This window comes from Dactylosporangium sp. NPDC006015 (genome assembly GCF_040614215.1).
GTDB lineage: Bacteria > Actinomycetota > Actinomycetes > Mycobacteriales > Micromonosporaceae > Dactylosporangium > Dactylosporangium maewongense.
The window spans coordinates 371310-428980 of record NZ_JBEXUD010000002.1; the positions used below are offsets into that span (position 1 = coordinate 371310).

Genomic DNA, 57671 nt, shown 5'->3' on the forward strand with positions numbered 1-57671 from the left:
GCTGGATGTCGAGTTCTCCGCGACGCGGCTGCGTGAGCTGTGCAAGATGGACGGTGCTGTCGTCCTGTCGAGTGACGGCACGAGAATTGTCCGGGCCGCCGTGCACCTGATGCCGGACCCGACCATCCCGTCGGAGGAGTCGGGGACCCGGCACCGGACGGCCGAGCGGGTGGCGAAGCAGGCGGGGTTCCCGGTGATCTCGGTGAGCCAGTCGATGCGGATCATCGGCCTGTACGTGAACGGCCAGCGGCACGTGCTGGACGACTCGGCCGCGATCCTGTCGAAGGCGAACCAGGCGCTCGCCACGCTGGAGCGGTACAAGCTGCGCCTCGACGAGGTCAGTGGGACGCTCTCGGCGCTGGAGATCGAGGACCTGGTCACGGTCCGCGACGCGGTGGCGGTGGTGCAGCGGCTGGAGATGGTGCGGCGCATCGCGGACGAGATCGCGGGGTATGTGGTCGAGCTCGGCACCGACGGGCGGCTGCTGGCGCTGCAGCTCGAGGAGCTGATGGCGGGCGTGGAGGCCGACCGGACGCTGGTGATCCGCGACTACCTGCCGTCGGGGCGGCGCAGCCGTTCGTCGGACGACGCGCTCGACGAGCTGGACGCGTTGACGGCGACGGAGCTGATCGACCTGGTCGCGGTGGCGAAGTCGCTGGGCTATCCGGGGGCGAGCGACGCCCTGGACGCCGCGGTGTCGCCTCGTGGGTTCCGGTTGCTGGCCAAGGTACCGCGGCTGCCGGCGCTCGTCGTGGACCGGCTGGTCGAGCACTTCGGCAGCCTGCAGCGGCTGCTCGGCGCGACCGTGGAGGACCTACAGGCGGTCGACGGCGTCGGCGACGCCCGTGCCCGCGGCGTCCGGGAGGGCCTGAGCCGCCTGGCCGAGGCCTCGATCCTGGAGCGCTACGTCTAAGCAGCTACGTTCAGGTGAGCTGCACCTGGACCGGCGCGCTCAGCTTGGTGTCGAGGCGGGCCATCAGCTCATACTTGCCGGCCGGCGGCAGCTCCCGGTGCTCGCACCCGTCCTTGGTGGTCTTGCCGTTCCACGTGGTGGAGAACTGGACCTCGATGCCCGGCTTCAGCGTCGTGGGCTGGCTGCCCTTCGGGGCGTCGCAGGCGTCCGACGACCACATCTTGACCGCACCGACCTGCAGGTAGAGCTCCTGATAGTCGGCGCCGACGTCGCGCGTGCACTCCCGGGTCGAGGTGTTCTTGATCTTCAGGAAGAACTTGAGATACGCCCCGCGGAACTGCATCGCCTGCTCGGGCTGCGCCACCAGCGACAGGTCCGTGTCGGCGCAGACCGGCACCGTGGACGTCACGGCGGGCGCGCTCGAAGGCGGTGCGCTGGAGACCGGGTCGCCGGTCGTCGGAGTCTGGATCGTCGGCTCGGCCGCGGCAGGCGTGGCGGTGGGCCCCGTGGAAGCCGGAGCCTTGGTCTGTGCCGATGCCGGGGTTCGCTTCGGGTCCGGTCCGGAGCACTGCACCCACAGCATGAGCACCACGATGAGCAGCGCCCCGCCGAGGATGGCGCGACGCCGCCAGTAAACGCCAGCGGGAAGCGGGCCAACCGTCAGCTTCATGATGCACTCACCGTATCGAGGGAACGGATGGCGAACGGGGCGGCGCGCCGTGTAGACCGCTCAGAGATAGACCTTGCGGGCGTATACGGCATGCGCGCCGGCAACACGATCAAGGAACAGTAACCCAGTGCAATGATCGATCTCGTGCTGTAAAGCCCTCGCCTCGAACGCATCCGTAGTGATCTCGATCTCGTCACCCGTTCCGGGGATCTGGCCGGCGACGACGAGCCGGTTGGCGCGCTTCACGTCGCCGGTGAGGTCGGGCACCGACATGCAGCCCTCGCGGCCCTTCTGCCACTGCGAGGCCTCGACGACCCGCGCGTTGCACAGCACCAGCGTGCCGTGCACGGTGCGGGCCTTCGGGTGGCCGGTGACGTCGACGGCGAAGACCTGCGCGCCGACGCCGACCTGCGGCGCGGCGAGCCCGACGCAGCCGGGCGACACCCGCATCGTGTCGACGAGGTCGGCCGCGAGCTTGACGATGTCGTCGGCGCACGGGTCCACGGCCACGCCGGCCGAGCCCAGCACCTCCGCGGGGGCCTGGACGACCTGCAGGACGGTCACATCAGGTCCGCTTCGCCCGCGCGCAGCGTCGCCTCGACCCCGAGCTCGCCGGCGACCCGCTCGATCGCCTCGGCCAGCTCCGCCATCGGCCCGGGCGCGTCGACCTCGGCCACGACCACGTAGAGGTTGCCGGCCAGACGGGTGGTCAGGTCGGTGATGTTGCCGCCCGCCGCCGCCACGGTACGGCAGAGCGCCGCCACGATCCCCAGCTTGTCCGCGCCGTGGACGGTCAGCACGTAGTGCGCGCCCGAAGGCTCGTCGACCAGGTCCTGGCCCACCTCGCGGACGGTGACCAGCAGCGTCCGGCCGGCGGTCAGCGGCGCGAGCGCCGACTCGACCTCGGCGGCGGACACGGACCCGGCGCAGACCAGGGTCATCGCGAAGTGCCCGCGCAGGCGGGTCATCGTCGAGTCGGTGAGGTTGAGGCCCAGACCGGCGAGGATCTCCGCGACGTCGGCGATGATGCCGGGGCGGTCATGGCCGATGACGGTGACGGCGTACTCGTTCACCTGGCTTATCCTTCCTTATCGCCTCCATCGCCCTCTCACAGACCGTCACCAGTTGGTACGACGCCAACGCCCGGGACCTCCCCTGGCGGCAGCCCGACGCGACGCCGTGGGGCGTGCTGGTCAGCGAGGTCATGCTCCAGCAGACCCAGGTGTCCCGGGTGGACCCCGCCTGGCGCCGCTGGATGGAGCGCTGGCCGACGCCCGCCCATCTGGCCGCCGACCCGCCCGGCGAGGCCATCCGCGCGTGGGACCGCCTCGGCTACCCGCGCCGCGCCCTGCGCCTGCACGCGTGCGCGGTGGCGATCGTGGAGCGGCACGACGGTGTCGTCCCCGACGACGTCGACGCGCTGCTCGCGCTGCCCGGCATCGGCATGTACACGGCCCGGGCGGTCGCCGCGTTCGCGTTCCGCCAGCGCCACCCGGTCGTGGACACCAACGTCCGCCGGGTCGTCGCGCGGATCGTCGACGGCGTCGCCGACGGCGGACCGGCCACCACCCCCGCCGACCTGCGCGCCGTCGAGGTGCTGCTGCCCGAGGACCACGAGGCGGCGGCCCGCGCCTCGGTCGCGTTCATGGAGCTCGGCGCCGTGATCTGCACCGCCCGCGCACCACGCTGCGAGCAGTGCCCGATGGCCGGCGTCTGTGCCTGGCGCATCGCCGGGGCGCCGGCGTCCACTGGCCCGAGCCGGCGCACCCAGCGGTACCACGGAACCGACCGCCATGTGCGGGGCCTTCTGCTCGCCGTGCTGCGCGCCAGCGACGACCCGGTGCCCGCGGCGCGGCTCGACCTCGTCTGGGACGACGAGGTGCAGCGCGGCCGGGCGCTGGCCGGGCTGATCGAGGACGGGCTGGTCCGCGAGCGGGGTGGGACGTTCACGCTGCCCGGGTGAGGCGAGGGTTGCAGCCGGTTCAGCTGGTTTTTCCCACACTTTTCGGGACTCCCCTCACGTGCCCGCATGGATAGGCTCACGGCGTGCTCATCCCTCGCCTCAGGGCACGCCGGATCGCCGCGGCGGTCCTCGCCGTCGCGACGCTCGCGGGCTGTGCCGCGTCGAAGCCTGACCATCCGAAGTGGACGGACACCGCCGCCCCGCCGCCGGCGGTCGCCTCCAGCGCCGTCGCGGCGTCGCCGGCCTCGTCCGAAGCGGCCCCGCCGTCGGCCTCGCCCGCCGCGAAGCCCTCGAAGACGCAGGCCACCACCACCGCGGCGGCACCACCCGCCGGCGTCAACTACGGTGACCGGCTGCCGAAGTTCGACCGCGCCCCGAAGGCCGACAAGGTCCACCTGCCGGAGGGCAACCTCGCGGCGTACTACTCCCGCATCCCGACCGACCAGCCCGTCGCGTTCATCACCATCGACGACGGCCAGGTCAAGCGCCCCGAGGCCCTCGACCTGATCAAGCAGGCCGGCGTGCCCGTCACGCTGTTCCTCATGATCGACGCGATCAGGAACGACCCGCAGTACTTCAAGCGCCTCCAGGACGCCGGCGCCGTCATCGAGGCGCACACGGTCACCCACCAGAGCCTGCGCGGCAAGTCGTACAACGTCCAGCGCAAGGAGATCTGCGACTCCGCGGACAAGCTCGGCAACTGGTACGGCCGCCGCCCGGTCCTCTTCCGCCCGCCGTACGGCGAGAAGGACGACACGACGCTGAAGGCCTCCCACGACTGCGGCATGCACGCCGCCTTCTTCTGGAAGGAAACCGTCGACAAGGGCATCGTCCGCTACCAGCAGGGCAACACGGTCCAGCGCGGCGACATCATCCTGATGCACTTCCGCGACCGGTTCGTCGACGACTTCATCGCCGCCCTCCAGGCCATCAAGGCCGCCGGCCTCACCCCGGCCCTGCTGGAGGACTACATTCCCTGAAACGCCTCCAGCAGCGCCTGCCGTTCGGCCTCAGCGAGCGGCAGCCGCTGCTGGATCGTTTTCCGCAGCGGCTCCGGTACTACGAAAGCCTCCTTCTCCGCACGGGCCGGCACCACGAGCGGCGGCACCGCGCCCCACTCCTCCGCCAGCCCCAGGACATCCGCCCGCCCGGCGTCCACCGCCGGCAGGTACGCGAGCCGCCGCACGAGCTCCCGCTCCCCCGCGTCCAGCACCCCGACCAGCGCGCCGACGAGATGCTCCTGCAGCCCCCCGTCGACCCGCGCCAGCTGCCGCAGGCTGCCCGCCCGCTCCGCCTGCGGCACCCGCGCCAGCCACGCCGCCGCCAGCCCGACGAGCCCGGGCCATCCCCCCGTCAACAGATGCAGGTCAGGCGCCAGCCTGTCGGCCCCCGCCGCATCCGCCAGCGCCGCCGCCAGCGCCTGATACGTCTCATCCTCGCCGAACGCCAGGTGCCCCGCCCCCAACCGGTCCACCGCGGCCACCGGAATCGGCTCCCTGCCACTGAGCACCAACGGCACCACCCCGACCCGCGCGACCACCCACCCCCACCCAGCACCCCCGACCTCAAGCCGCTCCACCCCGTCAACCACGACGAGGGCACCCGGAGGCACCTCAGCCGGCAGTTCTTCCGCCTGTACGAGCACCGCCCCCCGCCGCTCGGCCCACTGCCCCAGCAGGATGCTCTTCCCCGCCCCGCTCCCCGCCACCACCACAACCACCGGCGCCCCTGCCGCCCTGTCGCTCCCAGCCTCCTGCCCCGCCTCGGCCCTCTCACTCAGCCCCTGCCCGGGCAACGTGCCAGACCGCTCCGGCGCGAGACCGGCGTCCGGGTCGGCAGGTCGGCGTGGCCGCTCCCGGTCCGGCGCGAGGCCGGCGTCCCGGTCGGCAGCTCGGTGGGCCTGCTCCCGGCCTGGTTCGTCGAACGCCCTGTCGAGCCGCGCGAGCAACCCCGTCCGGACGATCGGCCGCGGCGCGACCGGCCGCCCGAAGCGCGCCGCCCCGAAGTCCCGCCACCACCCACTCACGCCAGGCAACGTAACCCGCCGACCGCCCCCACGAACCCTCGACATGTCACTCTTCGCCACCAACCCCACCCAGCCGCGTGAACCATCCCCGCAACATGCCCCCACGACGCCACCGACAATCAATGCCCGGATCGTGCCGCCACCAAGACCGGCCCTCCTTCGCCCACCGCACGATTGAGTTGGTCGAAGGACGGATCTGGCTGCCCCCACGACCAGTCCTCTCCTTCGATCACGCCGCTGACGACCCCGCAATGTGGGGGGTTGATGGAAAGACGGACGGATCTGGCCACCGCACCGGCGGACGCCACACCGTTGAATTTGATCGAAGGACGGATCTGGCTGCCATCACGACCGGTTTCGTCCTTCGATCACCACATCCGCTGGACGCCGGCGCGCTGGGCGCAGCCGGAATGCGCGACGAACTTTGCCTGATGGCGCTGGTTCAAAGAGAACACCGCACGAATTCGGTCGCGGTGGAATGCCAAGGTTCCAGTAGGAAGTGGTCAGCACGCGAGGTGGACGGCGGTGCGTGGCTGAACAAACTGCACGACAACGGCGCCGGCGGGAGAGCGGTGGTCGCAAGAACGGAACCGCACGAAACGGGAAAGGCCCCCGTCCTGAGTGGACGGGGGCCTTTCGCGTGGTGCCGGGTCAGGCTGCGGACTCCTCGGCGGAGCCGCCCTTGGTCAGCTCGGCGGGGACGGCGTCCGGGACTGCGCCCGGGCGGTCGGCGCCGTTGAAGACCAGCTTGGCCTTCTCGAACTGGGCCGGGTCGCCTTCGCAGTCGATGACGACGATCTGGCCCGGGCGGAGCTCGTTGAACAGGATGCGCTCGGAGAGCGAGTCCTCGATCTCGCGCTGGATGGTCCGGCGCAGCGGCCGGGCCCCCAGGACCGGGTCATAGCCCTTGTTCGCCAGGAACTTCTTGGCGTTGTCGGTCAGCTCGAGGCCCATGTCCTTGTTGCGCAGCTGGGACTCGATGCGGGCGATCATCAGGTCGACGATGCCCAGGATCTGGTCCTGCATGAGCTGGTGGAAGACGATCGTGTCGTCGATGCGGTTGAGGAACTCCGGGCGGAAGTGCTGCTTCAGCTCGTCGTTGACCTTGATCTTCATGCGCTCGTAGTTGGACTCGTTGTCCTCCGACGCCTGGAAGCCCAGGGACACGGCCTTGGCCACGTCACGGGTGCCCAGGTTGGTGGTCAGGATGATCACCGTGTTCTTGAAGTCCACGATGCGGCCCTGACCGTCGGTGAGACGGCCGTCCTCCAGGATCTGCAGGAGCGTGTTGAAGACGTCCGGGTGGGCCTTCTCGATCTCGTCGAAGAGGACCACCGAGAACGGCCGGCGGCGGACCTTCTCGGTCAGCTGGCCGCCCTCGTCGTAACCGACATACCCGGGAGGCGCACCGACGAGGCGCGACACCGTGTAGCGGTCGTGGAACTCGGACATGTCGAGCTGGATCAGCGCGTCCTCGGAGCCGAAGAGGAACTCGGCGAGCGCCTTGGACAGCTCCGTCTTCCCGACGCCGGACGGGCCGGCGAAGATGAACGAGCCGGAGGGGCGCTTCGGGTCCTTCAGGCCGGCCCGGGTGCGCCGGATGGCCTTCGAGACCGCCTTGACCGCGTCGTCCTGGCCGACGAGGCGCTTGTGCAGCTCGTCCTCCATGCGCAGGAGGCGGGCCGTCTCCTCCTCGGTCAGCTTGTAGACCGGGATGCCGGTCCAGTTCGCCAGGACCTCGGCGATCTGCTCGTCGTCGACCTCGGACACGACGTCGAGGTCGCCGGCCTTCCACTCCTTCTCGCGCTGCGCCTTCTGCCCGAGCAGCTGCTTCTCCTTGTCGCGCAGCTGCGCGGCCCGCTCGAAGTCCTGCGCGTCGATCGCGGACTCCTTGTCGCGGCGCACCTGGGCGATGCGCTCGTCGAAGTCGCGCAGGTCTGGCGGCGCGGTCATCCGGCGGATGCGCATCCGCGCGCCGGCCTCGTCGATCAGGTCGATCGCCTTGTCCGGCAGGAAGCGGTCGGAGATGTAGCGGTCGGCCAGCGTCGCGGCGGCCACCAGGGCGGCGTCGGTGATCGTCACCCGGTGGTGCGCCTCGTAGCGGTCGCGCAGGCCCTTGAGGATCTCGATGGTGTGCGCCAGCGACGGCTCACCCACCTGGATCGGCTGGAAGCGGCGCTCAAGCGCGGCGTCCTTCTCGAGGTGCTTGCGGTATTCGTCGAGGGTGGTGGCGCCGATGGTCTGGAGCTCACCACGGGCCAGCATCGGCTTGAGGATCGACGCGGCGTCGATCGCGCCCTCGGCGGCACCCGCACCGACGAGCGTGTGGATCTCGTCGATGAACAGGATGATGTCGCCGCGGGTGCGGATCTCCTTGAGCACCTTCTTCAGGCGCTCCTCGAAGTCACCGCGGTAGCGCGAACCGGCGACGAGGGCACCGAGGTCGAGCGTGTAGAGCTGCTTGTCCTTGAGCGTCTCGGGCACCTCGCCCTTGATGATCCGCTGGGACAAGCCCTCGACCACGGCGGTCTTGCCGACGCCCGGCTCGCCGATCAGCACCGGGTTGTTCTTGGTGCGGCGGGACAGGACCTGCATGACCCGCTCGATTTCCTTCTCGCGCCCGATGACCGGGTCGAGCTTGCCCTCGCGGGCGGCCTGGGTGAGGTTTCGACCGAACTGGTCGAGCACCAGGCTGGTCGACGGAGCAGCCTCGCCGGGGGCACCGGTGCCGGCGGCGGCCGGCTCCTTGCCCTGGTAGCCGGAGAGCAGCTGGATGACCTGCTGGCGGACCCGGTTGAGGTCGGCGCCGAGCTTCACGAGGACCTGGGCGGCCACGCCCTCACCCTCGCGGATCAGACCCAGCAGGATGTGCTCCGTGCCGATGTAGTTGTGCCCGAGCTGCAGCGCCTCGCGCAGGGACAGCTCCAGCACCTTCTTGGCTCGTGGCGTGAACGGAATGTGCCCGCTCGGCGCCTGCTGCCCCTGGCCGATGATCTCCTCGACCTGCTGGCGGACTCCCTCCAGCGAGATGCCGAGGCTCTCGAGCGCCTTGGCCGCCACGCCCTCACCCTCGTGGATGAGGCCGAGCAGGATGTGCTCGGTGCCGATGTAGTTGTGGTTGAGCATCCGGGCTTCTTCCTGCGCCAGGACGACAACCCGTCGTGCTCGGTCGGTGAACCGCTCGAACATCCCTGCTCCTTCACGTGCCGTGTCCGTCGCCGCCGCCCCTGCCGCGGAACCCCTCGAGGGGGTCGCCACGCCGAAGCTCTGTCGGACGCCAACGTGACCGTGCCATCACTCTATCGCCGTAGGCCGACACATTGCGGGTGTGCGCCATTGCCGCACCCCACCATCGGACCATGTCGGAGTCGTTGCGTGGTACTTGTCTACCCGCCGGGGACGCGTGTACCCGGCGCTTTTGCTCAACGCGAGCATCCGTCGCCGTGTTCCTGCTGGCGAGCCCGTACGCCAAGAGCGAAATCGACGCACCATGCAAGTCACCCACCGTAGCAAGTTGGCTACGATGGGTGAAAGGCGCTGAAAGAACCCCAAAACGACCGCTCAGGCCGAAACCGGTCAACGAGCGCTAACGGCCGGCCTCGGCGTTGTAGCGGTCCACGATTTCCTGCTTGATGCGGCCCCGGTCGGAGACCTTGATGCCCTTGTTCTGAGCCCATTCCCGAATCGCCTTGTTCTGCTCGCGATCGGCGGCTGCCCCACCGCGGCCGCGGGCACTGGCGGCGCGCCCTCCGACCACGACGCCACCCCGGCCGACCTTGGTCGCCGCACCGAGGAACGGCCCGAACGCGTCACGCAGCTTCGTCGCGTTCTTCTTCGAGAGGTCGATCTCATACTGAACGCCGTCCAGCGCGAACTTCACGGTCTCGTCGGCGTCCCCGCCGTCGATGTCGTCGACCAGCACGTGGATGGTCCGCTTGGCCACTGTCGTATTCCCTTCGAGGAAGCTCACCCCGCGTTGTGCGAATGCAAAGATAACGCAATCAGGGTCCGCTTCGTCAACGGTACGCCGAAACTACCGCTACCGCACCAGCGGAAAGACACCGCGTTTCCCGAATGCCGGGCGCGACGGGCCGCACGCCAACGCGATCGATTCCCATCACACGCCTGCCGCCGGTGGCATTCCGTACTCCATCACGCGCGGTTAGTTCCCGATCAGGCATCCGCACCCGGCACGCACACCGCAGCCAGGGCCGCAGGCAAGGAAGACAGGGCCTCGGAATCGGATAGGGCGATACGCCGACGCAAATCCGTGTCCGTCGCATTGCTATGCGTGACGAATGGCAGGTGCAGCACCACCTTGCACAACTGCAACATGGCGGCTGCAGGTAGCAGAGGCCAACAGCCGCCCAGAGAGAGCCATGCGTGCCCGGCCGGCCAATTCCGCGTTTTACGGCGCGACCTCGCAACTTCGGATTCGGTACTTTTGGCGGCGTGGATTTCGCAGCACATGCCTCCTCGTTCGGAGCGGCCGCCGACCTGTACGACCGCATCCGCCCCCGGTACCCGCGCGAGGCCCTGCAATGGGCGATACCGGAAAAATCCGAAATCTGCGATCTTGGTGCGGGCACCGGCATCCTGACCCGCCAGCTCCGCGACCTGGGCCATCACACCATCGCCGTCGAGCCGGACGACAAGATGCGCGCCAAGATCCCCGGGGAAGCCCGCAAGGGTGACGCCACCCACATCCCCCTGCCGGACGCGTCCGTCGACGTCGTCACCGCCGGGCAGGCCTACCACTGGTTCTACGGCGAGCCGGCGCACGCCGAGATCGCCCGCGTCCTCCGGCCCGGCGGCCGCTTCGTCCCGATCTGGAACATCCGCGACGAGCGCGTCCCCTGGGTCGCCGAGTCCTCCACCCTCTTCGACGGCGCCCGCGAGCGCGACGCGTTCGACGAGACGGCCGTGCAGGACTTCGGCCCCCTCTTCGGCCCAGTGGAGCGGGGGACGTTCGAGTGGAGCGCCACCCACACGAGGGAGTCGTTCCTGGAGCTGGTCAAGTCCCGCAGCTACTACCTGGTCTCGGGCGACGAGGCGCGGCGACGGCTCGAGGAGCAGCTGCTGGAGGTGCTGCCGCGGACCGAGGAGTTCGAACTGCCGTACGTGACCTACGCGTACATCGGCCGCAAACGCTAACCGCGGTTGCGGTCGAAGATCAGTCGCAGCCCGATCAGGGTGAGCATCGGCTCGTGGTGCGTGACCGTGGCGGACTCGCCGATCACGATCGGGGCCAGGCCACCGGTCGCGACGACCGCCTTCACCGGGACGCCCAGCTCCGCGGTGACGCCCCGCACGATGCCGTCGACCTGCCCGGCGAAGCCGTAGACGACGCCGGACTGCAGGCACTCGACCGTGTTCTTGCCGATCACCCGCGGCGGCTTGACCAGCTCCACCTTGCGCAGTTGGGCGGCGCGGGCCGCGAGGGCGTCCACGGAGATCTCGATGCCGGGCGCCAGCACGCCGCCGAGGAACTCCCCGCGGGCGGAGACGACGTCGAAGTTGGTCGACGTGCCGAAGTCCACGACGATCGACGGGCCGCCGAAGAGCGTGAAGGCGGCCAGGGTGTTCGCGACCCGGTCGGTGCCGACCTCCTTCGGGTTGTCGATCGCCAGCTGGACACCCGTCCGCACGCCCGGCTCGACGATCACGGTCGGGACGCCCAGGTAGTACCGCTGCAGCATCGTGCGCAGGGAGCGCAGGGCCGCGGGGACGGTCGAGCAGGCCGCGATGCCGGTCAGCGACACGGCGTCGGTGGCGAGCAGCCCCCGGTAGAGCAGGCCGAGCTCGTCGGCGGTGGCCCTCGCGTCGGTCTTGATCCGCCACGAGTGGACCAGCTTCTCGCCCTCGAACGTGGCGAGCACCGTGTTGGTGTTTCCGATGTCGATGCACAGCAGCACGTGGTGAGCCTAACGAAAGGCCCGCCAGCGGCGGGGTGAGCCTGGTCATCTACGATCCGGTTCCCATGATGCCGACGGCCCGCACGCTGCTCGCGCTCCTCCCGCTGGCGGCGCTGGTGTTCACCGCGTTCGCGCTGCGTCCGGGCAGTCTGGACGCCCGCCAGGCGGTCATCCGCGCGGCGGCCACGGTGGCGGGCGTCACGGTCGTCTTCGTCGAGCTGCTGTCGCTCGCGGGGTTGATCACGACCTGGCCGGTGATCGTCTACTGGGTGCTCTTCGCCGGCGTGTCGGCCTTCTTCGCCAGGCGCCACCTGCACGTCCCCCACCTTGTCCTGCGAAACTGGGACAAGGTGCTGCTGTCAGCGTTTGCGGCGTTGGTACTGGCTGAGCTGGTCCTCGCGCTGGCCCACTCGCCGAACAACTACGACTCGAACCACTATCACCTCACGAAGATCGAGCACTGGATCGCCGACGGCGACCTGGCCCCCTACGCCACGGTCCAGAACCAGCAGATCATCCTGGTCCCGGGCGCGGAGTACCTGCTGCTGCAGGCTCGGCTGCTGACCGGGGACGACTCGCTGTACAACCTGCTGCAGTGGGGCGTGTCGCTGCTGGCCGCCGTCGCCGTCTCCCGCTGCGCCGCCCAGCTCGGCGTCGGCCGCCTCGGCCAGCTCATCGCCGCCGCCGTCCTGCTCACCGCCCCGGCGGTCGCCCTGGAGGCCACCAGCACCCAGAACGACCTCGTCGTCACCGCGTGGGTCGCCTGCGCCGCCAGCCTCGCGCTCGACGGCGCCCGCCGGGTCGCCACCGCCGGCGACGTCCTGACCCTCGCCACGGTCGCCGGCCTCACCGCCGTCACCAAGTCGACCGGCCTCATGCCGCTCGCCCCGATCCTCGTCTTCTGGGGCATCTGCCAGCTCCGTCTCCGGCCGGCGCGGTCCGCGGTGACGTCCGAGGCTCCCGTGCCCTCAGACGGGCCCTCAGACGGGCCTTCAGACGGGCCTTCAGGCGGGCTTTCGGACGGGCTTTCAGACAGGGCGGGCGGCCGGACCGGGCAGTGGCTGCGCACCGCCGGCGCCGGCCTGGCGATCGTCGCCGGCATGGTCGTGCTCGCCGGGCCGGCCATGCTGCGCGTCAACGACGCGTTCGGCTCGCCGCTCGGGCCGCCCGGCTACAGCGCCTCGCTGTCCACGGAGCGCAAGGACCCGCCGGCCGTGCTGGTCAACGGCCTGCGCCTGGCCGCCTCCACGCTCACCACACCGTTCCCGGCGGTCAACGGCGTGGTCAGCGACGCCGTCATCGCCGTCGCGGACGTCGTGGGCGTCAACCCCAACGACCCGAAGATCACCCAGTGGCGGAGCGTCTTCCCCGGCACGCGCTGGAAGCCGGACGAGGACCGCTCGCCGTACCCCGTCCAGTCCGCGCTGATCCTGAGCGCCCTCGTCGTCACGCTGGTCTGGCGGCGGCTGCCCCCGCTGCTGAGGGGCTACGCGGTCATGGTGCTCGGCGCGTTCGTCATGACCGCCGCGGTCGTCAAGTGGCAGGACTGGGGCAACCGGCTGATCCTGCCCGCGTTCGCGCTCGGCGCGCCGCTCGCCGGCTACTGGGCCGACCGCCTGCGCACCCACCGCGCCACCGCGGCCGCGCTCGTCGTCGTCATGGCGGCGGCGTTCGCGGCCGGTGGGATCTCCGTCGCGTACGGGCAGCCCCGCCGCCTCGTCGGCCAGGGCTCCGTCTTCACCCTCACCGACTGGCAGGAGCGCTTCGTCCGGCTGCCCGACCAGGCGGTGCCGTACCAGCAGGCGATCGACGCGATCAAGGCCAGCGGCGTCCGGCGGGTCGGCCTGGTCATGGACGGGGACCTGTGGGAGTACCCGCTGCAGATCTCCCTGCCGGACGTCGAGCTGGTCGCGGTCGAGTCGGTGATCCCGTCCGCCCCGCCCGCACCGGTCTCGTCGGTGCAGGCGATCGTGTGCGTCTCCGGCGTCGAGCGCTGCGCCGCGGTGGTCCCGCCGGCGTGGAAGGTCCAGCGGTTCTCCGCGCTGGTCGCCGTCGCGTTCCCCGCGTAGGGGCTCAGTGGGTCCGCAGGTCCATCGCGATGTCGAGGATCGGCGAGGAGTGGGTGAGGCCGCCGACGGACAGGTAGTCGACCCCGGTGGCCGCGTAGTCCGCCGCCGTCTCCAGGGTCAGGCCGCCGGTCGCCTCCAGCTCGGCCCGGCCGCCGACCGCCGCCACGACCTCCCGCAGCAGGTCCGGCGCCATGTTGTCGAGCAGCAGGAACGTGGCGCCGGCGGTGACCGCCTCCACCGCTTCGCCGACCGTGGTCACCTCGACCTGGACCGGGACGTCGGGGAACGCCTCACGGACCCTGGCGTACGCCGCGGAGATGCCGCCCGCCGCCAGCTTGTGGTTGTCCTTGATCATGGCGACGTCGTAGAGGCCCATGCGCTTGTTGGTGCCGCCGCCGGCGCGGACCGCGTACTTCTCCAGGATGCGCAGGCCGGGCGTGGTCTTGCGGGTGTCGAGGACCAGGGCCTTGGTGCCGGCGAGGAGGTCGGCCCACCGGCGGGTGTGGGTGGCGACGCCCGACATGCGGCACAGCAGGTTGAGGGCGGAGCGCTCGGCGGTCAGCAGGTCGCGGGTCGGTCCGGTGACGGTCGCGAGCACCGTGCCGCGCACGACGGACGAGCCGTCGACGGCGTGGATCGCCACCTCGACGGACGGGGACACGGCCTCGAACACGGCGGCCGCGACGGCCAGGCCGGCGACCACGCCGTCGGCGCGGGCGACGAGCTCGGCGGAGTCCGTCTGGATGGCCGGGATGGTCGCCACGCTGGTCACGTCGAGGCGGTCGGGGCCGAGGTCCTCGGTCAGGGTCCGCTCGACGATCTCGCCGACGCCGACCGGGTCGAGCCCGACCTTCCGCAACAGCGCTTCGGTCTCCGGGGTCACGCGTCCTCCCACATCTCGGTCAGGGCACCGGCGGCGGCCACGAGGGGCGTCACGCGTCCTCCCACGTCTCGGTCAGGGCGCCGGTGTCGGACAGGCCGGCGAGGAAGTGGCCGCGGAACACGTCGCTGGCGTCGGGGAAGTCCTCGCGCCAGTGGCAGCCGCGGGTCTCCTGCCGCTGGTCGGCGGCGCCGACGAGGGCGGCCGCGACGGTGAGCAGGTTGGTGGCCTCCCAGCCGGCGAGGCCGGGCGCGGCGCGGTCCAGGGCCAGCTTGGCGATCGCCTGCGCCGCCTGGTCGAGCGACTCGGCGCTGCGCAGCACCGAGGCGTGCGCCGACATGGCCGCCTGCAGCGGGCCGCGCAGCCCGGGGTCGGCGGTCCACGCCGGCAGGTCGCCGGCCACGGGGTCGGTCTGCGCGGGCAGGTCGCGGGCGATGTCCTCGGCGATCCGGCGGGAGAAGACCAGCCCCTCCAGCAGCGAGTTGGAGGCCAGCCGGTTGGCGCCGTGCACACCGGTACAGGCGACCTCACCGCACGCGTAGAGGCCCGGGATCGACGTGCGGCCGTGCAGGTCGGTGCGGACGCCGCCGGAGGCGTAGTGCGCGGCCGGGGACACCGGGATGAGGTCCGCGGCGGGGTCGACGCCGGCCGCCCGGCAGGACGCCACGATCGTCGGGAACCGGCCCTCGAGGAAGTCCCGGCCGAGGTGGCGGGCGTCGAGCCAGACGTTGTTCGTGCCTTCGGCGCGCATGACCCGGTAGATGCCCTTGGCCACGACGTCGCGCGGGGCGAGCTCCGCGAGCTCGTGGCGGCCGACCATGAAGCGGTTGCCGTCGCCGTCGCGCAGGTACGCACCCTCGCCGCGCAGCGCCTCGCTGACCAGCGGCTGCTGGGAGTCGCGGTTGTTGAGCGCGAGCGCGGTCGGGTGGAACTGGACGAACTCGATGTCGGTGACGGCGGCCCCGGCGCGCAGGGCGAGCGCGACCCCGTCGCCGGTGGAGACGATCGGGTTGGTCGTGGCGGAGTAGATCTGGCCCATGCCGCCGGTGGCGAGCACGACGGCCCGGGCGAGGACCGCGCCGACGCCGTCCTCCGCGCCTTCGCCGAGGACGTGCAGGGTGACCCCGCAGGCCCGGCCGGCGGCGTCGGTGAGCAGGTCGAGGACGAGGGCGTGCTCGATGAGGCGGATCCACGGGTCGCGGTGGACGGCGGCGTGCAGGGCCCGCTGCACCTCCGCGCCGGTCGCGTCGCCGCCCGCGTGGATGATCCGGTTGGCGTGGTGGCCGCCCTCGCGGGTCAGCATGAGGGAGCCGTCGTTGTTGCGGTCGAACTCGGCACCCCAGCGGATCAGCTCACGGACGCGGGTCGGCCCCTCCCGGACCAGCACGTCGACGGCGGCGGTGTCGCACAGCCCGACGCCGGCGACGAGGGTGTCCTGGGCGTGCGCCTCGGGCGTGTCGAGCGGGTCGAGGACCGCGGCGATGCCGCCCTGGGCCCAGCGGGTCGAGCCGTCATCGATGTTGACCTTCGTGACGACGGTGACGTGCAGGCCGGCCTCGCGCAGGTGCAGGGCGGCGGTTAGCCCGGCGACGCCGGAGCCGATCACGACGACGTCGGTCGGCTCGGCCCACCCCGGCTGGGGCCCGGCGAGTCGGCGCGGTAGTACGGGCAGCTCCATCACTCCAGTCAAACATCACAACCAGGCATTCCGCGCCGTGCCGAGAATCACGCGAACGGCAAAGGGCCCGTGCCCAGTTTCTGGATGGTTCCCTTCAGCGGGCGCGCGCTCATCAGGTAACACGCGAAGGTCTGGTCGCTGCCGAGCCAGGCGGAGCCGGTCTTGGGCCCGACGGCGGCGGCGGACAGGTCGGCCCGGTCAGCGGTCTCCGCCAGGCCGAGGTACCGCAGCCCGACGCTCGTGCAGCCCTTCGCCGACGCGTTGCGCACCGCGGTCTCGTCGAACGGCGCGTCCATCGGGGCGATCGAGTAGCTGCCGGAGTACTCGCCGTCGTGCGGGCCGGCGCAGCCGACGTACTTCAGCGCGGAGATGCACTCGATCGGCAGGCTCGGCCCGGCCTTGGCCAGGCTCCCCTCGCGGGTCGCGAACTCGTCGCCGGCCGGGCCGGTCACGGGGGCGACCGCGCAGCCGAAGAAGCCGTCCTTGGCCGGCGTGATCCACGAGGCGAGGATCTGGACCTTCGACTCGTGCCAGTTGCCGCCGAGGAACGCGGTGCCCTGCACGACGCAGGCGCGGCGGGCCTGGGCGTACAGGAGGTTCTGGGCGATCGCGACGTCCTGGCCCTTGGCCTTGTCGAGGCGGTGCAGCAGGTCCTCGGTGGCCTGGCCGACGTGGAACACCTCGGCGGTGTGGGCGGCGGCGCAGTCGACGGGGCCGCCGGCCCACGGGAAGGCGGCCTTCGCGCCGGCCGCGTCGACCGACCAGCAGGAGCCGGCCTGCGGCGCGGCGGCGGGTGGGTTCTTGGGGATCTTCCGGTCGCCGTCGCGCAGCAGCCAGTAGGCGCCGCCCCCGGCGAGCGCGAGCACGACGACGATGAAGATGACCCGCCTCATGAGGAAGCAGTGTGCCATTACCGGCCGGTAACGTCACGACCCGTCTTGGACCGGGACGTCACCGGCTCGCTCCTAGACCGGGCGGTTGCCGTTCGCCAGCAGGGAGCGGCTGACCGAGAGGTTGCCATCCAGCATCAGGTAGCAGCGGGCGGTGCGGTCGCCGTAGCCCCACCGGGTCGGCGTCGCGGTCGACCAGGCGAACGAGATCTGCTTGTTGAGGTCGTACTCGGCGTCGGTGAGCCCCAGGTAGCGCGCCACGATCGTCTTGCAGCCGGGCTGCAGCAGCGAACGGCGGGCCGCGGCGTCGCTCGGATACGGCCGCGCGTCCGGCGCGTAGAAGGTGCCCGTGTACTCACCGTTGTGCAGCGTGTCGCACTGGACCGGGATGAAGTCCTCGATGCCACCCTTGCTGTCGGTCGCGACCTTGACGCAGCGGAGCAGGGCCGGCTTGGAGCCCCGCAGGGTGTCCTTGAGGCTCGTCGTGCGCGGCGCGATCGTGTACGTGTCGTCGGAGACCTCGATCAGGTCGCACCGGTAGTGGCGCGCCTGACCGGTCCACTGCTTCGACGACGGCGGCAGCACCCGCAGCATCAGCCGGCCGTCGTGCCAGTCGGCGCCGAGGAAGTTGATGGCCTCGGCCTGGCAGGCGGTGAACGCGTCGATCAGGTCGGCGTCGGCCGGCACCGTCGACTTCTGCGCGATGGCGCCGGTGAACTCGCTGACCTTGAACGTCTCGCTGGCGTGCGACGCGGTGCACTCGACCTCGACCAGGTCGGGTCCGACGGCGAGCTTGTCGGCGTCACCCGAGAAGGTCCAGCACTCACCGGCGGAGGGCTTGGGCACGCTCGGCGCCGCGAGGGCGGTCCAGCCGTTGACGAGGTCGCCGTCCGTGCCCGCCGGATTGCCGCAGCCCGCGGCGAACAGCACCAGCGCCGCTGACAGCCCGGCGGTCCACCGCTTCATCGGCAGAACTCCCTCACCTCGTAGCACGGGCCCCACAGTCTCGCAGAGGGGATCAAATCTTGCTCTGACCGAGGCCCTTGAGGGAGCGGATCGTGCTCTTGGTGCCGTAGAGCATCGCGTAGCACCGGGCGGTGCGGTTGCCGCGCAGCCAGTTCTCCTCGTCGACCATCCAGAAGCCGATGCCGACCTCCTGGTGGTTGTCCAGCATCTGCTGCGTCATGCCGAGGAACTTGGCGCCGAGCGCCTCGCAGCCGGTCCGCATCGCGGCGCGCCGCTCGTCGGCGTTCTTCGGGAAGGCCCGCTCGCCGGCCAGGTACGTGCCGACGTACTCCATGTTGTGCGTCTGCGTGCACGCCCTCGGCTCGTAGTCGTCCCAGGTCTTGCCGTCGGCCTCGTAGATCTCCTGGGCGCAGGTCAGCGCGATCGGCTTGTCGCCGGTGAGGTTGCCCTTGAGGCTGCTCGTGCGGCTGATCGGCTTGCCGGCGTCGCTCTGCACCTCGGCGAGGTCACAGCGGAAGTAGCGCCCGCCGCCGCTCCACTGCGTCGTCGACGGGGGCAGCACGATCAGCTCGAGGCGGGCGTCGTGGTAGTCGCCACCGAGGAAGGTCTGCGCCTCGGTGTTGCACTTCGCCCAGGCGTCCTTGAGGTCCGCGCCCTTCGGCGGCGACGACGCGCTGGCGGCGGTGCCGCTGAGCTCGCCGACGAAGAACGTCTCGCTGATGTGCGCGGTCGTGCACGAGGCCACGGCCGTGAAGGAGAAGACCGTGAGGGTGTCCGTCTCGAAGTACGGCACGGTGGTGTCGTAGCACGCGCCGACCGGCGGCGAGGGAACCTTGGGTGCGGCGAGCATGGCCCATTCGTCGACGAGGTTCTTGTCGACACCCGCGGGCGTCGAGCAGCCCGCCAGCATCACGACGGCGGCGACCGGTGCCACCGCCATGGCGAGCCGTCGAAAACGCACCATGATTCCAACCCCTCCCCCGGCGCACACAGCGCGGGTGCAGTGTGCCAATGATCAATGTGGTTGGCAACCCGGCCCAACTGCCAGATCTAGGACAGCATCTACGCGATTGTGATCGGTAGACCCTTTGTACCCGCGCCCCGCAACGACGTCGTCACCGGCTTCGGCGGCCACACGAAACAGCGCACCCCGCGGTTGCCGAGCTCCCAGGCCGTCTTGTCATAGGGCCACATTACGAGACCGGTGCGGGAGCGGAAGTTCACGTCGTCCGGCACGCCGGTGAAGCCCGCCACAACGGGGCGGCAGCCGGCAAGGTTGGCGTTGCTGCGGGTCTCGCTGTCGGCCGGGTATTCACCGTCCGGGGGCTCGTAGAGGCCGGCGAACTCGCCCTCGTGCGGGGTCGTGCACGAGGCGGGAAAGATCCGGTCGATGTCGCCGGCGGCGCCGCCCGCCTTGGTGGTGACCTTCACACACCCGATGCGCAGCTCCCCGCCGTCGGGGCGCAGCGTGCCGCGCAGCGACGCGGTGCGGGTCGCGACGCTGAAGCGGTCGATGTCCTGGAGCGCCTGCAGGTCGCAGCGGAACCAGCGCGCCCCGGCGTCCCACAGCGACGGCTTCGGCACGTCCACGCTCAGCGACACCCGGCCGGTGCGCCAGTCCGCGCCCAGGAGTGTCTTCGCGTCGTCGGCGCAGCGTCGGTACGCGTCACGCATGGCCGGGCTCCCGACGTTCGGCGGGGTGGCCCGCTCGGCGTCCGCACCGGCGAACCGGCCCACCGTGATCAGCTCGACCTCGTGCGGCTCGGTGCAGCCGACCGGCGCCGGCCAGCTCGTGACGTCGGCGCTCGCGGTGCCCGCCGGCAGCGCGTAACACGCCGGCGCGGTGGGCTGCTGCAGCACGGCGGCCGGCAGCATCGGCCAGCCGTTGACCAGGTCCTTGTCGGTGCCGGCCGGGGTCGGTCGCGCGCAGGCACTCAGCAGTGTCGCCACCGCCACGACCAGCACGACCGCGCGCCGCACCGCCACCTCCCCAGGTGCTTACGCCCGGAGAAGGTCTCCCCTCACAGGCTCGCCCACCATACCCGGTATGGCGTCCGCGGGATCGTGACCGAGTTCGATGATTCCGTTGGTGGCGTCGACGTGGACGATCCGCGGTTGGTACGTCCTGGCGGTGGCGTCGTCGAGCTGCGCGTAGGAGATCAGGATGACGAGGTCACCCGGGTGGACCAGGTGCGCAGCGGCGCCGTTGATCCCGATGACGCCGCTGCCGCGGGGCCCGGCGATCACGTAGGTCTCCAGCCGCGCCCCGTTGGTGACGTCCACGATCGCGACCTGTTCGCCGGCGAGCAGGTCCGCGGCGTCCATCAGATCCTCGTCGACCGTTACCGAACCGACATAGTGCAGATCGGCCTGTGTCACCGTCGCCCGGTGGATCTTGGACTTGAGCATCGTACGGATCACGGCATCTCCACTGCTTTGTCGCCTCTGGTACGGATCACGGCAGGTCCACCGCGATGTTGTCGATCAGGCGGGTGCCGCCGACCCAGGCCGCGGTCAGCAGCCGGCCGGCGCCGTGCGCGGGTGCCGGGCCCAGCATCGGGTCGGTCAGGACGAAGTAGTCGAGCTTGACCTCGGGCTCCGTCGCGAACTCGGCGATCCCCACGGCGACGGGGTCCTCGCTGCGCGCCGCCTTCGTGAGCGCCCTGGACAGCACCAGCGCCGCCTGCCGCTCCGCCGGGGCGAGGTAGCGGTTGCGGCTGGACAGCGCGAGACCGTCGGGCTCCCGCACCGTCGGCACACCCCGCACCACGATCGGCAGGTCGAAGTCGCGGACCATCGCCCGGATCATGCCGAGCTGCTGGTAGTCCTTCTCCCCGAAGTACGCGACGTCGGGGCGGGTCAGCTGGAACAGCTTGTTGACCACCGTCAGCACGCCGTGGAAGAACCCCGGCCGGCTGGCGCCCTCGAGCTCGTTGCCGGCGGGCCCGGGGTCGACCCGGACCGCGGGCTCACCCTGCGGGTACATGATCTCCGGCGTCGGCGTGAACGCGATGTCCACACCGGCCCGCTCCGCGATCGCCAGATCGGCCTCCACGGTGCGCGGGTAGCGCTCGAAGTCCTCACCCGGCGCGAACTGCAGCGGATTGACGAAGATCGTGAGCAGGACCGTGTCCGCTTCGGCGCGTGCGGCACGCAGGAGCTCGGCGTGCCCCTCGTGCAGCGCACCCATGGTCATGACGACAGCGACGGCGCCGCGCGCTCCCGCCCGCGCGACGGCGAGCTGCTCGCGGGTCTCGGCGACGATCATGGCTTACCTCCGGTGCCCTTGGCCTTCCGGCGGCCGCCGCGCTGCGCGGCGATCACCGGCACCTGCTTCTGCGCTGAGCCCTCCTTCTGTCCGGAGTCGCCGCCCTTATGCCCGGAGCCGCTGAGCACGTCGAGCAGCGGCTCGGCGTCCATCGGGCGGAGCCGGCCGGCGGCGATGACCCGGTCGGCGGTGCGCCGGGCGAGCGCCAGGTAGGGCGGCACCGACTCCGGGGCGACCGCGTCGAGCGCCCTGAGGTGCTTGGCGACCGTGCCGGCGTCGCCGCGGGACACCGGGCCGGTGATGGCGGCGTCGCCGAGGCGCAGCGAGTTGTCCAGCGCGGCGCCGAGCAGCGGGGCGAGGACCTGCTCCGGGTGCTGGACGCCGGCGTCGCGCAGCCGGTCGAGTGCCTCGTTGACGAGGGTGGCGAGGTGGTTGGCACCGTGGGCCAGGGCAGCGTGGTACAGCGACCGCCGCTCCTCCTCGATCCACTCGACCTGACCGCCGAGGTCGGCGACCAGGGAGGCGGCGAGGTCACGCAGGTCGTCGGGGGCGGTGACGCCGAACGAGACGCCGGCGGCGAGCCGGCTCAGGTCGACGGCGGTGCCGGTGAACGTCATCGCCGGGTGCAGCGCCAAGGGGCGCGCGCCGGCTGCCGTGACAGGCGCGAGGACGTCGAGGCCGTGGGCGCCGGAGGTGTGCGCGACGATCTGCCCCGCGCGCAGCGCGCCGGTCTCGACCAGCCCGCGCACCAGGCCGGCGAGCACGTCGTCGGGGACCGCCAGCAGCACGAGGTCCGCGGAGGCGGCGACCTGGTCGGCGGGGAGGAGCGCGACGCCCGGGAGCAGCTGCTCCGCGCGGGCCTTGGAGGCGGTCGAGACACCGACCGCGGCGACCACCTGGTGGCCGGCGTTCACGAACGCGGCGCCGAGCACCGCGCCGACCCGCCCGGCACCGATGATGCCGATGCTCCGGCCGCTCGTCCGGCCGCTCTTCTGGCTGCTCTTTTGGCTGTTCAGAGCACTGTTCATCGCGGTGGATCCAGTCCTCGAAAGTGGGGTACCGGTCGACCACGAGTATGCGTCGTGCGGGGCAAAGCGGACAGGACGTGTGGGATTGTCAACACGAGGTTTCAGACCCTTTACCGGCCTCGCGAGCAGCCGATAAAGGGTCCGAACGACGTCGTCAGAGGCGGTGGTGCAGGTAGTCCTTGATCAGGGCCTTGGCCTCGCCGAGCACCGCGCGGTCGCCGTCCGGCGAGCGCCGGAACGCCATCTTGATCAGGGCGTCGGCGGCCTCGACCGCGATCGCCAGCACGAACTGGAGCCGCTCGGCGTCCACGATGCCGAACCGGCCGATGAGCAGCGCCGCGAGCTGCGACACGATGACGTCGTTGTTGTCCCGCTCGTCGTCGAGCAGGTGGATGTCCACGACGTCACCGAAGTGCAGCGTCCGGAAGCCCGGCACCGTGCGGTGCATGTCGATGTACTCGTCGATGGCCGCGTCGACCGCGTCCCACCAGTGCGAGATGTCCTCGTCGGCCAGCCGGGCGCCGAGGCGCTCCAGGTAGCCCTCCAAGCTGCGCAGCGTGAGCGCCTGCACGATCGCGCGCTTGTCCGGGAAGAACTGGTAGACCGAGCCGATCGCCACCCCCGCCCGCTCCGCGAGCAGCGTCGTGGTCAACCCGTCGTAGCCAACCTCGTCGACGAGCTCGGCGCACGCGTCGAGCATCCGCCCGACCCTCGCCACGCTGCGCCCCTGCACCGGAACCCGGCGCAGCGGCTTCGTCCCGGCACTGGCCACTGTCTGCGTCGCCACCCGGCAGTCCCCCCTCAAGCTCGTCCCTCTGAAACCTACTCACGTCAACGAGCGGGCGGGATCGGCGGATAGCCCATTTCACTCTTGTGGTTCAACGGGTCATTGACGGCGGGCATACGTGAAGGGTACTCAGGTTTCGTGACTTCTCCGTGGGCCAACTGGGCCGGCAACCAGACCGCGCGGGCGACGCGTGTCGCACACCCGTCGACCACCGCTGAGCTGGCCGTTGTGCTCCGCGCCGCGGCGGACGAGGGGCTCCGGGTCAAGGCCGTCGGCTCCGGGCACTCCTTCACACCCACCGCTCTGACGGACGGCGTGCGGATCGAGCTCGACCAGATGGCGTCACTCGTCCGGGTCGAGGGCAACCTCGTCACCGTCCAGGCCGGCATGAAACTCGCGACCCTCAACGCCACGCTCGCCGCGCACGGCCTGGCCATGCCCAACCTCGGCGACATCGACGCGCAGACCATCTCGGGGGCGCTGTCCACCGGTACACACGGGACAGGCGCCGCATATGGGTGCCTTTCGACATTCATCGAGGCCCTCGAGCTGGTCACCGCCGACGGTGCGGTCGTGCGCTGCTCGGCGTCCACCCAACCGGACCTGTTCGCCGCCGCCCGGGTCAACATCGGCGCCCTGGGCGTGCTCACCGAGGTGACCCTGCGCTGCGTGCCGGCCTTCATCCTGCAGGCCGACGAGCGCCCGGCGCCGCTGTCCGACGTGTGGTCGGGCCTGGAGACCCACATCGCCTCGAACGACCACTTCGAGTTCTACTGGTTCCCCTACACCGACCGGGTCCAGATGAAGCGCAACAACATCGTGCCCGCCTCCGACCACCCCCTCGCGGGCTGGCGCCGCTGGCTCGACGACGACTTCCTGTCCAACACCGTCTTCGGCGGCGCGTGCCGGCTCGGCCGGGCCCTGCCCTCGACCGTCCCCACGATCAGCCGCGTGTCGGCCCGGGCACTGTCCGCGCGCACGTACACCGCCGCCTCGCACGAGGTCTTCTGCACCCCCCGCCGGGTCCGCTTCGTCGAGATGGAGTACGGCCTGCCCCGCGCCGCCCTCCGCGAAGCCTTCGACGGCCTCCGCTCGGTGATCGCCGGCCTGCCGTACAAGATCCAGTTCCCGGTCGAGGTCCGCTTCACCGCCGCCGACGACATCTGGCTCTCCCACGGCCACGGCCGCGACAACGCCTACATCGCCATCCACCAGTACGTCGGCGCCCCGTTCGAGGAGTACTTCCGCCGCTTCGAGGCCGTCACCACCCCCCTCGGCGGCCGCCCACACTGGGGAAAGATGAACTTCCGCGACGCGGAGTCACTGGCCGCGGCCTACCCACGCTTCACCGACTTCACCGCACTGCGCGACAAACTCGACCCGGGCCGCCTGTTCGCCAACACCTACACGGACCGCGTCCTCGGCGCCTGACCCCCTTTCCACCCGGCGCCTGACCCCCTTTCCACCCGGCGCCTGACCCGCCGTTTCACCACCCCTGCACGGATCGCGCGTCACCGCATCCGCACCGCCACCGGAACTGCCGTCCACAGGCGCCGATCCACTGATCCACTGCACGGATCGCGTCACCCACACCGCCACCGGACCTGCCGTCCACGGGCGCCGATCCCCTGCACGGATCGCGTCACCGCACCTGCACCGCCACCGGACCCGCAGGACCCGCGGCGCACGGGCGCGATTCGGTGGCCGCGCCCTCGGCACCTGCCCCTTCACCGCGATCGACGCCCAGCCGACCGTTCGACCAACGCCTGCACGACCCGCGCCACCGCGCCCACCTGCGGCGATCCGCGCGCCCTCGCAGACCCCGACGCGATCCGAAAGGCGGGCCGCCGGACTCCGCCGGACACGCGGCTGCCGTCACCGCGACGCGGCAGGCACACCGCAGTGCGGCAGGCACACCGCAGTGCAGCAGGCACACCGCAGTGCAGCAGGCACACCGCAGTGAGCAAGACGCCGGGCGGCCGAGGTCAGCGCGCAGGTCGTCGAGCGCGGCTCGCTGGACACGCGGCTGTCATTCGGCGACGCGGCAGGCACACCACGGTAAGCGCTACGCCCCGCTCACCTGGCACACTGCTGCCGGACCGACGAGATCTGCGGAGCCCGCGGGACCCCGACGCAATGCGATGCGGTGCAGTGCGCACCCCCGCCGCCTGGCGCATCGCCCGACCTGGCGCATCGCCCGACCTGGCGTGTCACCCCGACCGGCACCCGACTGGCCGTTTGGCCAATGCCTGCACAGGTCGCGGCTCGACGCCTGAGAACGCCTCGCCCCGCCGACGCCTGGCCGGTCACATCGACGGTAACACCGCCGGTCTAATCGGCCTCCGGGCTCGGCACCGGCTGTAACCGAGCGAGTGCCTTGTCGCGTCGTGACAGCGATCTCCAGGCCGGCACGGTCGCCATCGCGTCGATGCGGCGACCGTGCGTATCCGGACTGGTGGCTGTGCGTCGGCAACGCTGGCTGGTCACTCTCCCGGCGGGGTCGACTTCTTCGCCGAGGTGGCCTTCCGCGGGGCTGCCTTCTTGGCCGGGGTTGCCTTCTTCGCCGCGGTGGTCGTCTTCTTCGCCGCCGTGGTCTTCTTCGCCGCCGTCTTCTTCGCGGAAGTGGAAGTGGAAGCCGCCGTACCGTCCTCGGCGCTCTTCGTGGCCTTCTTCGCCGCGCGCTTCTTCGGCGCCGGGCCCTTCGCCCGCTTCTCGGCCAGCATCTCGCTCGCCTCGTCCACCGAGAGTGACTCGACCGTCTGGTTGCGGCGCAGCGACGCGTTGTGCTCGCCGTCCGTCACGTACGGGCCGAACCGGCCGTCCTTGATGACCAGCGGCTTCTCGGTCGCCGGGTCGGGGCCCATCTCGCGCAGCGGCGGCTTGGCAGCGGCGCGGCCGCGGGTCTTCGGCTGCTGCAGCAGCACCATGGCCGCGTCGAGCGAGATCGTGAAGAGCTGGCCCTCGTTCTCCAGCGAACGGGTGTCGGTGCCGCGCTTGATGTACGGCCCGTACCGGCCGGGCGAGGCGATGATGTCCACGCCGTCGGGGTCCTTGCCGACGAGCCGCGGCAGGGTCAGCAGCTGCAGGGCCTCTTCGAGGGTCAGGTGCTCCGGCGACTGGGTGGACAACAGCGAGGAGTTCTTCTCGCCGGTCGACACGTACGGCCCGTAGCGCCCCGACTTGAGGACGATCGGCTCGCCGGTCTCGGGGTGCTCGCCGAGCTTGCGCTCGCCGCTGGCGCCGCCGACGAACAGCTCCGCGACCTTCTCGGGGGTGAGCTCGTCCGGGGCGAGCCCGTCCGGCACGGTCGCGCGGTCGCCTTCGTCGCCCTCGGGCTGGTCGGCGAGGAAGCGCTGCAGGTACGGCCCGTACCGCCCGACGCGCACGACGACGTCGCGGTTGGCCTCGTCGCGGAACAGGGGGATCGAGTTGATCCCGCGGGCGTCGATCTCGCCGAGGCGCTCGGTGACCATGCGCTTCAGCCCGCCTTGGCGGGGCACCGACCCTTCGTCGCCCGTGTCTCCACCGAAGTAGAAGGGGCGCAGGAAGTCCACGGCACTCTCGTCACCGTTGGCGATCTCGTCGAGGACGTTCTCCATCGACGCGGTGAAGTCGTAGTCGACCAGGCGCGGGAAGTGCTTCTCCAGCAGCCCGACCACGGCGAACGCCAGGAACGACGGGATCAGTGCCTGGCCGCGCTTGAACACGTAGCCGCGGTTGTTGATCGTCTCCATGATCGAGGCGTACGTGGAGGGGCGCCCGATGCCGAGCTCCTCCATCACCTTGACCAGCGAGGCTTCGGTGTAGCGGGCCGGCGGCTGGGTGGTGTGCCCGGTCGCGGTCAGCCCCTTCTCGGTCAGCGTCTGGCCCTTGACCAGCACCGGCAGGCGCCGCTCGGCGTCCTCGGCCTCCGCGTTCTCGTCGTCGGAGGATTCCACGTACACGCGCAGGAAGCCAGGATCGGTGATGGTCTTGCCGGTGGTGCTGAAGTCGACCGACTCGCCGGCGGGGGTGGTCGCGTTGATCCGGACGGAGGTGCTGTTGCCGACCGCGTCGGTCATCTGCGACGCGATGGTGCGCTGCCAGATCAACTCGTACAGGCGCAGCTCCTCGGCGCTGAGCTCCTTGGCCACGTCGCCGGGCGTGCGGAAGCTGTCGCCGGCGGGGCGGATCGCCTCGTGCGCCTCCTGCGCATTCTTGACCTTGCCGGTGTAGCGGCGCGGCTGCGGCGGGACGGCGCTCGGGCCGTAGAGGTCGAGGATCTGCTTGCGGGCGGCGGCGATCGCGGCCTCGGACAGGTTCACCGAGTCGGTTCGCATGTACGTGATGTAGCCGTTCTCGTACAGCCGCTGCGCGATCCGCATGGTCTGCGCGCTGGACAGGCGCAGCTTGCGCGAGCCCTCCTGCTGCAGCGTCGAGGTGATGAACGGCGCGGCGGGCTTGCGCCGGTACGGCTTCTCCTCGACCCGGGTGACCGTGAACGGCCGGCCCTCCAGGCGGGCGGCGAGGCCGCGGGCGCCCTGCTCGTCGAGGTGGATGACGCCGGCGTTGGGCCGGACCTTGCCGGTCTCCGGGTCGAAGTCGCGGCCGGTGGCGACCCTGTCGCCGTCGATGGCGAGCAGCGTCGCGTTGAACGTGCGGGTGTCGCCGTCGGGCAGGAGCTTGGCGAGGATGTCCCAGTATTCGGCGGAGCGGAACTTCATCCGCTGCCGCTCGCGCTCGACCACGATCCGGGTGGCGACCGACTGCACGCGGCCGGCGGACAGGCCGCCCTGGACCTTCTTCCACAGGACGGTGGACAGGTCGTAGCCGTAGAGGCGGTCGAGGATGCGCCGGGCCTCCTGGGCGTCGACGAGCGCGCGGTTGATCTCGCGCGGGTTGGCGACGGCGGCCTGGATCGCCGGCCGGGTGATCTCGTGGAAGACCATCCGCTTGACCGGGACCTTCGGCTTCAAGGTCTCGAAGAGGTGCCAGGCGATGGCCTCGCCCTCGCGGTCCTCATCTGTGGCGAGGTAGACCTCGCTGGCCGACTTCAGCAGTTCCTTGAGCCGGGTGATCTGCTTACGCCGGTCCGCCGAGATGACATAGACCGGGGTGAAATCGTTGTCGACGTCGACGCCCAGGTAGGCCCACGGCTTGCTCTTGAGGTCCTCGGGCATGTCTTTCTTGCCCACAGGCAGGTCACGGACGTGGCCGAAGCTCGCCTCCACGACGTAATTCGGGCCCAGGTAGCCCGAAATCGTCTTGGCCTTCGCCGGCGACTCGACGATCACCAGCCGCTTCGTGTTGGCGGAGTTCGGCACAGCTCTCCCCGGTGCGGACGGACATGTGTCAAACGTAACGCGCGCTCTCGCGCCGAGTTGCGCAATGCGGCACCCGGCGGTCGGCTCGCGACACGCCGATCGGCGCCACGGTACACCCAAGCAGAAGCGCTACCTGCCCGATCTTGCGATCGTGTCGCATCGGCTGCCGTATTTGTCACGCTTTGTCGTACGGCGGTGACCCCGATGGCGGGTGGAATCACACTGCGCGCCGACTGACCAGCCTACCCCGCGGTCACCTCGGCCAACTCGCGTTCGGCGCCCCGGCCGGTGGCTCACCGACGAGCTCCGCGAGACGTGTCACGCGTCGCAGTCCCACGATCCGGTACGCAGGCCCGCCGGCTTTGGGACCGACGAACACCGCGATCAATCCGACGGCCGACAGGGCATCTCCGATAGCGACCCAGTTGTCCGCGATTCTCCTGTTGATGGAGGTTTCATCGGTTTTGTCCTGCTGCGTCGGTACCGCGGGAGCCTCGGCCGGCGGTTCGGTGACGGCGTCGAGCTCGACGGTGGGCAGGTCGGCGACCCCGGAGTCGGGCCACTCGTCGCGGACGTCGTCGACCCAGTCCTCGACCTCCACGCCCAGGTCGACGGGGCCGGGGTCGAACCCGGAGATGAGCGGTGCGGCCTTCTTCTTCGCCTTCACCCGGGGCTTGCCGGGCAGGTCCTCGATCTCGTCGAGGCCTTCGTCGCCGGCCGACTCCGCCCCGTCTCCTGCTCGGGGCTTGCCCGACGCGCCCTCGACCGCTTCGACGCCGGCCGCGGCCGACCCGTCGTCGCCGGCATCACCTACGTCCGCCGCGCCCGCCGGACCCTGGCCGGTGCCGCTTCGTCCGGTTCGCCGCGCCTCGCTTCCCGCTCCGACCCCGTCGGCGTCCGTGCCGCCCCCCGCCCCGGACATTTCCGAGATGTCGCCCGACGGGTCGAACGGGATGACCTGGTCGTCCGCCGCTTCGGGATCGACGTCCTCGCCTGTCAGGGCGGGGCGGCTCGGGGCGAGGCGGAGCAGGTAGGCGCGCTGGCCGTCCCAGGATCCCGCCGCCGCGACCCACAGCCGCAGCCGCCGGCCGTCGAGCACCAGGTCGGGTGGGGAAACTTTCGCGGTGCCGTCGAGCCAGCGGGCCGCGAGCGGGGCCAGCAGCGCCGCGTACGCCGTCCGGACGGTCCACCGGTCCTCGACGCCGGTCGGCTCGCAGGACACGACCAGGCCCCGCTGCTCGCACTCGGCGCGCAGCACGTCGGCCCGCCAGGCGTCCTCGACCTCGATCGACACCTTCGCGGTGCCGCCCATCCTGCCGACCTCGCCCGCGCCGGCGAGCAGGCCTTCCAGGTCCATCGGGGTGGGCGGGCGCGCCTCGACCCCGAACAGCGACAGTTGCCGGCTCCGAGCCGGCGTCACCGACACTCGGGCACCTCGTTGAAGGCCTTCTGCAGGTCCTTCTGCTTGACGTGCTGCGGGTCGATGGCGCTCTGCTCGTACTCCTCCTTGAGCACCGCGAACGTGGACCCGACCGAGGTGTAGAACGCCTTCGCGTCGGCGGTCTGCAGGCCCTGGACGGAGCGCTTCGCGTTGCCATACGCGTCGCGGGCCTTCGCGAGCGAGCCGGTGAACTGCTGGGCGACCTTGTCGCCGCCGGAGACGTCGGGCACGCCGGCGCCGCTGATCCCGGCCCGGGCCTTCTCGCTCGAGGTCTCGGCGCCGGCGAGCAGGTCGACGATGTTGGTCTTGGTCTGCGCGGCGGTCGTCGCCGACTGCAGCTGCTGCTGGGCCTTCGTCGTCAGGTCGGCGATCTCGGTCCGCCAGGGGGTGAGCGCCGTGCACACCTGCAGCGCCCAGTGCTTGGGGGCGATGTCGCCGCTGCCGTCGTCGCCGCAGCCGCTCATACCCGTCGAAACGACGACAATGAGGGCGGCTGTGGCGACGGCGCGGAAGTGCATGGATGGAAGCCTAGAACCGATCGTCTGTTCGACAAATACGACGCCCCGGCCGGATGCTCCCGGCCGGGGCGTCGGATCGGTGGAGGGTCAGGCGGTGACCCGCTCCGGCGTCGTCTCCTGCGCGTTGGAGTCGTCGCCGTTGCCGGCGTCGACCGCGACCGGCTTGCGCTTGCTGATGAGCACGGCCACGGCGACGACGAGCGTCGCCGCGATCGCGATCGCGAAGCGGACCGCCGGGCTGCCGTCGCCCGTGGTGTAGACGACCACGGCGGGCGCGATGAGCAGCGCGACCAGGTTCATGACCTTGATCAGCGGGTTGATCGCCGGGCCGGCGGTGTCCTTGAACGGGTCGCCGACGGTGTCGCCGATGACCGTCGCGGCGTGCGCCGGGGAGCCCTTGCCGCCGTGCGTGCCGTCCTCGACGAGCTTCTTCGCGTTGTCCCACGCGCCACCCGAGTTGGACAGGAAGACCGCCATCAGCGTGCCGGTGCCGATCGCACCGGCGAGGTACGCCGCGAGCGGGCCGACGCCGAGACCGAAGCCGACCGCGATCGGCGCCATCACCGCGAGCAGACCCGGGGTGATGAGCTCACGCTGGGCGTCACGGGTGCAGATGTCGACGACCTTGCCGTACTCCGGGCGCTGGCTGTAGTCCATGATGCCCGGGAACTCGCGGAACTGGCGGCGCACCTCGAACACGACCGCGCCGGCCGAGCGGGCGACGGCGTTGATCGCCAGGCCCGAGAAGAGGAACACGACCGCCGCGCCGATGAGCAGGCCGACCAGGTTGCCCGGGTTGGCCACGTTCAGGAACTTGTCGACCTCGACCTGGCTGAACTCCTTGAGGATCGAGTCCGTGTAGGAGCCGAACAGCGCCGTGGCGGCGAGCACCGCGGTGGCGATCGCGATGCCCTTGGTGATCGCCTTGGTGGTGTTGCCGACCGCGTCGAGCTCGGTCAGCGTGCGGGCGCCGCGCTCGTCGATGTCGCCGGACATCTCGGCGATGCCCTGCGCGTTGTCGCTGATCGGGCCGAACGTGTCCATGGCGACGATGACGCCGACAGTGGTCAGCAGGCCGGTGCCGGCCATGGCGACCGCGAACAGCGACAGGGTGATCGAGCCGCCGCCGAGCAGGAACGCGCCGAACACGCCGGCGCCGATAACCAGCGCGGAGTAGACGGCCGACTCGAAACCGACGCTGATGCCGGCGAGCACCACGGTGGCCGGACCGGTGAGGGCGCTCTTGCCGATGTCCTTGACGGGGCGGCGCTCGGTCTCGGTGAAGTACCCGGTCAGCGCCTGGACGATCGCGGCGAGCACGATGCCGATGATGCAGGCGATGATGGCGGTCACGTGCGGGCCGAACGGCGGCGCGTCGCCGCCGGTGAGCCCGACGATCGCCTTGAGCGAGTCGGTCTGGCCGTGCAGGCCGGCCCACGTCTTGGGCAGGTAGACGACCGCGGCGACGGCCACCAGGACCGCGGAGACTGCGGCGGAGATGTAGAACGCCCGGTTGATGGCGACCAGGCCGTTGCGGTCGGAGGGGCGCAGGCGGGTGAGCGCCACACCGAGGATCGCGACGATGACACCGATCGTCGAGACGATGAGCGGGAAGACCAGGCCTTCCTCGCCGAACGCGGCCCGGCCGAGGATCAGCGCGGCGACCAGGGTCACGGCGTAGGACTCGAACAGGTCCGCGGCCATACCGGCGCAGTCACCCACGTTGTCGCCGACGTTGTCGGCGATGGTGGCGGCGTTGCGCGGGTCGTCCTCCGGGATGCCCTGCTCGACCTTGCCGACCAGGTCGGCGCCGACGTCGGCGGCCTTGGTGAAGATGCCGCCGCCGACCCGCATGAACATCGCGAGCAGCGCGGCGCCGAAGCCGAAGCCCTCCAGCACGGTCGGGGCGTCGCTCTTGAAGATCAGCACGACCAGCGCCGCGCCGAACAGGCCGAGGCCCACGGTGAGGAAGCCGACGACGCCACCGGTGCGGAAGGCGATCTTCATCGCCTTCTCCCGGCCGCCGTCTTCTCGGGCCGCCGCCGCGACGCGCAGGTTGGCGCGGGTGGCCAGCGCCATACCGGCGCCGCCGATGAAGGCCGAGAAGACCGCGCCGACGATGAAGAACGCCGACCTTCCGATCTTGACCATGGTCTCGTTGTCCCCGACGTCACCCACGGGGAGCAGGAACAGCACCACCACGGCGATGACGACGAAGATGCCGAGGGTCTTGAACTGGCGAGTGAGATACGCGGTCGCGCCCTCCTGCACCGCCCCGGCGATCTCCTGCATCTTCGGGGTGCCCCGACCAGTCGCGAGCACAGCCTTGACCAGCGCGGCCGCGAAGCCCAGCGCCACGAAGGCGATGACGAGCGCGACGACGACGTAGGTCAGGTTGTTCCCGCTGAGGGAAATCTCGTCGGCTGCGACGAGTGTTGCGGACATTCGTTGTCCTCCTGTACCGACACATGACAGCGCCGCGAGCGGTCAGGCCGGCGGCGGGTTCTCCCAAGGGAGCCGTGCTGGACGGTCGAGGTACCCAATGACCAGGCCCGTCATACACGATCGCCGTACTCTAGCCGCAGAGCGTGTCTGTGGTCACACCGACTTGCGCGTTTCAAGAGATCGCTTTTTGTCGATGGTCCGGTTTGTGGCGCGCTTCACTCGATTGGGCGTTCCAGGTGGCCACTCCGTTGAGCGCTCCCACGGCCGTCCCGCCGGGCGCCCCGGCGGCTCTATTCCGTCGGACGCTCCAGCGGCCACGACATGCGCACCTGCGTGCCGACGCCTTCGCCCAGCTCGGAGACGTTGAGGTCATCGACGAGCCCGGCGAGCAGGGCGAGCCCCATCCTCGCCGCGACCGCCTCCTCCGCGAGGAGGTCGGGCGGGGTGGTCAGCGGCAGCGCCGGGTCCGACAGCACCATGACTTCATCCCCGGTCTCACCCTCGGCGCGGGTCACCATCGCCCCGTTCGCCGCCCGGTCGACCACCAGCACGGTGAACCGGTCGCCGTCGGCCATCGCGACGTCGACCAGGTCGTCCAGCCCGTGCGAGCGGTGCAGCGCGACGGCACGGGAGCACGCCTCACCGATGGCGAGCCTGACCTCTTCCAGCAGCTCCTCGGCGACACCGGCGCGCCGCGCGACGGCCACACCGACCAGACGGGCGGTGCGGACGTGTGCGGCCGCCGGCGAGAACGACAGCCTGACTGTGGGCATGAACCTACGCCGTGGGTTCGGTGTCCGAGCCGGCCGCGGCGGTCGCGGCGGCCACGGAGTCGTACAGGGAGAACACCCGATCCAGCGCGGTGATCCGGAAGATCTTCAGGAGCCTCTCGTGCGCGCACACCAGCCCGAACGTGCCGTTGACCGCCCGCAGCCGCTTCAACGCGCCCACGAGCACACCGAGCCCGGTCGAGTCGAGGAACTCCACCCGGCTCAGGTCGACCACGACATGGCGGGCACCCGTCTCGACGAGCTCGACCAGCTTCTCGCGAAGCCGTGGCGCGGTGTACACATCCACCTCACCGCCGACTTCGAGCACTGTGTGGTCGCCGGAGTCGTACGTCGACAACGACAGCTCCATGCGGACCTCCTCTTCTGGCGGGTGCTGCGCACAATGAGTCTCACGGGCATCTAACCATCGACGCCTCCACAAGGCGACGCGTCCACCCTGTTTCCCACAATTGCCACACGTGTATCACGCCATCTTCTTCGAACATCTGTCTTAGAGTGCTCGACGTGACGGCCGTACTTCCGCACTCCTTCCTACCGTCCCACCGCGCCGAGTCGCTCACCCACGTCGAGCACGTGCCGCCCCGCGCCGGGTCCACCGCCGCGTGGCCGTCGTGGGCGCCGCCCTCGCTGCGCACCGCCTTCGAGGCCCGCGGCGTCGCCCTCCCGTGGACCCACCAGGCCGCCGCCGCCGACCTCGCGTGGTCCGGCACCCACACCGTCGTCGCCACCGGCACCGGTTCGGGCAAGTCCCTGGCGTACCAACTGCCGGCCCTCTCCGCCCTGCTGCGCGACGCCAAGGCCACGATGCTCTACATCTCGCCGACCAAGGCCCTGGCCGCCGACCAGCTCCGCTCGCTGCAAGCCCTCGACCTGCCGGACACCCGCCCCGCCACCTTCGACGGCGACACCTCCCGCGAGGAACGCGACTGGGTCCGCCAGCACGCCCGCGTCGTCCTCACCAACCCCGACATGCTCCACCACGGCATCCTGCCCAACCACGCCTCGTGGACCCGCTTCCTGCGCGGCCTGCGCTTCGTGGTCGTCGACGAGTGCCACACGTACCGCGGCGTCTTCGGCTCCCACGTCGCCCACGTCCTGCGCCGCCTGCGCCGGGTGACCGCCCGCTACACGCCTCGCGGCCTGCCGTCCCCGTGCTTCGTCCTGGCGTCCGCCACCTCAGGCGACCCGCGGTCCTCCGGCTCGCGCCTGACCGGCCTGCCGATGACCGCCGTGACCACAGACGCATCGCCACGCGGCGGGGTGACGTTCGCCCTCTGGGAACCACCACTGCTCCCGCCGCCCCCCGACTTCTCCGGCATCGGCGAAGCCGAACTCCTCCTCCCTGACGACCCCACCCTCATGACCACGGTCGCGGAACGCACCACACCCGCCGTCGCCACCCGCCCTTCCGCCACACCGCACACCTCTATCCCCGCCCCCACGACTGCAGGCGACTCCACAACCGCGCGCGGCTCCACGACCGCGGCCACCCCGACAACCACGGCCGGTTCTACACCCGCGGCCAGCCCCACGACCTCGGCGCAGAGCCCCACAACCGCCCTCAGCTTGTCAACCACTGCCGACGCCAAGGCCACAGGCGGCTCCGCAAACGCGCACAGCTCCACGACCGCGTGCGCCTCCGCATCCACGCGCGGCTCCACGACTGGGGCCAATCCGACCGCAGCTCACAGCTCCACAACCGCCGGCGCCTCCGCAACCGCGCGCAGGTCCACACCCACGGGCGGCGTCGCAACCGCAGCGGGCGGCGTCGCCGGGGCGGCGCGTGACTTCGCGGGCGCCGGGCGGGACGCGGAGCCGGTGCGGCGGTCGGCACTGCGGGAGACCGCCGACCTGCTCACCGAGGCAGTCATCGCCGGCGTACGGACACTCGCCTTCGTCCGGTCCCGCAAGGGCGCCGAGGTGGTGGCGAGCATGGCAAGGCGCTCGCTCGACCAGGCCGTGCCGGGCCTCGGCGACCGGGTCGCCGCCTACCGCGCCGGCTACCTCCGCGAAGAGCGCCGCGCCCTCGAACGCGACCTCATGGACGGCACCCTGCTCGGCCTGGCGTCCACCAACGCCCTGGAGCTCGGCGTCGATCTCGTCGGTCTCGACGCGGTCCTCATCTCAGGCTATCCAGGCACCCTCGCCTCCCTCTGGCAGCAGGCGGGCCGGGCCGGCCGGGCGGGCCGCGACGCATTGTGCGTGCTGGTCGCCCGGGACGACCCGCTCGACACGTACCTCGTGCACCACCCGGAGGCCCTGTTCGGCAAGCCGGTCGAGGCGACGGTCCTCGACCCCGGCAACCCACACGTCCTCGCGCCGCAACTGTGCTGCGCCGCCGCCGAACTGCCGCTCACCCCGGCGGACCTGCCGCTCTTCGGGCCGACCGCCGAGGCCACGCTCGACGCCCTGGTCGCCTCGGGGATCCTGCGGAAGCGGCCCAGCGGCTGGTACTGGACGGAGCGCCACCGCCCGGACGTCGACCTCCGCGGGGCGGGCGGCGGGCCGATCGCCGTCGTGGAGGAGGCCACCGGCCGCCTGCTCGGCACGGTCGACACCGGCTCCGCGCACCATCAGGTCCACACCGGGGCGGTCCACCTGCACCAGGGCATCTCGTACGTCGTGGACAAGCTCGACCTGGCCGACTCCGTCGCGCTCGTCCACGCCGAGGAGCCAGACTGGAGCACCCATCCCCGCGACGTCACCTCCCTCACCGTCCTGTCGGTCCGCCAGACCCGCACGGCGGGCCCGGTCACGCTCTCGCTCGGGGAGGTCGAGGTGACCTCTCAGGTCGTCAGCTACCAGCGCCGCCGCATCACCAGCGGCGAGGTCATCGACACCTGCCAGCTCGACCTCCCCGAACGCATCCTGAAGACCGTCGCCGTCTGGTGGACCGTGTCCCCCGAGGCGCTCGACGAGGCCGGTATCGCGGAGGTCGACTGGCCCGGCGCCCTGCACGCCGCCGAGCACGCGTCGATCGGCCTGCTGCCGCTCGTCGCGACCTGCGACCGCTGGGACATCGGTGGCCTGTCGACCGCGCTGCACACCGACACCGGGCTGCCGACCGTCTTCGTCTACGACGGCCATCCCGGCGGCGCCGGCTTCGCGGAGCGCGCGTTCGACGTGGCCACCGACTGGCTCGGCGCCACCCGTGCCGTCGTCGCCGAGTGCCGCTGCGAGCAGGGCTGCCCCTCGTGCGTGCAGTCCCCCAAGTGCGGCAACGGCAACAACCCCCTCAACAAGCACGATGCGGTCCAGGTCCTCTCGCTCGTCCTCGCGTCGCTGTAGTCATCTGTCGTCGTCAGCGTCGCCGGTACCGGTGGACCACACCGGCCCCGCGCGGGCGCTCGCCTTGCCGCCGGCCATCCCGTCGCCCAGGCGGACCTCGACGGTCACCCGCACCTCGAACCCGTCGACCGCGCAGCTGACCAGACTCGCGTCATTGGCCGTGACCGCCCGGCCGGCGACCGCGCAGGCCACCGCCGGACCGTCGATCGCCCACACCGCCCCGGCCAGCGCACCCGCGTCGGCCGCGTTCTGCGCCCGGTGCCGCGCGACCTTGGCCCCGCCCAGACCGATCCCGGCGAGCAGCGCCCCCACGAACACGACCCCGAGCACCACCATGAGCAGCGAGATCGACCCGCGATCCCGGGCCCCGGCCGCCTGTCGCCGCCCGGTCATGAGGACTCCGCTCCGGGTTCGATCAGGGCGGCGGCCTCCTCCTGCAACGTGATCGACGGCAGCGGGCCGAGGCCGACCCGCTGGCGCACCGTCACGCGGACGAGGTCACCGTCACGCTGGACCGAGATCGTGGCGCCCGCCGGCATGGCGCCGCGGGACGCCACCGGCTCGCCGCGGGCCGCCGCCCGTGCCGCCAGCCCCGCCGCGTCGGTGAGGCGCACCTTGGCCGCGAAGGCGCTCCACCCGGCGACGAAGATCAGCAGCAGGACGACGACTCCGGGGAGTGTCACGGCGAACTCGACCGTCGCCGATCCGCGGTCGTCGGCCCGTCCGCTGCGGAGCGTCCATCTCCGCCGGCGCCACGGACCCCCACGGCAGGCGCCACGATCCCGGTCGTCTCTCATGCCAGCGCACCGCCGATCAGGCGGAACATGGCGTCGTACGTCGAATCCGACACGACCACCCTCAGCAGCACCGCGGCGAGCGCCACCCCGACGCCGATGACCAGGACGTATTCGATGCTGTGCGACCCACGGTCTTCCCGGCGGAAGGCACGAAGACGGGCGCGGAGGTTGTGCACTGGTGCTCCTTCACGATGACGCTGAACCAAACCGATCGATGAACTGGAATACGAATCACAGGGCGCCCACCACGTCGCGGATGATGGCGGCGACCACCGGCACGACCCCGATCAGCACGAACGCGGGCAGGAAGCAAACCCCGAGCGGCAGCACCACCAGCACGCCGACCCGGCGCGCCGACGCCTCGCCGGCCGCGGCCTTCGCGACCCGCAGGTCCGCCGCCTGCCGCTCCAGCGCCTGCGTCAGCGCCGTGCCCCGGTCGGCGCTGCGGGCGGCGACCCGGGAAAGCCGCCGCCCGCCGGGCAGGTCGGCCAGGTGCGCCCAGGCATCCCGCGGCGTCGCACCGAGCCGCAGTGCCCGTCCGACGAGCGTCAACCTGGTCCCGACCGGCCCGCCGACCGCCTCCCCGACCACGATCGCCGCACGATCGGGTGGCGCGCCGGTCCTCAACGCGGCGGCGAGCAGATCCGTCGCGAACGGCAGGTCACCCCGGGCCATCGCCCGCTCCCGCCGCACGTGCGGGGACTCGACCCGCCGCAGCATCCGCTCCGCCGCGACCGCCGACACGACGCCGGCCACGACGCCCACGAGCCCGCCCAGCAGCAGCCCGGCGGCCAGGCCACAACCGATCGCGTACAGCCACCGTCGCCCCCGGCCCATCACCGCACCTCCGCGACGACGGACCCGACCATCCGCCCGGTCCACAACATCCCAGCGCACTGCAACGCGACCGCGACGATCGCGCACGCCGCACCGAGCGGCGTGTGCAGCAGCTGGCCGACGGGGTCGACCCCGATGCTCGCGCCGAGCCACAGCCCCGCCACCGGCAACCCGACCAGCAGCGTCGTGGTCGTCTGCGCCCCGGACGTCTGCGCCGCGAGGTTGAGCCGGAGGGCCTGCCCCGCCCGCAGGTCGGCCTCAACCTGGTCAAGGAGATCGGCGAGCGGCGTGCCGAGCGCCTCACTGACCCGGTGCGCGGCCTCCAGACGCGCCATCGCGACCGCGACCGCAGCCTCCTCGCGCCTCCGCGCCCGCCCGCCGCGCGCTCGACCAGACGACCCGGCCGCCCCGACCCCGCCGCCGACCAGACCACCGCTCGACACCACGCCCCCGCCCGCCACGCGGTCACCCAAAGCCCGACCACTCGCAGCCCGACCACTCGCGGCTGGGCCACTCGCATCCCGGCCACTCGCATCCCGGCCACTCGCATCCCGGCCACTCGCAGTCCGATCAGTTCTCGTGGCCGACCAGCCATTCGCGACCTGACCAGTTCCCGCCGCCGGCCAGCCTGTCGTTGCCCGGCCGCTCTCGACCCCATACCGGCCGACCGCCCGGCCACCATCTGCTGCGGGGAGATCGCCCGTGGCCCGGCCGTTCACCACCGTCGGGGAGCCGTCGGCAACCCCGCCATGTTCGGCAACCTGGTCATTCGTCATCTGCCAGCCGCCTGCGAACCGGCCACGTTCCGCAGCTCGGCCATCGACAGCAGCCCAGCCATCGACCGCAGGCCGGCCGTTGATCGCGGGCCAGCCATCCGCCCCGGCCGATCCGCCGACCGCAGCCCGGCCATCGACAGCAGCCCAGCCGCCAACGGCAGCCCGGCCGGTGATGGCGCCCCGACCGGTGTGGCGACGGTTCGCAGCGAGTGCGGCCTCGGCAGCGTTCCGACCTGCAGGGGGCCGGCGCCGTTGCGCATTCCGGTCGCGGCCGGTGGGCTGACCGTCCTGCCTGTCGGCGGCCTCCCAGATCCGGCGGACGGTCGCCCCGAGGCCGCCCGCACCAGGCGTGCGGAATGGGCTCGGCGTGGTGTACAGCTCCACGTCCGCCCCGCCCGGATAAGGCGCGGCGGTCGCAAAGGGCACGATGCCCGCGCGCAGGTCACCGACCGCGTCCTCGATCGTGTCGAGCAGCTCGGCGACCGCACGGTCGGCCGCCCGGCGTGCCAGCTGGCGGCGCACACCGATCAGCCCGACCGCCGCATACGCCCCCGCCAGCACGGCGGCGACCGGGCCACCGCTCAGCAGCCCGATCCCGGCCGCGGCCACGCAGCCGGCGGTGATGGTCGCGCGGGGACGGTCGACGAGCGCGGCCTGCAGCCGGTCCGTCTTCGGCCATCGTGCGGCGATGGTCGTCCTGCGATGCCGGGTGATGCGGTCGAGCCGGGCGCGCGCCCGGCGCCGGCGGAGCACGAACAGTCCACAGAAGACGGTCATGCCGCCGCCGGTCATGAGGGCCAGGTCGATGGCGTTCATTGCCAGCCCGTTCCTCTCTCATAGCGCCAGGGCCCCGAGGAGCGGGGCGGTGTGATGCCTCGGGCGGCGATCAACGTCTCCAGCTGGTCGGCCGCGGCCGCCCTGCCGGTGCCGCGCCGCCAGGCGGTGGCCATGACGGTGGTGCGCTGCTCCGGATGCGCCTCCAGGAGGCAGATCTCGCTGAGGTGGCGGCTGCCGTCGTCGGCTCGCTGCAGGTGCATCACGACCCGCAGCGCCGCGTGGGCGAGGGCGTGCAGCGCCGCTCTCGGCACGCCACCGAGCAGCCCGAGCGCTTCGAGCCTGGCCGGCACGTCGGCCGGCGAGTTGGCGTGCAGGGTGGCCGCTCCGCCTTCGTGCCCGGTGTTGAGGGCGCCGAGCAGGTCGACGATCTCCGCGCCGCGGCACTCGCCGACGACCAGCCGGTCGGGGCGCATCCGCAGCGCCTGGCGGACCAGGTCGCGGAGGGTCACCTCGCCGGCGCCCTCCACATTGGACATCCGCGACTGCATCGACACGACGTGCGGGTGCGAGAGTCGCAGCTCCGCGGCGTCCTCTACGACGACGAGCCGCTCCGTGGGCGGGGCCAGGGACAGCAGCGCCGCCAGGACGGTGGTCTTGCCGGTGCCCGTGCCGCCGGTCACCAGGAACGGGATCCGCGCCGCGACGATCGCGGCGAGCAGCCGGGCAGCGCCGGGGTCGAACGTGCCGCGCGCGATGAGCTCGTCGATCGTGAACGTCTGCCGGCGGAACGTCCGCAGCGACAGATACGGCCCCTCCCGGCCGATGGGCGGCAGGACCGCGTGCAGCCGGGTGCCGTCGGCCAGCTGCGCGTCGACGAACGGGGACGCGTCATCCAACCGCCGCCCGGCGCTCGCCGCGAGCCGCTGCGCCAGCCGCCGCACCTCGGTCGCGTCGCCGAACCGTCCGCCGGCTCGCCGCAGCCCCGCGCCGCGGTCGACCCACACCTCCACACCGTTGACCAGCACGTCGGTCACGGACGGGTCGGCGAGCAGCGGGGCGAGCCCACCCGCGCCGATCATCTCGCCGATGAGACGGTCGGCGACCTGCCGCAGCGTGCTCTCGCCGAGCAGCGCGGCGCCAGGCTCGGCGCGCACCGCCTCCAGCACCGCCGAGGGGGTCGGCTCGACGCTGCCGACGGTCATCCGCAGCCTGACCCGCTCGGCGAACTCGTCGAGCGAGCTCGTGACGACCCCTCCGCCGGCCGTCACGATCCGCCTGCCCGGCGCCGCCTTGCTGCGCTCGTCGAGCATCAATGCGCTCATGCCGTCGCCTCCGCTGCACCCCAGCGCCCGCCTGAGCAAAGACCTGCAGTCCCGATCCGCGGCGCGCTCATGCCGCCGCTCCGGTCGCCAGGCCGAGGTCGCCGATGATGCGGCGGCAGAGGTGGGCGAGGGGGCCGCGGCCGTCGCCGGCCGGTGGGCTGCCCTTCTCGAGCCGGCGCGTGAGGCCGGGCTCGGCGCGCAGAGTGCCGGCGACCGGCACGCCAAGCGAGCGTGCGATGTCCCTGGTGCGCAGCCGGCCCGGCGCGGGGCCCCGGACGACCAGCCGCAGCTCGTCGGTGTGTGGCGTGACGGTCGCGGCGACCCTGGCGGCGGCGACGCAGGCGCGCAGCTCGGCCGGCACGACGAGGAGCACCCGGTCGGCGGCGCGCAGGGCGAGGACCGCCGCGTCGTCCAGCGATCGGGGCAGGTCGGTGACGACGAGGTCGCGGCCGCGGCTGCCGGCGTCGAGCGCGGCGGCCATCGCGTCCTGCGACAGGCCGCCGGGCTGGCCGCGGTCGCAGGACAGGACGGCCACGTCGCCGCGGCTGGGCAGGGCCGAGACGAGCGCCGGTGGGTCGACGGCGCCGCTCGTCGCGGCGAGCGCGGGCCAGCGCAGGCCGGCGACGTTTTCCCAGCCGAGGATCAGGTCGGCGCCGCCGCCGAGGGGGTCGGCGTCGACGAGCAGGGAGCGCAGGCCGACGTTGCCGGCGGTGATCGCCAGGGCGGCGGCGAGGACGCTGGCACCCGCGCCGCCGCGCCCGCCGAGGACGGCGAGGATCCTGCCGCGGGCGGAGACGGTGACGGCGGGCCCGTGGGCCACCGTGGCGAGGCGCTCGGTGAGCCATGCGGCGCCGTCGGGGAAGCGGACGATCTGTTCGGCGCCGACCGCGTCGGCGAGCGCCGCCAGGCGGTCCGTCCCGTGGTCGCGGGTCAGCAGCACGACGCCTCGCCGGCGCGGCAGGTGGGCCCGGGCGCACGCCTGCGCCGCGGCGTCGCCGATCAGGACGATCGGCGCGTGGGGATATCGGGCCCTGGCCGGCTCGGGTCCGTGCTCGACGTCGACGTCGAGGGCGACCCCGGCGGCGAGGGCGAGCACGTCGTCGAGCAGGTCGACGTCGGCGGTGACGAGCAGCGGTCGGTGACGGGTCACGGCGTGCTCCACGGTCTAGACGGGCTGGTGGACTCCGCACACCATCGCCCCGACCTCGCCGCGGCCGCTCGACCGCCGACTCGTTTCTGTGGATAACCCGCCGCTTGTGGATATCTCCCGCACCATCAGTCGATCTGCTACAGCAGTACGGACAAATCGGGTGTAATGCCGCGTTGCGGTGCCCCGGCAGTACCGTGGAGGAAAATCAAAACGGCAGGAGATGCCTAACCGTGAACGCTCAACAAAGCATCGAGCGTCAATGCCCTTAGCCCGACCAATCGCCGGGCCACCCGGCAAAACGCCATGTGGCAGTCGAGATACAAAGGGGACGACCCCCGCCGGGGGGTGACGGGGGTCGCCGGGGGTTCGGCTCCGGGGGGGTCGAGCCGAACCCACTCAGCGGCTACGGGGGGTGCAACCGCTGAGAGTCAATAGCAGATCGTTGTCGCGTCGACGTGAAACCGCGTCGTAAACATAAGCATGCCTGAGTGGACCGCCATACGTCGAGTAGGCCCGGCCCGCAACACGCCCGGAACGCCAATCAATATTTCGCCCGCCGGTAATCTTGCGTGATCGAGCACACGCCCAGCGTGATCCGTAGTCGGGGTTGCGGCGTCCGGCCCCCACACCATGTCCGACAACGCTACACTTGCCCGCCGTGGGGCGTAGCGCCGCGTTTTTCGACCTGGACAAAACGGTGATCGCCAAGTCAAGCGCCTTGGCCTTCGGTCGACCGTTCTATCGCGATGGGCTGATCAACCGCCGCGACGTGATCAAAGGCGCCTACGCGCAGCTGCTCTTCCGCGTCGGCGGCGGCTCCGACGAGCAGACCATGGCGAAGACACGGGACTACCTCGCGGCCCTGGTCAAGGGCTGGCGCGCCGAGCAGGTCCGGCAGATCGTGCGGGAGACGCTCGAGGAGCTGATCAGCCCGTACATCTACGCGGAGGCCGTGCTGCTCATCGAGGAGCACCGTGCCGCCGGCCGGGACGTGGTCCTGGTCTCGACCTCGGGCGACGAGATGGTGCGGCCGATCGGCGAGCAGCTCGGTGTCACCGACATCGTCGCGACCCGCATGGTCATCGGCGAGGACGGCTGCTACACCGGTGACGTCGACTTCTACGCCGCCGGACCCAACAAGGTCGTCGCGGTCAAGGAGCTCACAGCGGAGCGTGACTACGACCTCGCTGCCTGTTTCGCCTATTCGGACTCGGTCACCGACGCCGGGCTGCTGAGCCTCGTCGGACACCCGACGGCCGTCAATCCCGATCGCGGCCTCCGCAAGATCGCGATTGAGCGCGGCTGGCCGATGCTCGCATTCCGGCACCCGATCCCGCTCAGCCGGCGGCTGCGGGAGCGGCCGGCGGTGCCCGTGACGGCCGCCGCGATCGGCGTCGGTGTCGGGCTGGCGATCGCGTTCGCGCTGTACAGCAAGCACCGCCGGACCAAGGCGGCCCTCACCGCGGCATGATCACAGCAGCACCATCCGTCACATTCTGCCGCCGAGGACTTCCGCTCATGGAGGTCGCGGCGTAGAACAGAAGAGCGGGATCTGCACGGATCTCGTGCACGGCCACCGGGCACCCACGAGCGATCAGCCGCGGTAGGCGCGTTGCGGCGGCTCCACAAGGACCGCCGACAACGGACTCAAAGTGCACGCATGGTAACCCGGTAGGACGTGTGTGACGGCGCCTCTCGATGGGGCGCCGTTCACTGTACGTAGGCGCCGCTGTCGCAGATCTCGACCAGCTCCTCGGCCGCCCGCTCGGCCGCCGTCGCGTAGTGGCGCAGCCAGGAGCGCAGACCATCCGGCGTGCCCGTCGCGAAGGCGTTGGCCGCACCGACATACTCGGGCTCGCGGCTACGGTGGCCCACATCCATCGCCAGCAGGCCCCGGGGGTCCAACCCGCCGCCGATCAAGGTCAGCCGCGCCGCCGCACGCGCCACCACACCGTTCGGCCCGTCAAAAGACTTCAGAGCCAGAAGCTCACCATGTACGACAGCCGCCAACACCAACACGGGCACCTTCGTGCCGCCGGTGATGAGCGCTGACAGTGCATCGAGACGCGTCGCGGCCTCCGGCTTGACCGGCCGGCCGAGCGACGCCTCGGGCACGACGTCGCGGGCGACCAGCGTGTGCAGCCGGGCGAGCGCCTGGCGGGGCGCCTTCGACCAGGTGCCTGTCAGCCCGTCGAGGGCCGCGGTCGCCCGCAGCGCGCCGTGGACCACCGGGTCGGTCACGACACCGGCCCGCACTCCTTCGAGGTCGAAGCCGTGCGTGTCGAGCGCCGCGCTGGCGACCGACGAACGCAGGGCGACCTCGGCGGCGACGGGCCCGCCGGAGCGGCGCAGGGCACGGTGGCGCATGGCCGCGTCGACGGCGACGCGCGCGGCGTCGAACGCCGGCCGGACATCGGCCAGATCCAACAGCGGAGCGAGTGGGTCATCTTGCACGGGCAAACGGTATCGTGCCCCTACTGGTAACAATACTTACAGAAGAGCCCGGCGCTTCACAGGCGCCACTCAGCGCAGAACACTCGCAAACTGTCACACCCCCCAACTAGCCTGCTTGCGAGAGCTGGACCACATCGAGGAGCCATCACCGATGAGCGAGACCTTGGAAAACCTTCTCAACGAGACCCGGCAGTTTCCCCCGCCTGCCGAGTTCGCCGCCGCCGCCAACGTGACGGAGGGTGCCTACGCAGAGGCCACGCAGGACCGGCTCGCATTCTGGGAGAAGCAGGCCCACCGGCTGAGCTGGGCCAAGGAGTGGGAGCAGGTCCTTGACTGGACCAACCCGCCGTTCGCCAAGTGGTTCGTGGGCGGCCAGCTCAATGTGGCGTACAACTGCGTCGACCGGCACGTCGAGGCCGGCCGCGGCGACAAGGTCGCCATCCACTGGGAGGGCGAGCCCGGCGACACCCGCACCATCACGTATTCCGACCTGCACCGCTCCGTGTGCCAGGCCGCCAACGCGCTGACCGACCTCGGCGTCACCGCCGGCGACCGGGTCGCGATCTACATGCCGATGATCCCCGAGGCCGCGGTCGCGATGCTCGCCTGCGCCCGCATCGGCGCGACCCACAGCGTCGTCTTCGGCGGCTTCTCGGCCGACGCGCTCGGCGGCCGGGTCAACGACGCCAGCGCCAAGGTCGTCATCACCGCCGACGGCGGCTTCCGCCGCGGCAAGCCCAGCGGCCTCAAGGCGATCGTCGACGAGGCCGCGGCCAAGTCGCCGAGCATCGAGAAGGTCATCGTGGTGCGCCGCACCGGCCAGGACGTCGACTGGGACGACAGCCGCGACCTGTGGTGGCACGACGTCGTGGAGACCGCCTCCGCCGAGCACACCGCGGAGGCGTTCGACGCCGAGCACCCGCTGTTCATCCTCTACACGTCGGGCACCACGGCGAAGCCGAAGGGCATCCTGCACACCACCGGCGGGTACCTGACCCAGGCGAGCTACACGCACAACGCGGTGTTCGACCTCAAGCCCGACAGCGATGTGTACTGGTGCACCGCCGACATCGGCTGGGTGACCGGGCACAGCTACATCGTCTACGGGCCGCTGTCCAACGGCGCCACGCAGGTCATGTACGAGGGCACGCCCGACACGCCGCACCGTGGCCGCTTCTGGGAGCTCATCCAGAAGTACAAGATCACCATTCTGTACACGGCGCCGACGGCGATCCGCACGTTCATGAAGTGGGGCGACGACATCCCCGCCGGGTTCGACCTCTCCTCGCTGCGCCTGCTGGGCTCTGTGGGCGAGCCGATCAACCCCGAGGCCTGGATGTGGTATCGGGAGCACATCGGCGGCGACCGCTGCCCGATCGTGGACACCTGGTGGCAGACCGAGACCGGCGCCATCATGATCTCCCCGCTGCCGGGCGTCACCGCCGCCAAGCCGGGCAGCGCCATGCGGCCGCTGCCGGGCATCTCCGCTGACGTCGTCGACGACCAGGCCCAGTCCGTCCCCGACGGCGGTGGCGGCTACCTGGTCCTGCGCGAGCCGTGGCCGTCGATGCTGCGCACCATCTGGGGCGACGACGAGCGGTTCAAGGAGACGTACTGGTCACGCTTCCAGGACATGTACTTCGCCGGTGACGGCGCCAAGAAGGACGCCGACGGCGACCTGTGGCTCCTCGGCCGCGTCGACGACGTCATGCTCGTCTCGGGTCACAACATCTCCACGACCGAGGTCGAGTCCGCGCTCGTCAGCCACCCGAAGGTCGCGGAGGCCGCGGTCGTCGGCGCCACCGACCCGACGACGGGGCAGGCGATCGTCGCGTTCACCATCCCGCGCGGCGGCGTCGACACGGAGGGCGACGCGGGCGAGGCGCTCATCCAGGAGCTGCGCAACCACGTCGCGAAGACCCTGGGCCCGATCGCCAAGCCCCGCCAGATCATGCTCGTGCCGGAGCTCCCGAAGACCCGCTCCGGCAAGATCATGCGCCGGCTGCTCCGCGACGTCGCCGAGAACCGCAGCCTGGGCGACGTCACCACCCTGCAGGACTCGACCGTCATGGACCTGATCTCGTCCGGCCTCCAGTCGGGCAAGTCCGAGGACTGACAGCTCCGCTTCCCGGGCCGGCAGTGTCTCACCGCTGCCGGCCCGTCGCGAAGCCCAGCCATCCGCCGAAGCCAACCGAGCCAGAGGTCGCTGACGCGGAGCCTGCTGTCAGCCGAAGCCGGGCGAGCCAACAGCCAGACGACCACGAAGCCAGCGGTCAGAAGCCAGCGAGCCCCACTCCATCGGACCAGGACCGACGAAGGGCGCGCCTGTCGTCAGCCGGAGCCGGCCGAGCCAAGCCAGACGACTACGTGGCCGGCGGTCAGAAAGCAGCGAGCCCAACTCCATCGAGCCGGGACCGATGGGTGGCGCGCCTGTCGGATAGATGCGTTCGGGCGCTTCCGGCCGCCGCTCGTGATTCCACTCGCGTAGTGGCCCACCCGGACAACCACGGCCGTCTTGGATCAACAGCAGAGCCGGTTCGGCCCGCAGCCTGGCGGGCAATGGATGGCGCGCGAGCCCGTCTCGGCCGGATGCACCTGGCGGCGTAGTCCCCACTCGTGATCCAAGTCGCGTCGCGGTCGCCCACACAGCCACGGCCGTCCTTCGATCACCAGACGCGGCGAACGCCCCTCGGCCCAGACCAGCAATCGCACACGGACCAGGCCCAAGAACAATCACGCCCACAGCGGCCACCACACATGATCCAAGTCGCGTGATGGTCGCCCACACAGCCACGACCGTCCTTCGATCACCAGACGCCGCGAACGCCCCTCGGCCCAGACCAGCATTCACACGCGGACCAGGCTTAAGAACGACCGCCCCCAGCGGCCACCACACATGATCCAAGTCGCGTGATGGTCGCCCGCACGGCCACGACCGTCCTTCGATCAACAGTCGCGGCGGATGGCCCCGGTTGTCGGCGTCGGGGTGGCTCTCCCCCGGGCGCGGCGGCGGGTGACCACGGGATGGGCGCGTATGCGCAACTCCAGCCACGCGCAAGCGTCGGCTGTGCGCCGCGCAGCGGCGCATTGGGGTGCGGGTGAGAATCCCCGCCGGGACCCGCCGCGCAGCGGTGGGGCGGAAGCACAGCGGTCGGGTGAGAATCCCCGCTGGGACCCGCCGCAACAGCGGTGGGGCGGAAGAACAAGAACAGCGGGGCGGCCCCCGGGACCGGGGCCGCCCCTACTTACGCGTAGGTGGAGCTACGCGTAGATCTTGACCGGCGTGTAGGTCTGGCGCGGGAAGATCTGCCCGACCTCGGCGTCGGTCAGGCCGAAGCGGCCCTGGGCCACTGAGCCGAAGACGCTGAACATGTTGTTGTACTCGGGGACGTCGCCGTTGGTGAGGGTGGTGAGGCCGTTCCAGTTGCCGAGGAGGTTGCCGGCGAGCTTCTTGCCGGACAGGACGATGACGCCGCCGCCCTTGCCGTGGTCGGTGCCGCCGCCGTTCTCCGCGACGCGGCGGCCGAACTCGGTGGAGACCATGACGGTGATGTTGGCGGCCAGGTCGCCCAGGTCGTCGAAGAAGGCGGCCATGCCGGCGGCCAGCTCGCCGAAGCGCCCGGCCAGGTAGCCGCCGCGGGTGCCCTGGTTCTCGTGGGTGTCGTAGCCGCCCATGCCGATCGTGGCGATGCGGACGTTGGCGCCGCCCTTGATGAGCTGGGCGAGCTCCTTGAAGGCGTTGCCCACGCCGGTGTACTTGACGCCCTCGGTGGGGGTGTAGCCCTTCTGCGCCAGCGTGGAGGCGAGGGTGAGGGCGTCGATGCCGGCCTTCACCGGGGCCTCGATCGGGTGGTTGGTGCCGGTGAAGAGCTTCTGAATGGCGTCGACGGTGGCCTGCTTGTACTTGCCGTCGCCGTTCACGTTGAGGGAGCCGACGCTGTTGAGCGCGAGCGCGCCGCCGCCGCCCACGAGGGAGCGGGGCAGGGTCGAGCCGATGCCGATGGCGCGGAAGGCGGTGCCCGGGCCGAGCTTGTCGGCGAGGTTGGTCAGCCAGCCCATGCCGCCGGTCTCGGCGGGGAGGCCGCCGAGCTGGCAGATGTCGGTCGCGGCGAAGTGACTGCGGTCGAGGCGCCGGTCGCTGACGGCCGGGATGAAGGCCAGCTGGCCCCCGTCCAGGTACTTCTTCAGCGGGGCGAAGGACTGGTTGAGGCCGAACCCGCGGTCCAGCGGGATGGACCCGTTCTCCGGCAGTGTGAAGCTGGGGCGGACGCGCTGCAGGACCGCGTCGTTCATCGGGGCGAAGAGCGAGAGCCCGTCGGCGCCGCCGTACAGGAACACGTGGATGAGCGTGCCGGTCGGGGTGGCCGCGAACGAGGCCTGCGTGGTCAGGAACTGGCTGGTCGCGAGGGCGGTCGTGGTGGCCGCGGCGCCGACGAAGAACCGGCGGCGGGTGACGCCCTTGCCATCGTCCTGCTCGTCTTCCTGACGGGCGAGCTCGAGGTACTCGTCGCGGGTCGCCTTCTGTTCCTCCTGCACCGCGACGGCCTCGGCGCGCAGGGCGGCCTCGAACCGGTTGGGGCCGAGCTTCAGCAGGTCGGGGCACTCAGGGTGCAGTGACGGGTGTTGTGCGCGCACTGTCTTCTCCATTGGTATGCCTCGACTTACCGGAGGTGGTGGTGGGGAGTGGCGAAGATCGCCCGGACGATGGAGGCGATCGCGCCGTTGAACGTGGCGTCGACGGGGGTGCTCGCGGTCGTCGCCGGGCCGAGGATGTGCAGGATCGCCAGGCGGCGGTCGTTGTCGAGCGTGACGTTGATGAGCTTCTTGGTCAGCGCGTCGAGGTAGGCACCCGCGGTCGCCGGCGGCGCGGCGATGATCGCCTCGGGCTTCTGCCAGGTGAACTGGCGGCGGCCGCCGGTGACGGCGCCGTACGCGTCGTTCCACTGGTTGACCATCGTGCCGGCAGAGGTCCAGGCGACGTAGACGTCCGGGTAGCCGTTGGGGGTCGGCAGCTCCATTGGGGCGTGGCCGTACTCCTCCAGCTTGCGCTTGATGTCGCCGAGGCCCTGGACCATCGGGCTGACGTTCATGTTGTTGGAGGTGAAGCCGGCCGGGGCCTCGGCGCCGATGTCCAGCGCGCGGTAGGTCGCGGTGAGGTACTCGCCAGGGCGGCGCACCTTCTGGCCGACGGACTCCCAGAACTCGGTGCGGCTCAGCATCGTCATGAGCACGGCCGGGATGTTGCTCTTCTTGTCCAGGTAGGTCTTCGCCATGGCGTCGACCAGCGTCTTCGGCGGCACGTCGGAGACGAAGCGGGTCGCGAGGTTCTGCGCCATGTACCGCGCGGTGTTCGGGTGCAGCGCGATGTAGCGGAAGTACGCCTCCTGGACCGCTTCACCGCCGGCCGCGTCGCCGTTCGCGTGCGAGAAGCCCATGATCTTCACGGGGCCGACGTAGTGCTGCTCCGGGCGGTAGACGTACTGGTTGTCCCGGATGCTGCGACCGGTCTGCAGCATGGCGGCCTGCCGGACGTCGGTCTCGGTGTAGCCGTTGAAGGCGCCGACCGTGTAGAGCTCGAGGTTCTCGCGGGCGAGGTTCTCGTTGATCTGGTCCTTGGTCGACTCGTCCTGGTCGAGGTACCGCAGCAGCGCCGCGTGCTTGTTGCCGGCGACGAACATGTCGACGTAGTTGCCCAGCGCGTGCTTGCGGATGACGTCGCGCTCGAAGGAGGCGCGGATCAGCTCGTTGCCGTCGTGGAAGGCCGCGACGTGGAAGTAGTCGCCGAAGAAGTCGACCATCATCTCGAAGAGCTGGCGGTCGGAGAAGAGCTGCTTGGCGATCGCGTAGCGGACGTTCTGGTCGTCGGCCTGGATGCCCTTCTTGTCCAGGTCCTCGCGCTGGGCCTTCAGCTGCTCGTACGACATGGCCCAGGTGACCAGCTCGGCGTCGGCCTTCTGCTCGCCGCGCGTGAGCGGGATCGTCTCGGGCTTCAGCTGCTTGGCGATCCAGCCGTTGATGCCGAGCTTGTTGATGTCGGCGATCGTCTTGGCGTTCGGCCCGAAGGTCAGCCGTGAAGCGAGGTGCCGGACCGGGTCCTTGGTCGGCAGCACGGTCTTCGCGGTGACCTTGGCGTTCTTGGCGGCGTCGGCGGGGGTGCCGAACGAGTTGCCCGTGGTCGGCGTGTTCTTGCGGATGCCGAGGCCGGCCTGGCCGTTCATCAGGCTCTGGTTCTGGTCGACGTACGCCGGGGCGGCGGTGTCGACGGGCGTCTCGGCGCCGACGTTGGAGGGCTGGGTGCCCTCGCCGAAGAACTGCGTGACGGCGTAGGCGCCACCACCGATGAGGGCTGCCGCTCCACCGCCGATGGCGATCATCGCCGTGCGGCGGCGCCAGTTCGACGGCTGCTCGTCGTCGAAGTCCTCGTCATCGATGTCGGGCAGGCCCGCGCCGTAGTTGCGGGCGGCGGTGCTGGGGTCGTAGAAGTGCGGGCCCGAGCCGCCGCGGTCGGCGGGCATGGCGCGGTCGTAACCACGCCGGCCGCTGCCGGTCTGGTCCTCGTAGCCGGACTCGTAGTACGAGTCGGCGTACGGGTCGTAATTACCGTCAGGGCCCTGTCCCGGGCGCCGTCTCGGCACGTCTCGCTCGTTCATCTACAAATCCCGATTCCGACGAGGTGGGGGCTCACGTGCGTCGATCGGGAAGGTAGTAGGTGCCAAGAGCACCGACAAGCCGCGTATGAAGCGCTCTGACCAGGACTTAAGGAGTCGCGCGACCACCCACCGCGAAGATCACCGGGGACCTGCCGGACTTAACCGTGCTGAGCTGCGGAAACAGGCCTTCTGACGGCAGCGGCCGGCCGCCGGAACAGCCTCATCAGCACAGATACATTTAAGGTGGTTCTGCACCGCAGTGGTCAGGCGAAAAGTCCGGTTAGTCGGACCTCGTGATACGTGTCGGCCTGACACGACGGGCCGGCGGCGATGGACATCCGGCGCTCGTCGAGGTCGAGGATCACGGCGTACAGCGACTCCGAGCGGTCCTCCTCCGTCGGCGCGTTCACGTCGTGCCGGCAGATCGCCTGCGGGTGGCCGCCGTGGTCCGCGAGCACCGCCTGGAGGTGCTTCTCATCCACAGGGAGCGTGCCGAGCAGGCGGCGCGCCCGGGCACCGCGGAAGAACGACGAGCCGCCGAAGTCGCGGAACGTGTCGCGCACCGTCGGCAGCGCCTCGAAGTGGTTGGCGTGGGTGATCACGCCGTCGACCGGATGCAGCACGCCGACGTCACCGGGAGCGACCTCCAGATCGATCAGCTCCCCCGGTACACCCGCGGCGAACGCCTGACCGAGCAGCAGGTTGATGCTCGCGCTGCGCGGCGTGGAGCACGCCACCCGCAGCGCCGTGCCGAGCACGTCCTCCTCCAGCACGGCGCGGAGCAGGACGTGATAGGGCACGCCGCCGGGCCGGCCGTCGCGGTCGCTGGTGAGCATGTTGACGCACACGCCCAGGCCGGCGTCGTTGAACCCCGTCTTGGCCAGCATGCCGGCCTCGGTCAGCGTGAGCACCGTCGATCCACGCTCGTCCCGGGTCGCCAGCAGCAGCGTGTACGGGCGTTGCGCCGGGTGCCAGTCCCAGTTCTGCGCCAGGAGGGTGTGACCGGAGGCCGTCCGCCCGTCCAGCACGCCGATCGAGGTGCATTCCGTGTTGCCGTACAGCAGCTCCGTGCGCGCGTTGAGGGCGTAGATCTCCTCCACCGGTACACCGGCACCCTCAGCGACACCGTCGAGCATCTCCGCCACGCGGGGGGCGTGCTGCCGGGACGCGGCGCGGAACAGGCTGCCGGCGCGCCGGACGGCCGGGCGGTCGAGCCCCGTCGCCGCGAACCGCTCGATGTAGTTGGCGGTGTTCGCCGCGATCATCGAACGGGCGGCAGCACCGTAAGCGACGCCACACTCACCAGGTGTGCCCGATACTTCGATCAGCGGCAACGGCAGGCTCATGCGCTGCACGCTAAGCGTGACCCACCCCTGCCGAGAACCCTCGGCGTTCCCCGGAGCGGCGGATCACACCCGGTCGCCTGGCAGGGATCCGGGCTCCGGGGCCCTACGCTGAGCTACATGAACCCCGCGGTAGACGACACGTGCGTCATGCTCGACGGGCCGTGGTCGCACCGCTTCGTCAGCGCCAACGGCACGAGGTTCCACGTCGTGGAGGCCGGAACCGGTCCGCTCGTGCTGTTTCTGCACGGCTTCCCCGAGTTCTGGTACGCGTGGCACCACCAGCTCAGCGCGATCGCCGACGCCGGCTTCCGGGCGGTGGCCGTCGACCTGCGCGGCTACGGTGCGAGCGACAAGCCACCGCGCGGTTACGACGGGTACACGATGGCGGGTGACGTCGCCGGGCTGATCCGCGCGCTCGGCGAGCGGACCGCGCACCTCGTCGGCGCCGGGTACGGCGGCATGATCGGCTGGGCGACGGCGGCGTTCCACCCGAAGCTGGTCCGGCGCCTGGTCGTGCTCGGCGCGGCGCACCCGCTGCGGCTGCGGGCGGCGCTCGCGACCGACCCCCGCGGCCAGCTCGCGGCCGCGCGACCGGTGCTGAAGTTTCAGCTGCCGCGCTTCGAGCACGTGCTGACCCGCGACAACGCCGCGCTGGTCGGCGAGTACCTGGCGATGTGGGGCGGGCCGGCGTGGGTCGGCACCGATGAGTACCGCGACTACGAGCACTGCTGCCGGCAGGCGATGCGCATCCCGCAGGCGGCGTTCTGCGCCCTGGAGACCTACCGGTGGGCGGCGCGGTCGGCGTTGCGGCTGCAGGGGTACCGCTTCGTCAAGCAGCTCCAGACGCCGATCACCGCGCCCGTGCTCCAGCTGCACGGCGCGCTGGACACGGCGGTGCTGCCGCGGACCGCGCAGGGCTCGGGCCGTTACGCGCAGGCCGAGTACGAGTGGCGACTGATCCCCGATGTCGGGCACTTCCCGCATCTCGAGCAGCCGGAGCTCGTGACCGGGGAGATCCTGCGGTGGATCAAAACGGGCTAGACCCGATACTCCCGTAATTCGCTGACGTCAGCGCGGGGGGCCCAGCCCTGATACACGCCGTAGTCGAACTCCTCCAGGCCGAGCTCGGCGGCCACGGTCGCCTTGCCGCCGGTGTACTCGACGCGCAGCCATCCGTCGTGCTCGCCGAGCACGATGAACGGCTCGTCGCGCCAGAAGCACGTCGTGCGGACGTACGCGAAGTCGACCTCGCCGAGCGGCACCACCCGCCGGAACCGCCCGGGTCGCACCTCCTCGAAGCCGTCGCTCGGATCCGGCCGGTACAGGCGGACGTTGTCGCCGTCCGGGCTGGCCTCGTACTCCGCGCCCTGCCAGCGGGCCGCGTAACCGTCCCGGATCACAGCTCCTGGCCCTTCCGCCACGCCGGCCCGTCGGCGTCGAGGCGGGCGATCAGCTCCTGCCTGCCGTCGCGCCGCAGCCGCCACAGCTCCGCGTGGTGCGGCAGCCGGGCGCTGTCGACCTTGAACTCGGCGATCACGTCGCTGGTGTCGCTCGGCGCGAACCCGTTGCCCCGGAACGGCGGGCGCTCGATGACCCAGCCCTCCATCGCCCGCATCCCCGCCTCGTGCGACCCGCCGTAAGGGATCCGGTACAGGTCGCCGCGGTACGCCTTCCAGCGCAGCACGTACGCCTCCTCGGCGTCCGGCTTGAACGACGAGCCCGCGTACCCCAGACCCAGCGCCTGATAGAGCTGCTCCGGCGTCTGCAGATGCGCCACCTCGCCGGCGCGGTGCACGAAGCCCGACACCCGGTCGTAGCCGCGCTCCAGGTAGTACGACAGCTGCTCGGGCGAGATCGGCTTCTGCATCAGCAGCGGCCCGCTGGCCGCCGGCGGCTCGAACGCCGGCCTCGGCTGCTGCACGGGGCTCGCCGCCGCCGCGGGCTGCACCGGCTCCGGCTCGTCGACGCCCAGGCCCAGCTCGGCGGCCCACGTCGCGAGCTGCACGACCTCCGTGCCCGGCAGCACCGCCCCGGTCGGCGAGTCCGGGTTGACCGCGAACGCCAGCTGGTCCCCCGGCGGCCAGTTGCGGATCAGCCGCGTGAACTTGATCCAGCTACCCTGCGGGTCCGCGCCGAGCCGGTCCGCCATCCGCTCCGCGGACGTGAACACGACCAGGTGCGGCAGGCCGTTCATGTGCTCGGTCCGCCACGACGCCGGGTCGATCAGCCCCTCACCGTTCCACTCCGGCACCAGGACCTTGGCCAGCAGCAGCGTCGACAGGAACCGGTCGGTGCTGTTGGCCTGCACCGCCTCGAACAGGTCCTGCTCGACCGTGTTGGCCGGCCGGAAGTCCCGCGCCTGCGCCGCGGCCGACTTCACCGGCACCGTCGCGGGCGGGGTGACGACCTCCGCGTCGACGACCTCGGCGTGCAGTCGCACCGGCGGCTCGTCGACGAGATCGGGCTCGTAGACCGACTCGAAGAAGGACCTCACCTCGTGCGAGGGCGCCGCTCCCGTTGCGTTTTCGGCTGCTGTACCGGCGGCTGCACCGGCGGCTGCACCGGCGGCGAAGAACGAGATCGGGGTGTCTTCAGCGGGCCGGCCGATCGCCTGGGTCGATTCGCTGCCGCCTCGGGGGGTGTCCTGCGCGCCGGTCCAGCTGCCTACCGCGTCGTCGGCGTCGGCGTGGCTGAACGCGGCGCCGCTGCCTGTCTCAGACGTTGCCGTGGCTCGGCCGCTGGCCTCCTCGGCGCGGCGGCGGGCGTCCTCGACGGCGCTGGACCGGGCGACGCGCTCCTCGATCGCCCGCAGCTGCTCGGCCAGCTCGCGGGCGGCCTGCTCCTCGGCCGCCCTGGCCTGGGCGGCGCGCTCCTCGATCGCCCGCAGCTCGGCCGCCAGGTCGAGGCCTGTCGCCTCGTCGGACGGCCGCCACGGCTCGAACGTGCTCTGGGCGGCCGCCGCCTCGGCGTCCCGCTCTGCCTGCGCACGGGCCGCTTCCTGCGCTTCGAGGTCGCGGGCCTGCTGGGCCACCAGCTCCCGGGCGGCCTCCTGCGTGGCCCGCTCCTGCTCGGCCCGCTCCCATGCCTCCTGCTCCCGAGCTTCCTGTTCCCGGGCTTCCTGTTCGGCCAGCTCGCGGGCGGCCCGCTCACGGGCTTCGCGCTCGGCCCTCTCCCGGGCTTCCTGCTCCCGGGCTTCTTGCTCGCGTGCCTCCTGAGCGGCCCGGTCCCGGGCTTCCTGCTCCCGGGCCTGTGCGGCCTGCTCGCGGGCTTCCTGCTCGCGGGCCTCTTGGGCGGCCTGTTCGCGCGCTGCCTGTTCGCGGGCGGCCTGCTGGGCGGCGATCTCCCCGGCCATCTGGTCGCGGTTGCTCTGCTCGAACGCGTCCGGGCCCCACGGCACCTGCTCGTGCGGCGCGCGGTCGGACAGCCCGGACGAGCGGCCCGGCATGTCGAACCCGGAAGGCTCGGCATCGGCGAAGAACGGGTGATCGTCCAGGTCCGAGACCCGCCCGAACCCGGCGGCCTTGGCTCGCCCCTTGACCGGCCCGAAGAGCGAACTCGGCTCGTCCACCGGCGCGGCAGATTCGTCGGCGGGCGCGGGCGCCTCATCGACCTCGGGCGCCTCGATGTCCAGCCGGCTGAACCCTGGCCGGTCGAACACCGGCCGGTCGAACGGCAACGGCGGCTCCGTCTGCGGCCGCCGCGGCTCCTCGGCACGGGACCCCGCGGGTGCGGACAGGAAACCGCCCTGCTCCTGCGGCCCGCTCTCGCCCTGACCCGGGCGGGGCTCCTCGTCCCTGTCCCGCCCGCCCAGGAACCCACCCGGCGCAGGCTGCGGGAACCCACCCTCACGCGGTGCGCTCTCACCGGGCCGGAACGCGCCGGGGTCGACCAGCCCGGGACGCACCGGCAACCCACCCGGCGCGCCCTGACCAGCGGGCCGCTGCGGGAGAGCGCCCGGACCGCCGGGCTGAGGACCTTCGCCGGCACCGGGTCGCGACGGCAGCGAGCCGCCACCGGGGGTCGGCCGGGACGGCAGCGAGCCGCCCTCTCCAGACCGGAACGCGGCCGGCACGTCGGCCTCGCCGCGCCCACCCGGCTGGCGGGTCGGCAGCGGCGGAGCGGTCGACAGCGGCAGGTCCGGGGGCGGCTGCCACGCCGCCGGGATCACCGGGTCGGCGTGTTCGGTGAAGATCTCGCCGAGGCTGCGTGCGGGTTCGCGGCGTGGCCAGTACCGGCGCGGATCGCCCTCACGGTCGTCCTGCCCAGGAGCGTCAGCACCGCGCGAGGGCAGGCCACCGGACTGCGGCCGCCCGGGAGCGGACGCCGAGCCACCACCAAGCGCCGTGGACGGCCGCGACGGCAAGCCCCCCGCCGGCGACGTCGGCCGCATCGGCAGACCGGACTCACCACCACCAGGCCGCGTCGGCAGGCCGGACTCGCCACCGGGCCGCGTGGGCAGCCCGGAAGCACCAGGCTCCGCACCGGGTCGCATCGGCAGACCAGACGAACCGGCGGACCCGGGAGCAGGCGACGTCGGGCGCATCGGCAGGCCACCAGGACCAGCCTCGGCACCACCCGGACGCCCCGCGAAGCCCGACGCACCGGGCTCACCGGCACCGGGCCGCATGGGCAGACCAGACGAACCGGCGGACCCGGGAGCGGGCGACGTCGGGCGCATCGGCAGGCCACCGGGACCTGCCTCGGCACGCGCCGCGAAGCCCTG

46 protein-coding genes and 1 pseudogene (2 of these 47 cut by a window edge) are annotated in these 57671 nt (G+C 71.4%); 11 read left to right on the forward strand and 36 right to left on the reverse strand.

The genetic code is table 11. The features are described from left to right. Positions 1-913: the 3' portion of a DNA integrity scanning diadenylate cyclase DisA gene (gene disA, locus ABZ321_RS04735; RefSeq protein WP_344509373.1), read on the forward strand. 209 nt of this gene lie to the left of the window's left edge; the window shows 913 of its 1122 coding nt (coding positions 210-1122); its start codon lies beyond the left edge, outside the window; its stop codon occupies positions 911-913. A gap of 10 nt (positions 914-923) precedes the next feature. Here the strand turns inward: disA and ABZ321_RS04740 are convergent, their stop codons facing one another. The 3 genes from ABZ321_RS04740 to ABZ321_RS04750 are packed head-to-tail and all read right to left on the reverse strand — an operon-like array spanning position 924 to position 2656. Continuing rightward, on the reverse strand, positions 924-1583 hold the full coding sequence (locus ABZ321_RS04740) for a hypothetical protein (RefSeq protein ID WP_354889400.1): 660 nt from the start codon (positions 1581-1583) through the stop codon (positions 924-926). A gap of 60 nt (positions 1584-1643) precedes the next feature. Beyond that, positions 1644-2147 carry a peptide deformylase gene (locus ABZ321_RS04745; protein WP_354889402.1) on the reverse strand — a complete coding sequence of 168 codons (504 nt, stop codon included), beginning with the start codon at positions 2145-2147 and terminating at the stop codon, positions 1644-1646. Continuing rightward, entirely contained in the window at positions 2144-2656 is a 513-nt protein-coding gene (locus ABZ321_RS04750; protein ID WP_344509131.1) for an ACT domain-containing protein, read from the reverse strand. Before ABZ321_RS04750 ends, ABZ321_RS04745 begins: the two co-directional genes overlap by 4 nt. A 17-nt stretch (positions 2657-2673) precedes the next feature. Between ABZ321_RS04750 and ABZ321_RS04755 the strand changes: the two genes are divergently transcribed. Together ABZ321_RS04755 and ABZ321_RS04760 are read left to right on the forward strand one after the other, a co-directional pair. Next, positions 2674-3546 carry an A/G-specific adenine glycosylase gene (locus tag ABZ321_RS04755; protein WP_354889704.1) on the forward strand — a complete coding sequence of 291 codons (873 nt, stop codon included), beginning with the start codon at positions 2674-2676 and terminating at the stop codon, positions 3544-3546. Positions 3547-3629: 83 nt separating this feature from the next. Then, positions 3630-4526 carry a polysaccharide deacetylase family protein gene (locus ABZ321_RS04760; protein WP_344509127.1) on the forward strand — a complete coding sequence of 299 codons (897 nt, stop codon included), beginning with the start codon at positions 3630-3632 and terminating at the stop codon, positions 4524-4526. On the opposite strand, the gene ABZ321_RS04765 is transcribed toward ABZ321_RS04760, so the two are convergent. Beyond that, complete coding sequence (locus ABZ321_RS04765) at positions 4514-5572, reverse strand: hypothetical protein (RefSeq protein WP_354889403.1); 1059 nt, start codon at positions 5570-5572, stop codon at positions 4514-4516. The two genes, ABZ321_RS04760 and ABZ321_RS04765, sit on opposite strands and share 13 nt — an antisense overlap. Before the next feature lie 264 nt (positions 5573-5836). Here ABZ321_RS04765 and ABZ321_RS04770 point away from each other — a divergent pair, with 264 nt between their 5' ends. Then, positions 5837-6004 (forward strand): hypothetical protein, encoded by a 168-nt coding sequence (locus tag ABZ321_RS04770; RefSeq protein WP_344509123.1) that lies wholly within the window; start codon positions 5837-5839, stop codon positions 6002-6004. 219 nt (positions 6005-6223) lie between these two features. Here the strand turns inward: ABZ321_RS04770 and ABZ321_RS04775 are convergent, their stop codons facing one another. Both ABZ321_RS04775 and ABZ321_RS04780 read right to left on the reverse strand, forming a co-directional pair. After that, positions 6224-8761 carry an ATP-dependent Clp protease ATP-binding subunit gene (locus tag ABZ321_RS04775; RefSeq protein ID WP_344509121.1) on the reverse strand — a complete coding sequence of 846 codons (2538 nt, stop codon included), beginning with the start codon at positions 8759-8761 and terminating at the stop codon, positions 6224-6226. A 397-nt stretch (positions 8762-9158) separates the two neighbouring features. Then, complete coding sequence (locus ABZ321_RS04780; RefSeq protein WP_033363218.1) at positions 9159-9515, reverse strand: Lsr2 family protein; 357 nt, start codon at positions 9513-9515, stop codon at positions 9159-9161. A gap of 509 nt (positions 9516-10024) precedes the next feature. Between ABZ321_RS04780 and ABZ321_RS04785 the strand changes: the two genes are divergently transcribed. Next, on the forward strand, positions 10025-10726 hold the full coding sequence (locus ABZ321_RS04785) for a class I SAM-dependent methyltransferase (protein ID WP_344509119.1): 702 nt from the start codon (positions 10025-10027) through the stop codon (positions 10724-10726). Here the strand turns inward: ABZ321_RS04785 and ABZ321_RS04790 are convergent. Next, positions 10723-11487 (reverse strand): type III pantothenate kinase, encoded by a 765-nt coding sequence (locus tag ABZ321_RS04790; RefSeq protein WP_354889406.1) that lies wholly within the window; start codon positions 11485-11487, stop codon positions 10723-10725. The two genes, ABZ321_RS04785 and ABZ321_RS04790, sit on opposite strands and share 4 nt — an antisense overlap. A gap of 65 nt (positions 11488-11552) precedes the next feature. Between ABZ321_RS04790 and ABZ321_RS04795 the strand changes: the two genes are divergently transcribed. Further along, the gene (locus ABZ321_RS04795; protein WP_354889408.1) at positions 11553-13556 is read left to right on the forward strand and encodes a hypothetical protein; all 2004 of its coding nucleotides are present in this window, start codon (positions 11553-11555) and stop codon (positions 13554-13556) included. 4 nt (positions 13557-13560) lie between these two features. Here the strand turns inward: ABZ321_RS04795 and nadC are convergent, their stop codons facing one another. From nadC to ABZ321_RS04845, 10 genes and pseudogenes are all read right to left on the reverse strand, one after another. Beyond that, positions 13561-14439 (reverse strand): carboxylating nicotinate-nucleotide diphosphorylase, encoded by an 879-nt coding sequence (gene nadC / locus ABZ321_RS04800; protein WP_354889410.1) that lies wholly within the window; start codon positions 14437-14439, stop codon positions 13561-13563. A 49-nt stretch (positions 14440-14488) separates the two neighbouring features. After that, a complete protein-coding gene (locus ABZ321_RS04805) occupies positions 14489-16114 on the reverse strand; it encodes an L-aspartate oxidase (protein WP_344509111.1) in 1626 nt (541 codons plus the stop codon). Positions 16115-16161: 47 nt separating this feature from the next. Continuing rightward, complete coding sequence (locus ABZ321_RS04810; RefSeq protein WP_344509109.1) at positions 16162-17007, reverse strand: septum formation family protein; 846 nt, start codon at positions 17005-17007, stop codon at positions 16162-16164. A 72-nt stretch (positions 17008-17079) separates the two neighbouring features. Then, positions 17080-17970 (reverse strand): septum formation family protein, encoded by an 891-nt coding sequence (locus ABZ321_RS04815; protein WP_344509107.1) that lies wholly within the window; start codon positions 17968-17970, stop codon positions 17080-17082. 52 nt (positions 17971-18022) lie between these two features. Continuing rightward, entirely contained in the window at positions 18023-18934 is a 912-nt protein-coding gene (locus tag ABZ321_RS04820) for a septum formation family protein (protein WP_344509105.1), read from the reverse strand. Positions 18935-19032: 98 nt separating this feature from the next. Next, on the reverse strand, positions 19033-19950 hold the full coding sequence (locus ABZ321_RS04825) for a septum formation family protein (RefSeq protein ID WP_354889413.1): 918 nt from the start codon (positions 19948-19950) through the stop codon (positions 19033-19035). An 18-nt stretch (positions 19951-19968) separates the two neighbouring features. Next, positions 19969-20391 (reverse strand): aspartate 1-decarboxylase, encoded by a 423-nt coding sequence (gene panD, locus ABZ321_RS04830; protein ID WP_344509101.1) that lies wholly within the window; start codon positions 20389-20391, stop codon positions 19969-19971. A 34-nt stretch (positions 20392-20425) separates the two neighbouring features. Then, positions 20426-21238, reverse strand: a complete 813-nt coding sequence (gene panC / locus ABZ321_RS04835; RefSeq protein ID WP_344509099.1) for a pantoate--beta-alanine ligase — start codon at positions 21236-21238, stop codon at positions 20426-20428. 116 nt (positions 21239-21354) lie between these two features. After that, positions 21355-22266, reverse strand: a pseudogene (locus ABZ321_RS04840) (DUF2520 domain-containing protein); the annotation flags it as partial. Positions 22267-22420: 154 nt separating this feature from the next. After that, positions 22421-22966 carry a TetR/AcrR family transcriptional regulator gene (locus tag ABZ321_RS04845; RefSeq protein WP_344509097.1) on the reverse strand — a complete coding sequence of 182 codons (546 nt, stop codon included), beginning with the start codon at positions 22964-22966 and terminating at the stop codon, positions 22421-22423. A gap of 225 nt (positions 22967-23191) precedes the next feature. Between ABZ321_RS04845 and ABZ321_RS04850 the strand changes: the two genes are divergently transcribed. Then, positions 23192-24484: a D-arabinono-1,4-lactone oxidase gene (locus ABZ321_RS04850; RefSeq protein WP_344509096.1), complete on the forward strand. Its 1293-nt coding sequence runs from the start codon at positions 23192-23194 to the stop codon at positions 24482-24484. A 1052-nt stretch (positions 24485-25536) separates the two neighbouring features. Here the strand turns inward: ABZ321_RS04850 and topA are convergent. The 6 genes from topA to ABZ321_RS04880 form a co-directional block, all read right to left on the reverse strand. Beyond that, on the reverse strand, positions 25537-28356 hold the full coding sequence (topA, locus tag ABZ321_RS04855) for a type I DNA topoisomerase (RefSeq protein WP_354889416.1): 2820 nt from the start codon (positions 28354-28356) through the stop codon (positions 25537-25539). 253 nt (positions 28357-28609) lie between these two features. Continuing rightward, positions 28610-29776, reverse strand: a complete 1167-nt coding sequence (locus ABZ321_RS04860) for a hypothetical protein (RefSeq protein ID WP_354889418.1) — start codon at positions 29774-29776, stop codon at positions 28610-28612. Further along, positions 29773-30315 (reverse strand): hypothetical protein, encoded by a 543-nt coding sequence (locus ABZ321_RS04865; protein ID WP_344509093.1) that lies wholly within the window; start codon positions 30313-30315, stop codon positions 29773-29775. Before ABZ321_RS04865 ends, ABZ321_RS04860 begins: the two co-directional genes overlap by 4 nt. An 87-nt stretch (positions 30316-30402) precedes the next feature. Beyond that, complete coding sequence (locus tag ABZ321_RS04870) at positions 30403-32760, reverse strand: sodium-translocating pyrophosphatase (protein WP_354889420.1); 2358 nt, start codon at positions 32758-32760, stop codon at positions 30403-30405. A gap of 290 nt (positions 32761-33050) precedes the next feature. After that, positions 33051-33533, reverse strand: coding sequence for an ATP-binding protein (locus tag ABZ321_RS04875; protein WP_344509089.1), 483 nt, complete (start codon positions 33531-33533; stop codon positions 33051-33053). A 4-nt stretch (positions 33534-33537) separates the two neighbouring features. Then, positions 33538-33900, reverse strand: a complete 363-nt coding sequence (locus ABZ321_RS04880; RefSeq protein WP_344509087.1) for an STAS domain-containing protein — start codon at positions 33898-33900, stop codon at positions 33538-33540. Positions 33901-34055: 155 nt separating this feature from the next. Here ABZ321_RS04880 and ABZ321_RS04885 point away from each other — a divergent pair, with 155 nt between their 5' ends. Then, complete coding sequence (locus tag ABZ321_RS04885) at positions 34056-36839, forward strand: DEAD/DEAH box helicase (protein WP_354889423.1); 2784 nt, start codon at positions 34056-34058, stop codon at positions 36837-36839. Here the strand turns inward: ABZ321_RS04885 and ABZ321_RS04890 are convergent, their stop codons facing one another. The 7 genes from ABZ321_RS04890 to ssd form a co-directional block, all read right to left on the reverse strand. Further along, the gene (locus ABZ321_RS04890) at positions 36840-37232 is read right to left on the reverse strand and encodes an Rv3654c family TadE-like protein (protein WP_354889425.1); all 393 of its coding nucleotides are present in this window, start codon (positions 37230-37232) and stop codon (positions 36840-36842) included. Beyond that, on the reverse strand, positions 37229-37522 hold the full coding sequence (locus tag ABZ321_RS04895) for a TadE family type IV pilus minor pilin (protein WP_354889427.1): 294 nt from the start codon (positions 37520-37522) through the stop codon (positions 37229-37231). The genes ABZ321_RS04890 and ABZ321_RS04895 overlap by 4 nt, the downstream gene beginning before the upstream one ends. Before the next feature lie 110 nt (positions 37523-37632). Further along, positions 37633-37812: a DUF4244 domain-containing protein gene (locus tag ABZ321_RS04900; RefSeq protein ID WP_344509081.1), complete on the reverse strand. Its 180-nt coding sequence runs from the start codon at positions 37810-37812 to the stop codon at positions 37633-37635. Positions 37813-37867: 55 nt separating this feature from the next. Next, complete coding sequence (locus ABZ321_RS04905; protein WP_344509079.1) at positions 37868-38473, reverse strand: type II secretion system F family protein; 606 nt, start codon at positions 38471-38473, stop codon at positions 37868-37870. After that, on the reverse strand, positions 38473-40065 hold the full coding sequence (locus ABZ321_RS04910; RefSeq protein ID WP_354889429.1) for a hypothetical protein: 1593 nt from the start codon (positions 40063-40065) through the stop codon (positions 38473-38475). Before ABZ321_RS04910 ends, ABZ321_RS04905 begins: the two co-directional genes overlap by 1 nt. Further along, positions 40062-41348 carry a TadA family conjugal transfer-associated ATPase gene (locus tag ABZ321_RS04915; protein ID WP_354889430.1) on the reverse strand — a complete coding sequence of 429 codons (1287 nt, stop codon included), beginning with the start codon at positions 41346-41348 and terminating at the stop codon, positions 40062-40064. The genes ABZ321_RS04910 and ABZ321_RS04915 overlap by 4 nt, the downstream gene beginning before the upstream one ends. A 67-nt stretch (positions 41349-41415) precedes the next feature. Next, positions 41416-42498, reverse strand: a complete 1083-nt coding sequence (gene ssd / locus ABZ321_RS04920; protein WP_354889432.1) for a septum site-determining protein Ssd — start codon at positions 42496-42498, stop codon at positions 41416-41418. A gap of 658 nt (positions 42499-43156) precedes the next feature. Here ssd and ABZ321_RS04925 point away from each other — a divergent pair. Next, positions 43157-43969, forward strand: coding sequence for an HAD-IB family hydrolase (locus ABZ321_RS04925; protein ID WP_354889434.1), 813 nt, complete (start codon positions 43157-43159; stop codon positions 43967-43969). Positions 43970-44208: 239 nt separating this feature from the next. On the opposite strand, the gene ABZ321_RS04930 is transcribed toward ABZ321_RS04925, so the two are convergent. After that, positions 44209-44952 (reverse strand): oxidoreductase, encoded by a 744-nt coding sequence (locus tag ABZ321_RS04930; RefSeq protein ID WP_344509069.1) that lies wholly within the window; start codon positions 44950-44952, stop codon positions 44209-44211. A gap of 151 nt (positions 44953-45103) precedes the next feature. On the opposite strand from ABZ321_RS04930, the gene acs reads away from it, so the two are divergent. Continuing rightward, positions 45104-47068 carry an acetate--CoA ligase gene (acs, locus tag ABZ321_RS04935; RefSeq protein WP_344509067.1) on the forward strand — a complete coding sequence of 655 codons (1965 nt, stop codon included), beginning with the start codon at positions 45104-45106 and terminating at the stop codon, positions 47066-47068. A gap of 1145 nt (positions 47069-48213) precedes the next feature. Here the strand turns inward: acs and ABZ321_RS04940 are convergent. The 3 genes from ABZ321_RS04940 to ABZ321_RS04950 all read right to left on the reverse strand — a co-directional run bounded on the left by ABZ321_RS04940 (position 48214) and on the right by ABZ321_RS04950 (position 52948). After that, the gene (locus tag ABZ321_RS04940; RefSeq protein ID WP_344509065.1) at positions 48214-49587 is read right to left on the reverse strand and encodes a DUF1501 domain-containing protein; all 1374 of its coding nucleotides are present in this window, start codon (positions 49585-49587) and stop codon (positions 48214-48216) included. Between the two features lie 26 nt (positions 49588-49613). Further along, on the reverse strand, positions 49614-51587 hold the full coding sequence (locus ABZ321_RS04945) for a DUF1800 domain-containing protein (protein WP_354889437.1): 1974 nt from the start codon (positions 51585-51587) through the stop codon (positions 49614-49616). Positions 51588-51865: 278 nt separating this feature from the next. Beyond that, positions 51866-52948, reverse strand: coding sequence for a C45 family peptidase (locus ABZ321_RS04950; protein WP_354889438.1), 1083 nt, complete (start codon positions 52946-52948; stop codon positions 51866-51868). Between the two features lie 117 nt (positions 52949-53065). Between ABZ321_RS04950 and ABZ321_RS04955 the strand changes: the two genes are divergently transcribed. Continuing rightward, a complete protein-coding gene (locus ABZ321_RS04955; protein ID WP_354889439.1) occupies positions 53066-53989 on the forward strand; it encodes an alpha/beta hydrolase in 924 nt (307 codons plus the stop codon). On the opposite strand, the gene ABZ321_RS04960 is transcribed toward ABZ321_RS04955, so the two are convergent. Next, positions 53986-54348 carry a hypothetical protein gene (locus ABZ321_RS04960; RefSeq protein ID WP_344509059.1) on the reverse strand — a complete coding sequence of 121 codons (363 nt, stop codon included), beginning with the start codon at positions 54346-54348 and terminating at the stop codon, positions 53986-53988. The genes ABZ321_RS04955 and ABZ321_RS04960 overlap by 4 nt on opposite strands. Next, a protein-coding gene (locus tag ABZ321_RS04965; RefSeq protein WP_354889442.1) for an SseB family protein crosses the window boundary here: on the reverse strand, positions 54345-57671 show its 3' portion. 1146 nt of this gene lie beyond the right edge of the window; the window shows 3327 of its 4473 coding nt (coding positions 1147-4473); its start codon lies off the right edge, out of view; the stop codon is at positions 54345-54347. Before ABZ321_RS04965 ends, ABZ321_RS04960 begins: the two co-directional genes overlap by 4 nt.

What these genes read in the sequence shown, in the direction of transcription:
- ABZ321_RS04865 (WP_344509093.1), bottom strand. Translation starts at nt 30,315, where the DNA reads ATGCACTTCCGCGCCGTCGCCACAGCCGCCCTCATTGTCGTCGTTTCG.
- ABZ321_RS04905 (WP_344509079.1), bottom strand. Translation starts at nt 38,473, where the DNA reads ATGGGCCGGGGGCGACGGTGGCTGTACGCGATCGGTTGTGGCCTGGCC.
- ABZ321_RS04795 (WP_354889408.1), top strand. Translation starts at nt 11,553, where the DNA reads ATGATGCCGACGGCCCGCACGCTGCTCGCGCTCCTCCCGCTGGCGGCG.
- ABZ321_RS04740 (WP_354889400.1), bottom strand. Translation starts at nt 1,583, where the DNA reads ATGAAGCTGACGGTTGGCCCGCTTCCCGCTGGCGTTTACTGGCGGCGT.
- ABZ321_RS04875 (WP_344509089.1), bottom strand. Translation starts at nt 33,533, where the DNA reads ATGCCCACAGTCAGGCTGTCGTTCTCGCCGGCGGCCGCACACGTCCGC.
- ABZ321_RS04805 (WP_344509111.1), bottom strand. Translation starts at nt 16,114, where the DNA reads ATGGAGCTGCCCGTACTACCGCGCCGACTCGCCGGGCCCCAGCCGGGG.
- ABZ321_RS04870 (WP_354889420.1), bottom strand. Translation starts at nt 32,760, where the DNA reads ATGTCCGCAACACTCGTCGCAGCCGACGAGATTTCCCTCAGCGGGAAC.
- ABZ321_RS04910 (WP_354889429.1), bottom strand. Translation starts at nt 40,065, where the DNA reads ATGAACGCCATCGACCTGGCCCTCATGACCGGCGGCGGCATGACCGTC.
- ABZ321_RS04950 (WP_354889438.1), bottom strand. Translation starts at nt 52,948, where the DNA reads ATGAGCCTGCCGTTGCCGCTGATCGAAGTATCGGGCACACCTGGTGAG.
- panC (WP_344509099.1), bottom strand. Translation starts at nt 21,238, where the DNA reads ATGATCGTCGCCGAGACCCGCGAGCAGCTCGCCGTCGCGCGGGCGGGA.
- ABZ321_RS04880 (WP_344509087.1), bottom strand. Translation starts at nt 33,900, where the DNA reads ATGGAGCTGTCGTTGTCGACGTACGACTCCGGCGACCACACAGTGCTC.
- ABZ321_RS04820 (WP_344509105.1), bottom strand. Translation starts at nt 18,934, where the DNA reads ATGGTGCGTTTTCGACGGCTCGCCATGGCGGTGGCACCGGTCGCCGCC.
- ABZ321_RS04845 (WP_344509097.1), bottom strand. Translation starts at nt 22,966, where the DNA reads ATGCTCGACGCGTGCGCCGAGCTCGTCGACGAGGTTGGCTACGACGGG.
- ABZ321_RS04815 (WP_344509107.1), bottom strand. Translation starts at nt 17,970, where the DNA reads ATGAAGCGGTGGACCGCCGGGCTGTCAGCGGCGCTGGTGCTGTTCGCC.
- ABZ321_RS04810 (WP_344509109.1), bottom strand. Translation starts at nt 17,007, where the DNA reads ATGAGGCGGGTCATCTTCATCGTCGTCGTGCTCGCGCTCGCCGGGGGC.
- ABZ321_RS04890 (WP_354889425.1), bottom strand. Translation starts at nt 37,232, where the DNA reads ATGACCGGGCGGCGACAGGCGGCCGGGGCCCGGGATCGCGGGTCGATC.
- ABZ321_RS04955 (WP_354889439.1), top strand. Translation starts at nt 53,066, where the DNA reads ATGAACCCCGCGGTAGACGACACGTGCGTCATGCTCGACGGGCCGTGG.
- acs (WP_344509067.1), top strand. Translation starts at nt 45,104, where the DNA reads ATGAGCGAGACCTTGGAAAACCTTCTCAACGAGACCCGGCAGTTTCCC.
- ABZ321_RS04775 (WP_344509121.1), bottom strand. Translation starts at nt 8,761, where the DNA reads ATGTTCGAGCGGTTCACCGACCGAGCACGACGGGTTGTCGTCCTGGCG.
- ABZ321_RS04915 (WP_354889430.1), bottom strand. Translation starts at nt 41,348, where the DNA reads ATGAGCGCATTGATGCTCGACGAGCGCAGCAAGGCGGCGCCGGGCAGG.
- ABZ321_RS04770 (WP_344509123.1), top strand. Translation starts at nt 5,837, where the DNA reads ATGGAAAGACGGACGGATCTGGCCACCGCACCGGCGGACGCCACACCG.